The organism is Streptomyces sp. NPDC006551, from assembly GCF_040611675.1.
Classification (GTDB): domain Bacteria; phylum Actinomycetota; class Actinomycetes; order Streptomycetales; family Streptomycetaceae; genus Streptomyces.
The window spans coordinates 1-57671 of the sequence record NZ_JBEXOT010000008.1; the positions used below are offsets into that span (position 1 = coordinate 1).

General features: G+C 71.7%; 46 protein-coding genes, 2 tRNA genes and 1 pseudogene (1 of these 49 running past the window's edge). 27 read left to right on the forward strand and 22 right to left on the reverse strand.

Annotated elements, in window-relative coordinates; genetic code table 11:
- Positions 1-824: 824 nt before the first annotated feature.
- Positions 825-2189, forward strand: a pseudogene (repSA, locus tag ABZY12_RS11110) (replication initiator protein RepSA); the annotation flags it as partial.
- A gap of 106 nt (positions 2190-2295) precedes the next feature.
- On the opposite strand, the gene ABZY12_RS11115 reads toward repSA, so the two are convergent.
- Positions 2296-2368: transfer RNA gene (locus ABZY12_RS11115), tRNA-Arg, on the reverse strand.
- A gap of 153 nt (positions 2369-2521) precedes the next feature.
- Here ABZY12_RS11115 and ABZY12_RS11120 point away from each other — a divergent pair.
- Positions 2522-4144: a class I adenylate-forming enzyme family protein gene (locus tag ABZY12_RS11120; RefSeq protein ID WP_356889176.1), complete on the forward strand. Its 1623-nt coding sequence runs from the start codon at positions 2522-2524 to the stop codon at positions 4142-4144.
- 97 nt (positions 4145-4241) lie between these two features.
- Here the strand turns inward: ABZY12_RS11120 and ABZY12_RS11125 are convergent, their stop codons facing one another.
- Positions 4242-5513, reverse strand: a complete 1272-nt coding sequence (locus tag ABZY12_RS11125) for a M6 family metalloprotease domain-containing protein (RefSeq protein WP_356889018.1) — start codon at positions 5511-5513, stop codon at positions 4242-4244.
- 287 nt (positions 5514-5800) lie between these two features.
- Between ABZY12_RS11125 and ABZY12_RS11130 the strand changes: the two genes are divergently transcribed.
- Together ABZY12_RS11130 and ABZY12_RS11135 are read left to right on the forward strand one after the other, a co-directional pair.
- The gene (locus ABZY12_RS11130) at positions 5801-6469 is read left to right on the forward strand and encodes a TetR/AcrR family transcriptional regulator (RefSeq protein ID WP_356889019.1); all 669 of its coding nucleotides are present in this window, start codon (positions 5801-5803) and stop codon (positions 6467-6469) included.
- A gap of 158 nt (positions 6470-6627) precedes the next feature.
- Positions 6628-8145 (forward strand): MFS transporter, encoded by a 1518-nt coding sequence (locus ABZY12_RS11135; protein ID WP_356889020.1) that lies wholly within the window; start codon positions 6628-6630, stop codon positions 8143-8145.
- Between the two features lie 134 nt (positions 8146-8279).
- Here the strand turns inward: ABZY12_RS11135 and ABZY12_RS11140 are convergent, their stop codons facing one another.
- The gene (locus tag ABZY12_RS11140) at positions 8280-8783 is read right to left on the reverse strand and encodes a MarR family transcriptional regulator (RefSeq protein ID WP_356889021.1); all 504 of its coding nucleotides are present in this window, start codon (positions 8781-8783) and stop codon (positions 8280-8282) included.
- 138 nt (positions 8784-8921) lie between these two features.
- Here ABZY12_RS11140 and ABZY12_RS11145 point away from each other — a divergent pair, with 138 nt between their 5' ends.
- Positions 8922-9710 (forward strand): class III extradiol ring-cleavage dioxygenase, encoded by a 789-nt coding sequence (locus ABZY12_RS11145; RefSeq protein WP_356889022.1) that lies wholly within the window; start codon positions 8922-8924, stop codon positions 9708-9710.
- A gap of 320 nt (positions 9711-10030) precedes the next feature.
- A complete protein-coding gene (locus ABZY12_RS11150; protein WP_356889023.1) occupies positions 10031-11032 on the forward strand; it encodes a sigma-70 family RNA polymerase sigma factor in 1002 nt (333 codons plus the stop codon).
- A gap of 92 nt (positions 11033-11124) precedes the next feature.
- Here ABZY12_RS11150 and ABZY12_RS11155 read toward each other — a convergent pair whose 3' ends face one another.
- Positions 11125-12081 (reverse strand): YafY family protein, encoded by a 957-nt coding sequence (locus ABZY12_RS11155; protein ID WP_356889024.1) that lies wholly within the window; start codon positions 12079-12081, stop codon positions 11125-11127.
- A gap of 62 nt (positions 12082-12143) precedes the next feature.
- On the opposite strand from ABZY12_RS11155, the gene ABZY12_RS11160 reads away from it, so the two are divergent.
- From ABZY12_RS11160 to ABZY12_RS11175, 4 genes are all read left to right on the forward strand, one after another.
- The gene (locus ABZY12_RS11160; RefSeq protein ID WP_356889025.1) at positions 12144-13682 is read left to right on the forward strand and encodes an MFS transporter; all 1539 of its coding nucleotides are present in this window, start codon (positions 12144-12146) and stop codon (positions 13680-13682) included.
- 229 nt (positions 13683-13911) lie between these two features.
- A complete protein-coding gene (locus ABZY12_RS11165) occupies positions 13912-14673 on the forward strand; it encodes a DeoR/GlpR family DNA-binding transcription regulator (protein ID WP_356889026.1) in 762 nt (253 codons plus the stop codon).
- Positions 14670-15623, forward strand: coding sequence for a 1-phosphofructokinase (gene pfkB / locus ABZY12_RS11170; protein WP_356889027.1), 954 nt, complete (start codon positions 14670-14672; stop codon positions 15621-15623). The genes ABZY12_RS11165 and pfkB overlap by 4 nt, the downstream gene beginning before the upstream one ends.
- A complete protein-coding gene (locus ABZY12_RS11175) occupies positions 15620-17875 on the forward strand; it encodes a fructose-specific PTS transporter subunit EIIC (protein WP_356889028.1) in 2256 nt (751 codons plus the stop codon). Before pfkB ends, ABZY12_RS11175 begins: the two co-directional genes overlap by 4 nt.
- A 202-nt stretch (positions 17876-18077) precedes the next feature.
- Here ABZY12_RS11175 and ABZY12_RS11180 read toward each other — a convergent pair whose 3' ends face one another.
- The 3 genes from ABZY12_RS11180 to ABZY12_RS11190 all read right to left on the reverse strand — a co-directional run bounded on the left by ABZY12_RS11180 (position 18078) and on the right by ABZY12_RS11190 (position 21296).
- The gene (locus ABZY12_RS11180) at positions 18078-18872 is read right to left on the reverse strand and encodes a DUF6227 family protein (RefSeq protein WP_356889029.1); all 795 of its coding nucleotides are present in this window, start codon (positions 18870-18872) and stop codon (positions 18078-18080) included.
- 133 nt (positions 18873-19005) lie between these two features.
- Positions 19006-20076, reverse strand: coding sequence for a P1 family peptidase (locus tag ABZY12_RS11185; RefSeq protein WP_356889030.1), 1071 nt, complete (start codon positions 20074-20076; stop codon positions 19006-19008).
- Between the two features lie 47 nt (positions 20077-20123).
- Positions 20124-21296 carry a low temperature requirement protein A gene (locus tag ABZY12_RS11190; protein WP_356889031.1) on the reverse strand — a complete coding sequence of 391 codons (1173 nt, stop codon included), beginning with the start codon at positions 21294-21296 and terminating at the stop codon, positions 20124-20126.
- Between the two features lie 221 nt (positions 21297-21517).
- Here ABZY12_RS11190 and ABZY12_RS11195 point away from each other — a divergent pair, with 221 nt between their 5' ends.
- From ABZY12_RS11195 to ABZY12_RS11220, 6 genes are read left to right on the forward strand one after another with little or no spacing between them, the layout of a single operon-like run.
- The gene (locus tag ABZY12_RS11195; RefSeq protein WP_356889177.1) at positions 21518-22537 is read left to right on the forward strand and encodes an MFS transporter; all 1020 of its coding nucleotides are present in this window, start codon (positions 21518-21520) and stop codon (positions 22535-22537) included.
- Complete coding sequence (locus tag ABZY12_RS11200; protein WP_356889032.1) at positions 22534-24849, forward strand: molybdopterin oxidoreductase family protein; 2316 nt, start codon at positions 22534-22536, stop codon at positions 24847-24849. The genes ABZY12_RS11195 and ABZY12_RS11200 overlap by 4 nt, the downstream gene beginning before the upstream one ends.
- A gap of 8 nt (positions 24850-24857) precedes the next feature.
- The gene (locus tag ABZY12_RS11205; RefSeq protein ID WP_356889033.1) at positions 24858-25457 is read left to right on the forward strand and encodes a 4Fe-4S dicluster domain-containing protein; all 600 of its coding nucleotides are present in this window, start codon (positions 24858-24860) and stop codon (positions 25455-25457) included.
- On the forward strand, positions 25454-26110 hold the full coding sequence (locus tag ABZY12_RS11210; RefSeq protein WP_356889034.1) for a Rieske (2Fe-2S) protein: 657 nt from the start codon (positions 25454-25456) through the stop codon (positions 26108-26110). Before ABZY12_RS11205 ends, ABZY12_RS11210 begins: the two co-directional genes overlap by 4 nt.
- Positions 26107-26502: a DUF6755 family protein gene (locus tag ABZY12_RS11215; RefSeq protein WP_356889035.1), complete on the forward strand. Its 396-nt coding sequence runs from the start codon at positions 26107-26109 to the stop codon at positions 26500-26502. The genes ABZY12_RS11210 and ABZY12_RS11215 overlap by 4 nt, the downstream gene beginning before the upstream one ends.
- 42 nt (positions 26503-26544) lie before the next feature.
- Entirely contained in the window at positions 26545-26760 is a 216-nt protein-coding gene (locus ABZY12_RS11220; protein WP_356889036.1) for a hypothetical protein, read from the forward strand.
- A gap of 19 nt (positions 26761-26779) precedes the next feature.
- On the opposite strand, the gene mscL is transcribed toward ABZY12_RS11220, so the two are convergent.
- The 6 genes from mscL to ABZY12_RS11250 form a co-directional block, all read right to left on the reverse strand.
- Positions 26780-27316, reverse strand: a complete 537-nt coding sequence (mscL, locus tag ABZY12_RS11225) for a large conductance mechanosensitive channel protein MscL (RefSeq protein WP_356889037.1) — start codon at positions 27314-27316, stop codon at positions 26780-26782.
- Positions 27317-27427: 111 nt separating this feature from the next.
- The gene (locus tag ABZY12_RS11230; RefSeq protein ID WP_356889038.1) at positions 27428-27964 is read right to left on the reverse strand and encodes a hypothetical protein; all 537 of its coding nucleotides are present in this window, start codon (positions 27962-27964) and stop codon (positions 27428-27430) included.
- Between the two features lie 196 nt (positions 27965-28160).
- Positions 28161-29012 carry an S-methyl-5'-thioadenosine phosphorylase gene (locus ABZY12_RS11235; protein WP_356889039.1) on the reverse strand — a complete coding sequence of 284 codons (852 nt, stop codon included), beginning with the start codon at positions 29010-29012 and terminating at the stop codon, positions 28161-28163.
- Between the two features lie 136 nt (positions 29013-29148).
- Positions 29149-29472, reverse strand: coding sequence for an FmdB family zinc ribbon protein (locus ABZY12_RS11240; protein WP_356889040.1), 324 nt, complete (start codon positions 29470-29472; stop codon positions 29149-29151).
- Between the two features lie 67 nt (positions 29473-29539).
- A complete protein-coding gene (locus tag ABZY12_RS11245) occupies positions 29540-30766 on the reverse strand; it encodes an MFS transporter (protein ID WP_356889178.1) in 1227 nt (408 codons plus the stop codon).
- 400 nt (positions 30767-31166) lie between these two features.
- Positions 31167-32711, reverse strand: a complete 1545-nt coding sequence (locus tag ABZY12_RS11250) for a potassium/proton antiporter (protein ID WP_356889041.1) — start codon at positions 32709-32711, stop codon at positions 31167-31169.
- Between the two features lie 282 nt (positions 32712-32993).
- Between ABZY12_RS11250 and ABZY12_RS11255 the strand changes: the two genes are divergently transcribed.
- A complete protein-coding gene (locus ABZY12_RS11255) occupies positions 32994-35750 on the forward strand; it encodes a penicillin acylase family protein (protein ID WP_356889042.1) in 2757 nt (918 codons plus the stop codon).
- 22 nt (positions 35751-35772) lie between these two features.
- Here the strand turns inward: ABZY12_RS11255 and ABZY12_RS11260 are convergent, their stop codons facing one another.
- Positions 35773-36357 (reverse strand): 5-formyltetrahydrofolate cyclo-ligase, encoded by a 585-nt coding sequence (locus tag ABZY12_RS11260; protein ID WP_356889043.1) that lies wholly within the window; start codon positions 36355-36357, stop codon positions 35773-35775.
- A gap of 116 nt (positions 36358-36473) precedes the next feature.
- Here ABZY12_RS11260 and galU point away from each other — a divergent pair, with 116 nt between their 5' ends.
- The 7 genes from galU (at position 36474) to ABZY12_RS11295 (ending at position 41920) form a co-directional block, all read left to right on the forward strand.
- Positions 36474-37376: a UTP--glucose-1-phosphate uridylyltransferase GalU gene (galU, locus tag ABZY12_RS11265; protein WP_356889044.1), complete on the forward strand. Its 903-nt coding sequence runs from the start codon at positions 36474-36476 to the stop codon at positions 37374-37376.
- A 4-nt stretch (positions 37377-37380) separates the two neighbouring features.
- Positions 37381-38730: a gephyrin-like molybdotransferase Glp gene (glp, locus tag ABZY12_RS11270; protein ID WP_356889045.1), complete on the forward strand. Its 1350-nt coding sequence runs from the start codon at positions 37381-37383 to the stop codon at positions 38728-38730.
- 57 nt (positions 38731-38787) lie between these two features.
- On the forward strand, positions 38788-39279 hold the full coding sequence (gene moaC / locus ABZY12_RS11275; protein WP_356889046.1) for a cyclic pyranopterin monophosphate synthase MoaC: 492 nt from the start codon (positions 38788-38790) through the stop codon (positions 39277-39279).
- A gap of 197 nt (positions 39280-39476) precedes the next feature.
- A complete protein-coding gene (locus ABZY12_RS11280; RefSeq protein ID WP_356889179.1) occupies positions 39477-39968 on the forward strand; it encodes a MogA/MoaB family molybdenum cofactor biosynthesis protein in 492 nt (163 codons plus the stop codon).
- On the forward strand, positions 39965-40603 hold the full coding sequence (locus ABZY12_RS11285; RefSeq protein ID WP_356889047.1) for a GNAT family protein: 639 nt from the start codon (positions 39965-39967) through the stop codon (positions 40601-40603). Before ABZY12_RS11280 ends, ABZY12_RS11285 begins: the two co-directional genes overlap by 4 nt.
- 148 nt (positions 40604-40751) lie before the next feature.
- Positions 40752-41795 (forward strand): hypothetical protein, encoded by a 1044-nt coding sequence (locus ABZY12_RS11290; protein WP_356889048.1) that lies wholly within the window; start codon positions 40752-40754, stop codon positions 41793-41795.
- A gap of 51 nt (positions 41796-41846) precedes the next feature.
- Positions 41847-41920: transfer RNA gene (locus ABZY12_RS11295), tRNA-Ala, on the forward strand.
- Between the two features lie 67 nt (positions 41921-41987).
- Here the strand turns inward: ABZY12_RS11295 and ABZY12_RS11300 are convergent.
- The 4 genes from ABZY12_RS11300 to ABZY12_RS11315 all read right to left on the reverse strand — a co-directional run bounded on the left by ABZY12_RS11300 (position 41988) and on the right by ABZY12_RS11315 (position 50821).
- Complete coding sequence (locus tag ABZY12_RS11300; RefSeq protein ID WP_356889049.1) at positions 41988-42539, reverse strand: hypothetical protein; 552 nt, start codon at positions 42537-42539, stop codon at positions 41988-41990.
- Between the two features lie 135 nt (positions 42540-42674).
- On the reverse strand, positions 42675-48791 hold the full coding sequence (locus ABZY12_RS11305; RefSeq protein WP_356889050.1) for a DNRLRE domain-containing protein: 6117 nt from the start codon (positions 48789-48791) through the stop codon (positions 42675-42677).
- 485 nt (positions 48792-49276) lie between these two features.
- Positions 49277-50245, reverse strand: coding sequence for a peptidase (locus ABZY12_RS11310; protein ID WP_356889051.1), 969 nt, complete (start codon positions 50243-50245; stop codon positions 49277-49279).
- Between the two features lie 99 nt (positions 50246-50344).
- The gene (locus ABZY12_RS11315) at positions 50345-50821 is read right to left on the reverse strand and encodes a GNAT family N-acetyltransferase (protein ID WP_356889052.1); all 477 of its coding nucleotides are present in this window, start codon (positions 50819-50821) and stop codon (positions 50345-50347) included.
- A gap of 50 nt (positions 50822-50871) precedes the next feature.
- Between ABZY12_RS11315 and ABZY12_RS11320 the strand changes: the two genes are divergently transcribed.
- The 3 genes from ABZY12_RS11320 (at position 50872) to ABZY12_RS11330 (ending at position 54214) form a co-directional block, all read left to right on the forward strand.
- Entirely contained in the window at positions 50872-51669 is a 798-nt protein-coding gene (locus ABZY12_RS11320; RefSeq protein WP_356889053.1) for an exodeoxyribonuclease III, read from the forward strand.
- A 92-nt stretch (positions 51670-51761) separates the two neighbouring features.
- Positions 51762-52520, forward strand: a complete 759-nt coding sequence (locus ABZY12_RS11325) for a response regulator transcription factor (protein ID WP_356889054.1) — start codon at positions 51762-51764, stop codon at positions 52518-52520.
- Positions 52517-54214 (forward strand): ATP-binding protein, encoded by a 1698-nt coding sequence (locus ABZY12_RS11330; RefSeq protein WP_356889055.1) that lies wholly within the window; start codon positions 52517-52519, stop codon positions 54212-54214. Before ABZY12_RS11325 ends, ABZY12_RS11330 begins: the two co-directional genes overlap by 4 nt.
- A 132-nt stretch (positions 54215-54346) precedes the next feature.
- On the opposite strand, the gene ABZY12_RS11335 is transcribed toward ABZY12_RS11330, so the two are convergent.
- The 4 genes from ABZY12_RS11335 to ABZY12_RS11350 form a co-directional block, all read right to left on the reverse strand.
- The gene (locus ABZY12_RS11335; RefSeq protein WP_356889056.1) at positions 54347-54712 is read right to left on the reverse strand and encodes an SH3 domain-containing protein; all 366 of its coding nucleotides are present in this window, start codon (positions 54710-54712) and stop codon (positions 54347-54349) included.
- Positions 54713-55082: 370 nt separating this feature from the next.
- A complete protein-coding gene (locus ABZY12_RS11340; RefSeq protein WP_356889180.1) occupies positions 55083-56264 on the reverse strand; it encodes an ABC transporter permease in 1182 nt (393 codons plus the stop codon).
- Positions 56265-56335: 71 nt separating this feature from the next.
- Positions 56336-57052: an ABC transporter ATP-binding protein gene (locus tag ABZY12_RS11345; RefSeq protein ID WP_356889057.1), complete on the reverse strand. Its 717-nt coding sequence runs from the start codon at positions 57050-57052 to the stop codon at positions 56336-56338.
- On the reverse strand, positions 57049-57671 hold the 3' end of the coding sequence (locus ABZY12_RS11350) for a peptidoglycan-binding domain-containing protein (RefSeq protein ID WP_356889058.1). It continues 712 nt past the right edge of the window; the window shows 623 of its 1335 coding nt (coding positions 713-1335); the start codon falls outside the window, past its right edge; it ends in the stop codon at positions 57049-57051. Before ABZY12_RS11350 ends, ABZY12_RS11345 begins: the two co-directional genes overlap by 4 nt.

A 57671-nucleotide genomic window follows, 5' to 3' on the forward strand; every position in this document is an offset into this window, starting at 1 on the left:
GCGACGACCTGCTCGACCTCGCCTCACCCTACGCCGATCACCCCGCCTACCCGCGACGGCTCTGAGACGGAGATCGTTTGCGGGACAGCCCTTAGCGAGCGCAACACCAGAAGGTGCCGGCGCTTTGTGTTGTCTCTTTCGAGCTGCCATTGGATGTCTATAGGCGTGCCGCTCGGTATCACGGCGAGCGTCGACCTGTAGTGGTGCGGGGAATCCTTGATGCCACCCCGGGCAAGCGAGCAACCATGCGAGTCCCGGCATTTGATGCCGACCGTTCAGTTGCCACTTTCGATGACGTCAATTAGCGGCAGAGGATTGGCGGACGGCGCGTACCCACGGGCTAGTGGCTGCTTTTAAGACCTTGGTTTCGTCTGGGGGGGGAGAGCCCTATGGCTCTGCTCTGCCACAACTAACCCAACTCCCATCCCGTCTGCCGTCGACCCACACACCGTGGAGCGGGCGCGGTGCCGGGCGTCCAGGTGGAGCGCGCCACTGTACGAACGACCTGGACGCCCGGTGCCGTGTCTGCTCGGCTTGTCCTGGGTCGACGGCAGACGGGATGGGAGTTCCCCGCCTCAGCACCCCACCGGCCGGCACTCGCGTACGGCGCCCCGCCATCCCGGAGCCGGAGCGCCCCCGCCGGAGGCATGTCGGTGAGGGAGAGGGAACCGCGGACCGTTGGGGCTCGGCTCATGCCTTTGGGCCTATCCCACTCGCAGGGGCGGGCTTCGACGCAGCGCGCGCGGAGCGGGCCGGAGGCAGGAGCGTCGCGCGGAGCGGAGCCGGGAAGCCCGCCCGGTGGAGCGGAACGCGGAGCCGGGTGCTTGACCGACACCGCCACCCAGGCGGGCCTGGACCCGGACACCCTGAGCGATCTGCTCCGGGTTGCCGGGTCCCCCGGCTTCGACCGCCTCACTGACCAGATCCGCCGCACCGGAGGATGCGCCGCACCCATCCGCCTCTCCGGCGGGACCAAGACCCTCGACCCGGCCACCAAGACCGTCCTCCACGCCTACACCACCGAGAACGAGCCTGGTGGGGTCCTGCGGGTCGCCTGCGGCAACCGCCGGGCCTCCCGCTGCCCTGCCTGCGCCTGGACCTATGCGGGGGACACCTACCACCTGATCCGTGCCGGACTCGTCGGCAACCCCGACAAGGGCACCCCGGAGACGATCCGCGATCACCCCCGCGTCTTCGCCACCCTCACCGCCCCGTCCTTCGGCCCCGTCCACAACCGCCCCGGGAACCGCCCGTGCCGCTGCGGGAAGCAGCACCAGGAGGACGCGCCCGAACTCGGCACCCCGCTCCACCCGGAGACCTACGACTACGCGGCCGCGGTGTTGTGGAACAACCACGCCTCCGAGCTGTGGCGGTACTTCACGATCTACCTCCGCCGCGAGATCGCCGCACGCGCCGGCCTGACCCAGAAAGCCGCCCGCGAACAGTCCCGCGTCTCGTTCGGCAAGGTCGCCGAGTACCAAAAGCGCGGCGCCGTCCACTTCCACGCAGTCATCCGCTTCGACGGCCCTGCGGGCCCCGACACCCCGCCTCCGGCCTGGGCCACCCTCGACCTCCTCACCCACGCCATCCGCGCTGCAGCCGCCCGCGCCCAAGTCGTCGTCCCCGCCGCCCCCGACCACGGCGTCGACCAGGACGTGACCCTCACCTGGGGGACCCAGCTCGATGTCCAGCCCATCGGCGCCTTCGGCCAGGGCGAAGACCTCACCGAACAGGCCGTCGCCGCCTACGTCGCCAACGCCACCAAAGCCGCCGAGACCACCGGCAGCGTCGACCACCGGGTGGGCAACAAGGAAGCGCTCATCCTCCTCGACGTGCCCGATCACCCCCGGCGCCTCATGGAAGCCTGCATGGACCTCGATGCGGCCTACCCGGAGCGAAGGCTCCGTGCGTGGGCTCACATGCTCGGCTTCCGCGGCCACTTCTCCACCAAATCCCGCCGCTACTCCACCATCCTTGGCGCCTTACGCCAGGTCCGCGCCGACTACCGCGCCGCCCAACAACGCGAAGCCCTCGGCCTGCCCGACCCCGACGACAACCCCGAAGCCACCGTCCTCGTCGTCGCCCACTGGACCTACGCCGGCCACGGCGCCACACCCGGCGAGTCCTGGCTCGCCGCCAACATCCGCCGCGACATCCAGCACAACCGCGAACACGCCCGCGAAATCCGCGGGAGAGCAGCGATCCGCCGCCTTCTGGCACGTAGGTGGCACGGTCGCGATCATGACGAAGGGCCAGCATCGGGGGAATGTTCCCCTGAGCTGGCCCTTTGCGCTGTGCCCCCGGCAGGATTCGAACCTGCGACACCCGCTTTAGGAGAGCGGTGCTCTATCCCCTGAGCTACGAAGGCGTGGGTGATCAGGGACAGCCTAGCGGATCGAGGGCTGGGCGTGTTGCGTAGGGTTGACCGGCTCCGGAGGTCCGGCATAGCGTCCACCGTGGGAACTGAGCAAGCGCTTAGCGAGGGGTGAGGGTGGTCGTGCCGACGCACACCGATCCGGCCATGGGCTCCGTCGCGCGGGACGTCGCCGCGCGGCTGGCCGCCGACGGTGCGCCGTTCGCCGTCGAGGAGGGCGTGTATGTCGACGGGCCCCGCACGCTGCGGGAGTTCGTGGAGGTCACCTGGGCGTACGGCGACCGTCCGTTCCTGGTCTCCGAGGGTGGGACCGTGAGCTACCGGGAGTTCTTCGACGCCGCCTGCGGCCTCGCCCGCCGTTTCGTCGACGACCACGGCCTGCGGCCCGGCGACCGGGCCGTCGTCGCCATGCGGAATCACCCCGAGTGGCAGATCGCCTTCTGGGCCGCCCAGCTCGCCGGGCTCATCGCCGTCCCCCTCAACGCCTGGTGGACGGAGGAGGAGTTCGCGTACGCGCTCGACGACTGCGCGCCCGGCATCCTCCTCGTCGACGGCGAGCGGGTCGGCAGGGTCGAGCGCTGGGCCCGGAAGCACGGCGTGCCGGGGATCGTCTTCCACGGGGAGGCGGCCGAGGGGTTCCAGGCGTACGTGCCCGACACCGACCCCCACCTCGGGCCGCCCCTCGTCGACGTCCTGCCCGAGCACGACGCCACCATCGTCTACACCTCCGGGACCACCGGCCGGCCGAAGGGGGCCGTCGCCACCCACCTCGCCCAGGCCGGGGCCGCGATGAACCCCCGGTACTTCGCCGCCGCCTCCGCCCTCACGCGCGGCACGATCCCGGGTCAGGGTGCCGCTCCCGTCTCGCTCACCACGTTCCCGTTCTTCCACGTGGCCGCCTTCACCTCCCTCTTCTCCGTCATGGCCGCGGGCGGTTCCCTCGTCCTCATGCGGAAGTGGGACGCCGCCCGGGCGCTGGAGCTCATCCGTGAGCACCGCGTCACCCACTACGCCGGCGTGCCCACCACCGCCCTGCAACTGCTCGACCTCGCCGAGCGCACCGACGACCCGCTGGAGAGCCTCACGATGCTCAACACCGGTGGGGCCGCCGCCCCGCCGGAGATCGTCGCCCGGATCGCCGCCCGCTACGGGGAGCGCGTCGAGCCGCGCAACGGCTACGGCCTCACCGAGACCTGCGGTGGCGTCCTCGCCAACTTCGGTGCCGAGTACCGCGCGTACCCGCGCAGCGTGGGGCGGCCCGCTCCCGCCGTCGAGGTGCGGATCGACCGGCCCGACGCCGACGGCGTAGGCGAACTCCAGCTCCGGGGGCAGTCCGTCTTCCGGGGCTACTGGCGGGACGAGGAGGCGACCCGGAACGCCTTCACCGAGGACGGGTGGTTCCGGACCGGGGATCTCGCCCACCTCCGCGAGGGGCGCGTCACCGTCGTCGACCGGCTCAAGGACATGGTGATCCGGGGCGGCGAGAACGTGTACTGCGTCGAGGTCGAGGCCGTCCTCCACGACCACCCCGACGTCGTCGACGCCGCTGTCCTCGGAGTTCCGCACCCCGCGCTCGGCGAGGAGGTCGCCGCGGTGGTACGGCTGCGCACGGGGGCCTCGGTCACCACCGACGAGCTGCGGGCGCACGTGGGCGCGTCCCTCGCCGCCTTCAAGGTGCCCGCGCACATCGTCGTACGGGACACCGCACTGCCCCGCAACGCCGCCGGGAAGATCCTCAAGCGGGAGCTGAGGGCCACCATGCTCGCTTAGGGGCCCGGCCGGCCCCGAACCCGCCGGGGGAGAGGGCGGGACCGGCCGCGCGTGTTCCGCCGCGCGGAATCAGCTCCGCGTGTTCCGCCGCGCCGAATCAGCCGCGCGTGACACGGACGCGATAGCGCCCCTTCGCGTCCTCGTCGAGCACCGTGATCCTGATGCCGTTCGCCCGGTCCGTGAAGGTCTCTCCCGGACGGTACGGGGCGTCCGAGAGCTCCGCGTGGACGTTCGGGCGCCGGGTGCAGCCCCCGCTGTCCCGCTTGCTGTCCGCGACCGTCACCGGGCCGTGCCCGGTGTCCACGTCCGACTCGACGCGGTAGATCAGTACGCCCGGCCGGCAGACGGCCTGGTCGTTGCCGGCCTGGGTGCGGACCTCGACGGCGTAGCCGGAGGTGTCGGAGAGCGGTACGAAGGCGAGTTTCAGGCCTCCGGCGGTGGCCAGCGGAGTCAGCGCGTACTCGGTGGTGCCGGTCCGGGACACGCAGCCGACCTGGTGGTTGTCGAGCCAGCCCAGCTTCCACTTGTGCCAGCCGAGGAAGTCGTTGTTGGCCCCCCAGTCCTCGGACATGATGTCCCAGTGCCCGACCGTGCCGCCGCCGTCCACGGTGTAGAGGTCGGGAAGCCCGAAGACATGGCCGTTCTCGTGCGGCAGGACCCGGTAACCGGTCTCGGAGTACGTCCCCGAGCCGTCGTCCTGGCGGCTGTAGACGAAGGACGTGTGGGAGAGCGGGACCCCGTCCGCGTAGGGGGCGTCGTCGTTCCCCGAGAAGGTGACGGACAGCACGGTGTCCAGCGCCGACGGCCCGGCGTTCGGGGTGACCAGGACGTTGACCAGGTCGTACGCGCTGAAGTCGACCTTCGGATCGGCGGCCATGACGATGTCCTCGACGAGCGTGCGGTAGCCCGGTTCGTACGGTGCGCCGCGCTCTATCCCGTACGAGGAGAACGGCTTCGGCATCCGCAGCCAGTCGCGTATCGGGGTCTCGGGGTGGTAGCGGAGCCGTCCGTAGGAGCTGGTGCGGAACCAGTCGGTGGTCTGGGGGAAGAACTCGTCGTACCGGCCGAGCGCCGTGCCCTCGCCGAGCGCGTCCGGGAAGTCGATCATCAGGTTGAGGGCCCTGAGGCGGCCCGTGGAGCGGGCGTATCCGGGGGCGGTGGGCAGCCCCTCCGACATCTGCACACCCATCGTCGTAGCGATCCGGCACGGCCCGAGCGGCGCGTTCCCGGGAGTGGTGGCCACGGGGCCCGCGGAGGCCGGAGCCGGCCCGGGCAGGTTCGTGCTGGCGGAGGCCAGAGCGGCGAGCGCGAGGGCCGCCGCCGCGGCCAGGGTGACGGGTCTGCGTATCCGCCGGCTGGGCTGCTGCATACGGTCGCCTCCCTGAGGATCCGTTCCGCGGGTGATCCGTACCGCGCTGTTCGATCAGCCTGTGGCGGGAGGTGCGGGGGCGCGCGCCGGGTGGCCCGATCGTGGGTATTTCGGTCGCACGGGCATACGTGACCCAGGTCACAGCGCGAGCGGGAAATAACCGGGGACTCCCTCCCCGTTTAAGCCCGTGTCCGAGCAAGTGGGGAGTCAGTCCCCGGATCGACGGCAACCGTCAACAGCGACTGTTGGCGGCGACCGTCGCCGAGATCGTCTGAGGAGGCCGTGGCGTGAGCACCAGCACCGCCGACACCGCACCCGTTCGCCGCGCCCCGCGCCCGCGGGCCGATGCCCTGCGCAACCGTGAGCGGATCGTGGCCGCGGCCCGCGAGATGTTCGTCGAGTTCGGCCCGCACGTGCCCCTGGACGAGATCGCGCGCCGCGCCGGCGTCGGGAACGCCACGCTCTACCGCAACTTCCCGGACCGTTCCGAGCTGATCCGGGAGGTCGTCGTCTCCGTCATGTCCCGCACCACCGAGCTGGCGGAGCGGGCGGTCGCGGAGGAGGCCGACACCTTCGCGGCGCTGCGCCGCTTCACCCACGCCGCCGCCGACGAGCGGATCGGCGCCCTGTGCCCGATGCTCGACGGCACGTTCGACAAGGACCACCCCGAACTGGACGCCGAGCGCGTGCGGTTGGAGGAGGCCGTCCAGGATCTCGTCGGCCGCGCGCAGCGGGCGGGCAGGCTGCGCGCCGACGTCGGCGTCGGGGATCTGATGGTGGCGCTCTCCCAGCTCACCCGCCCGCTCCCGGGCACCGCCTGCCTGAACATGGACCGTTTCGTCCACCGTCATCTGCAGCTGTTCCTGGACGGCCTCGAAGCGCCCGCGCGCTCCGTGCTGCCCGGCTCGGCCGCCACTTTGGAGGATCTGCGGGGCGGTGACCCCCGCCCGTCGTGACCCGAGCCGTCCGTCGTGACCCCGAGCCGACCTTCCCGTCACAGCCGACCGTCCCGTAACCCCGTCGACGTCGACTTCCTCGACTTCCTCGACTTCCTCGACTTCCTTACTTAGTACGTCCGTTTTTCTCCTTTACGCACCAAGAGGTGGCTACCCCCATGTCCGAAACAGATCCCAGGCGCTGGAAAGCGCTGGTCTTCATCGCTCTCGCCCAGCTGATGGTCGTGCTCGACGCGACGATCGTGAACATCGCGCTGCCCTCCGCCCAGCAGGACCTGGGGATCTCGGACGGCAACCGGCAGTGGGTCATCACCGCCTACGCCCTCGCCTTCGGCGGTCTGCTGCTCTTCGGCGGCCGCATAGCCGACCTGTGGGGCCGTAAGCGGACCTTCGTCGTGGGCCTGATCGGCTTCGCCGCCGCCTCCGCGCTCGGCGGGGCCGCGACCGGCGAGGCGATGATGCTGGGCGCCCGCGCGCTCCAGGGTGCCTTCGGCGCGCTGCTCGCGCCGGCCGCGCTGTCCCTGCTCGCGGTGATGTTCACCGACGCCAAGGAGCGCGCCAAGGCCTTCGGCATCTACGGAGCGATCGCCGGTGGCGGTGGCGCCGTGGGTCTGATCCTCGGCGGCTTCCTGACCGAGTACCTCGACTGGCGCTGGACCTTCTTCGTCAACATCCCCTTCGCGATCGTCGCCGCCGTCGGCGCGTACTTCGTGATCCGTGAGCCGGCCGGCGGCCGCAACCGCTCGCCGCTCGACATCCCGGGCGTCGTCCTGTCCACGCTGGGTCTGGTCACGCTCGTCTACGGCTTCACCCGCGCCGAGTCCGCGGGCTGGTCCGACGCCACGACCATCGGTCTCTTCGTCGGCTCGGCCGTGCTGCTCGCCGCGTTCGTGCTCACCGAGGCGAAGGTGAAGTCCCCGCTGCTGCCTCTGCGCGTCCTGACCGAGCGCAACCGCGGCGGTGTCTACCTCTCCCTCGGTCTCGCCGTCATCGCGATGTTCGGCCTGTTCCTCTTCCTGACGTACTACCTCCAGATCGTGAAGGGGTACTCGCCGGTCAGGACGGGCTTCGCGTTCCTCCCGATGATCGCGGGCATGATCGTCGGCTCCACCCAGATCGGTACGCGGCTGATGACGCGGGTCCCCCCGCGCTGGCTGATGGGCCCCGGCTTCCTGACCGCGGGCGTCGGCATGCTGCTGCTCACGCAGCTGGAGATCGGTACCTCCTACGCCGGTCTGATCCTGCCCGCGCAGCTCCTGCTCGGCCTCGGCATGGGTACGGCGTTCATGCCGGCGATGTCGCTGGCGACGCACGGCGTGGACCCGCGGGACGCCGGTGTGGCCTCCGCGATGGTCAACACCTCGCAGCAGGTCGGCGGCGCCATCGGTACGGCACTGCTCAACACCATCGCCGCCTCGGCCACGACCGCGTTCCTCACCGACAACGCGGCCGGCGCCACCACCCCGGCCGCCCAGAAGCTGCTCCAGCTCCAGGGCATGGTCGAGGGCTACGCGGCGGCCATCTGGTGGGCGGTCGGCATCCTGGTCGTCTCGGCCGCGATCGCCGTCACCTTCATCAACACCGGGAAGCCGGGGGCCGGGGCGGTCGCCGGGTCCGGCTCCGGTGCCGGCGAGGGCGTCGAGGACGAGGTGAAGATCCCCGTCATCGCGCACTGAGCCCGGCCGTACGACGTCCCCGCACGACCTTCGCGTAGGACGTACCCGTGACGACGTTCTCGTAGGACGTACCCGTACGACGTCCCCGTACGACCTTCCCGTCCTTCCCGTACGGCGCTGCCTGCCCTGGTTCCTCAGCGGAGCCAGGGCAGGTCCGCGTCCGGGTCCGAGGGCTGCAGGCCCTCCGCCATCACCCGCATGATCTCCCCGAGCTGCTCCACCTGCCGCGGTGTGAGCCGGTCGAACATCGCCTGCCGCACGGCGGCGACATGGCCGGGCGCGGTCCGCTCCAGGACCGCGAAGCCCTCGTCCGTCAGGTGCGCGAACTGTCCGCGCTTGTCGGAGGGGCACTCCTCGCGCACGACCCAGCCGTTCTTCTCCAAGCGGGCCACCGCGTGCGAGAGCCGGGAGCGGGTGATCTTGGCGCCCTTGGCCAGCTCGGTCATCCGCAGTCGCCGCCGGGGCGCCTGGGAGAGCTGGACGAGCAGTCCGTAATAGATGTGCGGCATCCCGGCGTCGCGTTGGAGCTGGCGGTCGAGGTGGTCTTCGAGGAGGGTGGTGGCGTGGAGGTATGCGCGCCAGACGCCCTGCTCCTCGTCGCTGAGCCAGCGGGGCTCGCCGTTGGATGCGTTGGTCATGTATCTATCCTACGACTCATCCTTGAAAGTTGAACTACATGGCGCTAAGGTTGTCATGTCAGATGAGCTTGAAACTTAAAGCACCTTGTGCTCGGCACTCGGCACTCGGCGCTTGCAGACTTCTGGGAGGCGGTCGTCATGGACGCCACGCTCGAACGGATGCCCGCCCTCTACCTCTCGCACGGCGCCCCGCCGCTCGCCGACGACCCCGTCTGGCCCGGTGAGCTCGCCGCCTGGTCGGCCGCGCTGCCCCGGCCCAAGGCGATCCTGATGGTCTCCGCCCACTGGGAGGAGGCGCCGCTCGCCCTCGGCGCCACCGAGACCGTGCCGCTCGTGTACGACTTCTGGGGCTTCCCCGAGCACTACTACCGCGTGCGCTACCCGGCCCCCGGCGCGCCCGCGCTCGCCGCGTCCGTCCGCAAACTGCTGCGCGGGCCCGGGACGCCGGTGCAGGACATCGCCGACCGGGGCCTCGACCACGGCGCGTACGTACCGCTGGTGGAGATGTTCCCGGACGCCGGCATTCCCGTACTCCAGATGTCCCTGCCCACCCTCGACCCGGCGAAGCTGATGGACATCGGGCGCAGGCTCGCGCCTCTCCGTGACGAAGGGGTGCTGATCGTGGGCAGCGGCTTCTTCACCCACAACCTGGCGGCCCTGCGGCACGTCGGCGGTGGGGTGCCGGGCTGGTCGGCGGAGTTCGACGACTGGGGCCGCCGGGCCCTGGAGGCCCGGGACGTCGACGCGCTGCTCGACTTCGCGCACACGTCCCCGGCCGGCCGCCTCGCCCACCCGCGCACCGAGCACTTCGCGCCACTCTTCGTGACACTGGGCGCCGCGGACGCGGCGGGGGACCTGGACGGTGGCCGGAGCGTCATCGACGGGTTCTGGATGGGGCTCGCCAAGCGCTCGGTGCAGTTCGGCTGACCGGCTCGGCGCAGCTCGGCCGACCCGCCCGCGCGGGGATCGGCGCGGAGCAGCCAGAAGAGGGCGGGTGTCGTCTTCACGGGCGGAGCGGACGCGACGGTTCTCCCACCGGCGGGCGCGGCGGCCGGCCTTCGTGGCCGGTTGACCTGCACCTCTCTGCGCTCCGGCGCCATGCGAGCGCCCCGGCGGCGCGACAGGGTACTGCATGATCGCGAAAATCGATGCGGTGCGTGGGAATTCTGTCCCGATTCCAGTCGTTGTTTCCGTCGGATGCAGGGCACCCGAAAGGGTGTCGCAACCTACTCAGCAAGGGAGCACGCATGGCAACCCGTGCCGTCGCCCGTCGTTCGTCCGCCTCCAGCGGCAGCAGCTCGAGGGCAAGCAGCGTTCGCGCCGTGGGCGGGGAGATCGCCGACCGCGACCTGGTCGGCATGTACCTCGACGAGATCGCCCGCACGCCGCTGCTCGACGCAGCCAAGGAGGTCGAACTCTCCCAGGACATCGAGGCGGGCGTCTACGCGCAGCAGATCCTCGACGGAGAGATCGAGAGCGACGCGGCCGGAGCGTCCCGCGAGGAGCTCGAGGCACTCGTCGCCGCAGGCGAGCGTGCCAAGGACCTCTTCATCAAGTCCAACCTCCGCCTCGTCGTCGCCGTGGCCCGGCGCTATCCGCGCAGCGGACTGCCGCTGCTCGACCTGATCCAGGAAGGCAACGCCGGCCTGGTGCGCGCGGTCGAGAAGTTCGACTACGCCAAGGGCTTCAAGTTCTCCACGTACGCCACGTGGTGGATCCGGCAGGCCATCACGCGGTCCATAGCCGACCAGTCGCGCACGATCCGGCTCCCCGTCCACCTGGTGGAGGAGCTGGGACGGATCCGGCGCGTGCAGCGCGAGTTCAACCGGGAGAACGGCCGTGAGCCGGAGCCGGCGGAGATCGCGTCGGAGCTCGGCTCGACGCCGGCGCGCGTCGTGGACGTTCTCGACTGGGCGCGGGACCCGGTCTCGCTGAACATGTCGGTCGACGACGAGGGCGAGACGCAGTTCGGCGACCTGCTGGAGGACACCTCGGCGATCTCGCCCGAGCAGTCGGTGCTCACGCTGCTGCGCAGCGAGGAGCTCGACGACCTGATCGACAAGCTCGATCACCGCACGGCCTCGATCATCCGGATGCGGTACGGCATCGAGGACGGCCGGGAGCGCACGCTGACGGAGGTCGGCAAGGAGCACGGCCTGACGCGCGAGCGCATCCGCCAGATCGAGAAGCACGCCCTGCTGGAACTGAAGAAGATGGCCCGCGACACCGGATTCGACGCGGTGGCCTGAGGCCTGTCCGGCCCCGACCCGCCGGACAGGCCCTGGAGCGGCCGGCAGACCGGGGCCTCGGCCTCCGCTTCCGCGCCCGCCTCGCCGACGACTCAGTCGACCGACGACGCCAGGCGGGCCGCGAGGTCCCTCACGTACGTGACCAGGGCGTCCGGCGCGTGGACCGTGAAGTCGCAGTCGACCAGGGCCAGCCGGAGCGCGAGCCATTCGACGGAGTCTGCCGTACGGGAGCGCAGGCGGCAGGTGTCCGGGCCCGTGGCGGTGGGTGACAGGTGCGCGGGGAGCCGGGCCGCGACGAACTCGGCGGGGGCGGCGAAGGCGACCTCCAGGTCGAACTCCGGCTGAGCTCGCGCCATCGAGCGGGTCATGAACTCCGCCGCCCCGCCCGCGGGCAGCTCGCGCGGTGCGAAACGGGCGCCCGTGGCGAACGGGTCGCTCACCCGGTCGACCCGGAACGTACGCCAGTCCTCGCGTCCCATGTCGTACGCGACGAGATACCAGCGTCGCCCGGTCGACACGAGCCGGTACGGCTCCACGAGCCGCTTCGACTCCGTGCCGTCCCCGGCGCGGTAGCCGAAGCGCAGTCTCTCCTGTCCCGTCACCGCCCCCGCGAGGGCCGTCAGCGTCGACGGGGCGACCGTCGCCCCATCGCCCCGGGTCAGCGGGATCGTCGCGTTCTGCAGTGTGGAGACCCGGTGCCGCAGCCGGGACGGCAGTACTTGCTCCAGCTTCGCCAGAGCCCGTACCGACGCCTCCTCCACCCCCTCGATCGCATGGCCCGCGCCCGCCCGCAGACCCACCGCGATCGCCACGGCCTCCTCGTCGTCGAGGAGCAGCGGGGGCATGGCCGTACCGGCCACCAGGCGGTACCCGCCCACCGCGCCCTTCGACGCCTCGACCGGGTAACCCAGCTCCCTCAGCCGGTCGATGTCCCGGCGGATCGTGCGCGGCGAGACCTCGAGCCGCTCGGCCAGCTCGCTGCCGGGCCACTCGCGCGGCGTCTGGAGGAGAGACAGCAGATTCAGCAGTCGTGCGGGAGTGTCCGTCATGGGAACCAGAATGCCGTCCATGTAGGACACGACCTGACCTATATCACTTCTACCTTCTTCCTATGAGTTCACACGACGCCGCCGGACCCGGCACCGACCGCAGGCGATGGATCGCCCTCGCCATCGTCATGACCGCCGCCTTCATGGACCTGGTCGACGCCACGATCGTCAACATCGCGATCCCGAGCATCGAGCGCGACCTCGGCGCCTCGTTCGGGGCCATCCAGTGGATCACCGCCGGGTACGCCCTCGCGTTCGCCGCCGGCCTGATCACCGGTGGTCGCCTCGGTGACATCTACGGCCGCAAGCGGCTGTTCCTCCTCGGCACGGCGGGCTTCACCCTCGCCTCCGCGCTCTGCGGCTTCGCCGCGAGCCCGGAGATGCTGGTCGCCTCCCGCCTCCTCCAGGGCGCGGCGGCGGCGATGATGGTGCCGCAGGTCCTGTCGATCGTCCACGTCACCTTCCCCGCCCACGAGCGCGGCAAGGTCTTCGGGATGTTCGGCGCGATCATCGGTCTGGGCGCCGTGTCGGGGCCGCTGCTCGGCGCGCTCCTGACGCAGTGGAACCTCTTCGGCCTGGAGTGGCGGCCGATCTTCCTGATCAACCTGCCGGTCGGCATCGCGGGCCTGATCCTGGGCCGCAAGTTCATCACCGAGTCCAAGGCACCCAAGGCGCTCCGCCTCGACCTGGTCGGCGTCCTGCTCGTCACCCTCGCGCTGCTGATGCTGATCTACCCGCTGACGCGCGGCCGCGAGCTGGACTGGCCGCTGTGGGGTCACCTGTGCATGGCCGGCAGCCTCGTCGTGTTCGGCGCCCTCGTCGTGTACGAGAAGTACAAGACGAGGAAGGACGGTTCCCCGCTGGTCGAGCTGTCGCTGTTCAAGGTGAAGAGCTTCGCGGCCGGTATCGCGGTGCAGCTGACCTTCGGAGTCGTGATGGGCATCTTCTTCCTGGTCTGGACGCTGTACATGCAGATCGGGCTCGGCTGGAGCCCGCTCAAGGCAGGTCTGACCGGGGTGCCGTTCTCGATCGCCGTCTCGGTGGCGGCGGGCCTCTCGGTGCAGAAGCTGGTGCCCCGCTTCGGCCGGAAGGTGCTGCAGGCGGGCGCGCTGACGATGGCGGCGGGTGTGCTGCTCTACCTCTGGGAGGCCGGCCGGTACGGCACCTCCATCCACTCCTGGCAGATGATCGCGCCCCTCGTGATCATGGGCCTGGGCATGGGGCTGATCGTCGCCCCGCTGACGGACGCGGTGCTGTCGGACGTTCCGAGGGAGCACGCCGGCTCGGCGTCGGGTCTCATCAACACGACCGGGCAGATGGGCAACGCGCTCGGACTGGGGCTGGTGTCGGTGGTCTTCTACGGGGTGATCGACGAGGAGCGTCTGGCGGGGGCTCCGGGCGAGATCGGGACGGCGTTCGCGGACGCGTTCCAGAACGCGCTGGGGTGGGTGGTGGCGGTGCTCGTCGCGATCTTCCTGGTGATGTTCGCCCTGCCGGCGAAGCCGAAGCAGCACATGGAGGGTGCGGAAGCGGTGGAGGGCGAGCCGGTGGAGGGTGAGCCGGTGGAGGAGCTCGCGAAGGAGCCGGCGCTCACCCACTGAGCCGGTCTGCCGGTCGCTGGCCGGTGGTCGGCCGGTCGGTACCGGCCGGGTGAGGCATCGACAAGACCCGGGTCCCAGGACCCGGGTCTTCTGCCGTCCGCCCTCCTCCGTGTCCGTCCCCTGCCCGATCACGTCCGTCCGTATGCCCGAGTGTGTTTACTTTGCCGACGCGTGGGCGTAGCCTGCCGGTGAAACCACAGGTTCGGGCATGGAACGGACGTAAAGCCACATGTACGCACCCGAGCGACAGCAGGAGATCGTGCGGCTCGCCCGCGAGAGCGGACGCGTCGACGTCCTCTCCCTCGCCGAGGAGTTCCAGGTCACCGCGGAGACCGTACGGCGCGACCTGAAGGCCCTCGACCGGGCCGGACTCGTCCGCAGGGTGCACGGCGGCGCGATACCGGCCGGGCGGCTCGACTTCGAGCCCGACCTCGCCGAACGCGAGTCCACCGCCGCCGACGAGAAGGACAGGATCGTCCGGGCCGCCCTCGGTGAACTGCCCGAGGCGGGCAGCGTGGTCCTCGACGCGGGAACCACCGTCGCCCGGCTCGCCGCCGACGTCCCCCTCGACTGCGGGCTCACCGTCGTCACCCACGCCCTGCCCGTCGCCGCCCGCCTCGCCGACCACCCCGGCATCGATCTCCACCTCGTCGGCGGGCGCGTCCGGCACCGTACCCGGGCCGCCGTCGACGCGTGGGCGCTGCGGGCGTACGGAGAGATCCGCGCCGATGTCGCCTTCCTCGGCGCCAACGGCTTCTCGCCCGAACACGGACTCACCACCCCCGACCTCGCCGAGGCCGCCGTCAAGCGGGCCGTCGTCGCCTCCGCCCGCAGGGTCGTGCTGCTCGCCGACTCGGCCAAGCACGGTCAGGAGCACTTCGCCCGCTTCGGAGACCTCGCCGACGTCGACCTGCTCATCACAGACAGCGGGCTCAGCCCCGAGGACGCCGCGGCGATCGAGGCCGCGGGAACGGAAGTCGTACGCGCATGATCCTCACCGTCACCCCCAACCCGTCGCTGGACCGGACGTACGAAGTACCGGCCCTGGACCGCGGCGAGGTGCTCCGCGCCTCCGCCGAGCGGATGGACCCCGGCGGCAAGGGCGTCAACGTCTCCCGGGCCGTGGCCGCCGCCGGGCACCGTACGGTCGCCGTCGTCCCGCTCGGCGGAGCCCCCGGCGCGCTGGTCGCCCAGCTCCTCGCCGGACAGGGGATCGAGGTCGCCCCGGTGCCGGTCGCCGGACACACCCGTTCCAACATCGCCCTCGCCGAACCGGACGGGACGCTGACCAAGGTCAACGCGCCCGGCCCGGAGCTGAGCGCGGAGGAGTCCGAGACGATCCTCGCCACGGTCGGCGCGTACTCGCCCGCCGCGGACTGGATCGCCTGCTGCGGCAGCCTGCCGCGCGGCCTCGCGCCCGAGTGGTACGCCGAGCTGGTCACCCGCGCGCACGGCGCGGGTGCCCGGATCGCGCTCGACACCTCCGGGCCCTCGCTCCTCGCGGCGCTCGCCGCCCGGCCGGACGTCGTCAAGCCGAACGTGGAGGAGCTGGCGGAGGCCGTGGGCCGGCCGCTGGCCACCGTCGGGGACGCCGTGAAGGCGGCGGAGGAGCTGCGGGAGCGGGGCGCGGGCGCGGTGCTCGCGAGCCTGGGCGCGGACGGCCAGCTGCTGGTGTCGGACACCGGCACCTGGTTCGGCACGGCGTCCGTGGAGGCGGTCCGCTCCAACGTGGGCGCGGGCGACGCCTCCCTGGCCGGATTCCTCGCGGCGGGCGGCGAAGGCCCCGACGCCCTGGCGGCGGCGGTGGCGCACGGCGCCGCGGCGGTCCAGCTGCCGGGCAGCGAGATGCCGACGCCTGCCGATCTGAACCCGTCGGCGGTCACCGTGACCGCGGACGTACCCCTCGACCGAGTACTCAGCGAGCAAGGGAGCCCGCGATGAGCAAGATGATCACCGCGGACCTGGTCGATCTCGACCTGTCCGCCGGCACCAAGGAAGCGGCGGCCCGCTCGCTCGCGGAGCGCATGGTCGCGCTGGGCCGGGTGACCGACCTCGACGGCTTCCTGGCGGACGTCGCCGCCCGCGAGGCCCAGATGCCGACCGGCCTGGACGGCGGCATAGGCATCCCGCACTGCCGCAGCGCGCACGTCACCGAGCCGACCCTGGCCTTCGGCCGCTCGCCCGAAGGTGTCGACTTCGGTGCTCCGGACGGCCCGGCGGACCTGATCTTCCTGATCGCGGCCCCGGCGGGCGCCGACGACGCCCACCTGACGATCCTCTCCTCCCTGGCCCGCCAGCTGATGAACGAGGAGTTCACGGGAGCGCTGCGCGGGGCGACCTCGGCGGCGGAGGCGGCGGCGCTGATCGCGGGCGACTCCGCCCCGGGAGGGGCGGCGATCAGCGGCGCGGCCGGACAGGCGCCTGCCACGGGGTCCGCCTCGGAGCCCGCCACGACTCCCGTCTCGGCGCCTGCCACGGAGCTCGCCTCCGCCGAGGAGCCCACGGCCGGTGCGGAGGAGGGCGCGACGGCCGCGCCGGGTGGCGCCGCCGGGGCCGCCCCCGGCGGCGCGGGCAAGGCGCCCGCCGACGGGTCGGGCAAGGCGCCTGCCGCCGACGGGTCGGCCCCGGCGTCCCCGGTCTCCCCGGGCGCCGCGGCCTCTCCGTCCGCCGGGGAGTCGGCGGAAGCCACCGGTGACAGGGCCGCGCCGGTCTTCCGGATCGTGGCCGTCACCTCCTGCCCCACCGGTATCGCCCACACCTACATGGCCGCCGAGTCCCTGGAGAAGGCCGGCCCGGCCGCCGGGGCCGAGGTCGTCGTCGAGACGCAGGGGTCCGCCGGGTTCACCCGGCTCGACCCCGCCGTCATCGCCGCGGCCGACGGCGTGATCTTCGCGCACGACGTGCCCGTCCGGGACAAGGAGCGGTTCGCCGGGAAGCCCACCGTCGACGTCGGCGTCAAGGCCGGCATCAACCGGCCCGCCGAACTGATCGCCGAGGTCAAGGAGAAGGCCGCGCGCGGCGAGGTCACCGCCCCCGCGAAGCGGGGCACCCCCGTCGAGAACGTGGGCGAGCCCCACGAGGGCTACGGCACCAAGCTCCGCAAGTGGCTGATGTCGGGCGTCAGTTACATGGTCCCGTTCGTCGCCGCCGGCGGTCTCCTCATCGCCCTCGGCTTCGCCATCGGCGGCTGGGACATCGACAAGGCCCCCTCCGTCGCCGAGTACTTCGCCTGGGGACAGGCCGACAGCTGGGCCGCCCTGATGTTCCAGATCGGCGGCCTCGCGTTCGGCTTCCTCGTCCCGGTCCTCGCCGGTTACATCGCCTACGGCATGGCCGACCGCCCCGGTCTCGTCCCCGGCTTCGTCGGCGGTGCCATCGCGCTCACCATCAACGCCGGCTTCCTCGGCGGTCTCGCCGCGGGTCTGATCGCCGGCGGCACGGTCCTCGCCATCCAGAAGGTGAAGGTGCCCGCCGCTCTGCGGGGCATCATGCCCGTGGTCGTGATCCCGCTGCTGTCCTCGATCGTCGTCGGCTTCCTGATGTTCCTGGTGATCGGCAAGCCGATCGCAAGCCTTCAGAAGGCCCTGACCGACTGGTTGTCCGGCCTCTCCGGCGCCAACGCGATCATCCTGGGCGTGATCCTCGGTCTGATGATGTGCTTCGACCTCGGCGGCCCCGTCAACAAGGTCGCGTACGCCTTCGCCGTGGGCGGCCTCGCCAACCCCAACGAGGGCTCCCTCAAGGTCATGGCCGCCGTGATGGCCGCCGGAATGGTCCCGCCGCTCGCGATGGCGCTCGCCACGACCGTGCGCGGGAAGCTGTTCACCAAGACCGAGCGGGAGAACGGCAAGGCCGCCTGGGTCCTGGGGGCCTCGTTCATCAGCGAGGGTGCCATCCCGTTCGCCGCGGCCGATCCGCTGCGGGTCATTCCGTCGGCGATGGCGGGCGGGGCGGTCACCGGCGCCCTGTCGATGCTCTTCGAGTGCACCCTGCGGGCCCCGCACGGCGGCATCTTCGTGATCCCGCTGATCGGCAACCCGCTGCTCTACCTGGTCGCGATCGTGGCGGGCACACTCGTCAGCGCCGCCCTGGTCGTCCTTCTCAAGGGCGCACGCAGGCCGGCCCCCGAGGCCGCCCCCGGCGAGAAGCCGGCGACGGCCGGGACCGACACGAAGGTGGCCGTGGCGGCCTGACCCGTCCGGGCTTCTCGGACAGGGTTCGACGAACCCCGCGCCGAGCGGGGTCGGGCCGGACCGCCGAGGCCGTCGACCTCCACGCGTCCCAGCCGCCCGCACGGGCGGCTGGGACGAGGAGTTCCCGGCCCCGGCCGCCCGCGCGACGAACCCCTGTCCCGCCGACCGGGCCATGCGCGCGGTGGCCGGTGCTCCGCTCCCGTCAGCGCACCCGCGACCGGTGCTCCATCGCGTCGCGCGCCGCCCGCTCGTCCTCGTACACCTCGCACATGTGGCGGCCGTCCGGGGTCGCCGTGTGCTCGACCTCCCACAGGCTCAGCTCGCTGCCGTCGAGCAGCAGGAACGCGTGCTCGTAGAGCGTGAATCCGGCACCCCGGCCGCTCTCCACCGGGCACAGGCGGCCGAACGCCTGCGTGATGTGGTGCGCGAACGCCAGCCGCAGCCGCCGCGCCGTCGCCTCGCCGGGCCGGTCCGCGTTCTCCGCGCGCCGCAGCACCCGGCGCGCGTGGTCCGCGGAGTTGTCCGAGACGTACATCCGGGGCTGGGCCGGTATCGGCCGGACCAGCAACGCGCTCAGCGACTCCAGGTCGCCGTCGCCGTCGCCGTCGTCGTCGAGGTCGAGGTCGAGCCCGTCCGCGCGCTCGACGTCCCAGCCCGGGTCCAGACCGGTCGGCAGCCGCGACGCGGCGAGCCGGGCCTCGGCCTCCTCCGCGTACAGCTCGTGGTGCTCGGACCCGTCCCGGCCGGCGTTGTGGGCCAGCTCCCACAGGGTCAGGGCCGTGCCGTCGGCGAGCAGATAGGTGTGGCGGTACGTGGAGCGGTGCAGCGACGCGCTGTGGTGCGAGGAGTGCAGCGCGCTGGAGTGGGCGAGCGCCGTCTCCAGGCGCTCGACCGTCGTGTCGGGCAGATCGAAGGAGTTGAGCGCCCGGCCGAGGAGCCGCTCAACGTGCGTCTCGGTCGTCTCGTACGGATCGTGAGGATCCCGCGGATCGTTCAAGAGGGTCTCCAGGCCGTCGCCGCATGTCACTTGGTGCTTGCTTAACGTAGTGCCTGGGTCTGACATCGTGTCCGGCGTTCGGGAAAACGGCGGGGGCGTACGCGAAGTTCCCGCGCGCCCCTTGCCGTCGGCGTCAACTGCCCTCAGGCCGACGGGAGTCGGCGGCCGCAGCACCGCCGTACAGCTCCTGGTACGCCGGAAAGTCCCCGCCCGGCCCCGACACGCCCTCGGCCGTCTCCAGGACCGCCCGTACGATCGCCCGGGTCACGGTGTCCGCGCCCGCCGCGAGGATGTCGTTCAGGGCGAGCGGCCCCGCCTCGTCGGGCAGCTCCCGCTCCCCGGTCGCGAGGGCGAAGACGGTGTCCCCGTCGTTGAGGAGATGCACGGGGCGGACGGCCCGCGCGATGCCGTCGTGCGCCGTACCCGCGAGCTTCTGCGCCTGCGCGCGGGTGAGGACGGCGTCCGTGGCGACGACCGCGAGCGTGGTGTTCAGGGGCGGCGCCGCGTGAGTCGCCTGCGCCTCGGCGAGACGCGCCCGCGCCGCCGCGTGGACGGCCGGCTCCGGATACTCCGGGCGGCCCTGGAAGTACCGCCCGTACAGCACGCCCGTCTCCGGATCGACGGCCGAGCCCACCGCGTTGACGACGACCAGGGCGCCGACGGTGATGCCCGAGCCCAGGACCGTGCTCGCCGTACCGATCCCGCCCTTGAGCCCACCGACGACAGCTCCGGTGCCGGCGCCGACCGCGCCGGTCTCCACGCGCGCGTGGAGCTCCGTGGCGGCGGCCGCCTCCACGGCCGCGCGCCCCGTGGCCGCGTCCGGGCGGGCGGTGAAGTCCCCGCCGCGGCCCAGGTCGAAGACGCAGGCGGCGGGGACCACCGGGACCACGTGCGAGGGGTCGGGTCCCACCCGCACCCCCCGGCCCCGCTCCTCCAGCCAGGCCATCACCCCGGCCGCCGAGTCCAGGCCGTACGCGCTGCCGCCGGTCAGGACCACGGCCTCGATCCGCTGGACGACGTTGCGCGGGTCGAGCGCGTCGGTCTCGCGGGTGCCGGGGCCCCCGCCCCGTACGTCCACGCCGGCCACGGCCCCGCCCTCCGGGGCGAGGACGACGGTGGTGCCGCTGAGTGCGGTCGGCCCGGCCACGCGCGCGTGGCCGACCCGGAGGCCGGTCACGTCCGTGAGTGCGTCGTGCTTCGTCATGGCCCTTGCGTACCACGCCCGTCGGCTCCGGCGCCCGGGGCCTTCGCCTACGCGGCCGCGCGCGAGACGGGGTTCCGGGCGGCCAGCGTCACACCGAGCGCCACCGTCACCGCCGCGACCAGCCCGGCCGCGGGGACCGCCCAGCGGCCGGCGAACGTGCACATCAGGATCAGGAACGACGAGGCCGGCAGGACGAGTTGCTGGGCGATGCCGACCTTGAAGTAGCGGGCGTGCAGCGCCCACACGGAGAGGAAGAAGACGGCGGCGGGGATCGTCACGGCCGAGGACGCGGCGAGGGTGGAGACATGTGCCTTGCCCACGGCCTGCTCGACGGCGATCTCGATGCCGGCTCCGATGGCGGCGGCGGACGCGAAGATCAGATAGTGGCCGTAACCCCACAGGAAGCCCTCGCGGTTGGAGGTGAGGCGGTGGTGGGCGGGGACGGCGAAGTAGATCCACCAGGCGGCGAAGACGATGAGCAGCCCACCGGCGGCGATGGGGAGCAGCTCGCCCAGGGCGTCGTTCTCGCGGACGCCGGACTGGACGGCGACGGTCGCCGCCGCGATCGTCTCACCGAGCACGATGATCGTGAACAGACCGTAGCGCTCGGCGATGTGGTGCGGATGCCAGTGGGTGGTGACGTCCTTCTCCGCGTACAGCGGTACGCACATCTCGGCGAGGGCCATGCCGAGGAAGACCCAGGGGCGGGCGCCCTCGGGCGCGAGGAGCAGGGCGGTCCAGCCGATCTGGCAGAGGGCGACCCCGGCCGCGTACCGCCGGCACATCCCGCGTTCCGCGGGGTCGGTGGCGTGATGGGCGGCGCGGAGCCACTGGGTGGCCAGCGCGAGCCGCATGACGACGTAGCCGAGCCAGACGACGAAGAACTCGTGGTCCTGGAAGGCGCGGGAGACACCGGCGGCGAGGAGGAGGACGCCGGCGATCTGGACGAGGGTGACGACGCGGTAGGGCACGTCGTCGTTGTCGTAGGCGGAGGCGAACCAGGTGAAGTTCATCCAGGCCCACCAGATCGCGAAGAAGATCATCGCGTAGTTGACGACCCCGTCGCCGGAATGGCCCTCGGTGACGGCGTGCACGAGTTCGGCGCCGGCCTGGGCGACGGCCACGACGAAGCAGAGGTCGAAGAACAGCTCGAGCGGGGTGGCGGCACGGTGCGCCTCGTCACGCGCACGCGAGACCAGGGGCAGGAACGGTTGCGTCATGCGCTCCAGCAGAGCAGAACCGGGGGGCCTGGTGTCGGAGCGGATCGCCGAAGTCCGTGCGATCTCCCGGCCCCAACGGCCCGAAGGCCATCCGAGCACCTGAGCGACACGCTCACCCACCCGCCTCATAAAACAGGTTGATATCGGGCATACGGCCCTACCGTGACCGGGTGACCGAGCCACCGCAGGCCCCCGCGCCCGTTGTCCAGACCCCCGCAGCCGTGCGCCGCCGGGCCGCGCTCACCGGCACCGCCGTCTCCGCCCTGCTGATCCTCGCGATCGTCCTCGGCAGCAGGTTCCTGCGCGACTTCGACTCGGCCCTCCTTCCGTACGCCGTCGCCACCGTCTTCCTCGCCTTCGGCGTCGCCTACCGGTACACCGTCTGGATCTCCGCCCCCGGCGCCCGCCGCCTGTTCACCCAGGGCCGGCGCTCCTTCTTCTCGGCCGCCAACTTCCGCCGCGCCCCCACCGCCCTGCCGAAGATGATCGTCACCTACCTCGGCTTCCAGAAGTTCCTCGGCGCCCGTTCCCACGCCCGCTGGGCCGCCCATCAGCTGATCTTCTGGGGCTGCGTCCTGGCGGCCCTGATCACCTTCCCGCTCACCTGGGGCTGGTTCACCTTCACCTCCGGCAGCGGCTCAGGGCCCGGCTACGAGATGCGGATCTGGGGCTTCAAGGTCCTCGGCTTCGACTCGCTGGACATCGCCGGCTGGCTGATGTTCCACGGCCTCGACATCGCCGCCGTCCTCGTCATCCCCGGCGCCTCGTACTTCCTGTGGCGCCGGATGAAGGACCGCGGCGCGATCACCGGCCAGCGCTTCGCCTACGACCTGGTCCCGCTGATCGCCCTGATCGTCATCTCCGTGACCGGGCTCCTCCTCACGTTCTCGTCGATCTTCCTGCACGGGGGCGGTTACGAGTTCCTGGCGATCCTGCACATGGTCTCGGTGGTCTTCACCCTCATCTACATCCCGTTCGGCAAGTTCTTCCACATCGTCCAGCGGCCGGCCGCCGTCGGTATGCAGCTGTTCAAGTACACCTCCCGCCGCGAGGACGGAGAGGCCCTCGCCTGCCGCCGCTGCCGGGAACCCATCGACACCGCCCCCTACGTCGAGAACCTCCGGGGCACCATGCGCGACCTCGACCTCGGCTTCGACGAAGGGGCCGAGTACTGCCCCCGCTGCAAACGCGTCCTGCGCGGCAACGCCTACCTCACTCACGTCAAGAAGGGCTACAAGTGACCCAGCGGCACGCGGGCCGGCAGCACCTTCCGCTCGATCCCTCCCTCGCCCCACCCGGCACCCGCGCCTTCCGCGACGCCGGAGGCATCCCCGCCGACCGCTGGCACGCCGATCAGAACGGCGAGACGCTCGTCCCCACCCACTGCTGCTTCTGCGGCGTGCAGTGCGGCATGTACCTGCGCGTCGACCGCGCGGGCAAGGTCTTCGGCGTCGAGCCCCGCAACCACGACATCAACCGGATGCGGCTCTGTCCCAAGGGCATCAACGCCTACCAGCAGGTCAACCACCCCGACCGTCTCACCACCCCCCTCATGCGCCGCAGCCGCGACGAGCCGTTCCGCGAGGCGAGCTGGGAGGAGGCGCTGGACTTCACCGTCTCCGAGATCCGCCGCATCCAGGGCGAGCACGGCAACGACGCCTTCGGTCTGCTCGGCGGGGCCAGCCTCTTCTCCGAGAAGACGTACCTCGTCGGCAAATTCGCCCGCGTCGCCCTGAAGTCGAAGCACGTCGACTACAACGGGCGTCTGTGCATGGTCTCCGCCGCCGGAGCCAACAAGCTCGCCTTCGGCATCGACCGGGCCGGCAACCCCTTCTCCGACATCCTCCTCACCGACTGCCTCCTCATCGCCGGATCCAACGTCGGCGAATGCTTCCCCGTGATGACGCAGTACCTGTGGGGAGCCCGCGACCGCGGCGCCACGCTGATCGTCGTCGACCCGCGCGAGACGGCCATCGCCCGCACCGCCGACCTCCATGTCGCCCTCAAACCCGGCACCGACTCCGCCTTCTTCAACGCCGTCCTGCATGTGATCGTCGCCGAGGGCCTCACCGACGAGGCCTATCTCGCCGCCCACACCACCGGCTGGGACGAGGTGAAGGAGACCGTCGCCGACTACCCGCCGTCCCGGTCCGCCGAGATCTGCGGTGTCCCCGAGGAACAGATCGCGCGGACCGCCCGGATGTTCGCCGGCGCCGACAGGGCCATGGCCTGGCACGCCCGCGGTGTCGAGCACCACTCCCAGGGCGTGGAGAACTGCCTGACGATCATCAACCTCTGCGCCGCCACCGGCAACATCGGCAGACCCGGCGCCGGCTACGGCACCATCACCGGCCAGGGCAACGGTCAGGGCGGCCGCGAACACGGCCAGAAGTCCGACCTCCTGCCCGGCGGCCGGTCGATCTCGAACCCCGAGCACCGCCGCCAGATCTGCGAGATCTGGGGCATCGAGGAGTCCGAACTCCCGCCCGCCGGCACCTCCATGATGGAGATGGTCTGGCAGATGCGGCGCCAGGAGATCCGCGGACTGATCGGAATCTGCAACAACCCCTTCGTCTCCCTCCCCCACTACGCGACCGTCAAGAACGGCTACGACACCCTCCAGTTCCACGCCCAGTTCGACTTCTTCCTCTCCGAGACGGCCGCCAACGCCCATGTCGTCCTCCCCGTCACCGTGTGGGCCGAGGACGAAGGCGTGATGGCCAACGCCGAGGCCAGGGTCGTCAAGCACAACAAGGCCCAGGAACCGCCCGCCGGAGTCCGCACCGACACCTGGGTGATCTGCGAACTCGCCAAGCGCCTCGGCGCGGGCGACAAGTTCGCCTTCCCCGACTCCCGCTCCGTCTTCGAAGAGCTCCGCGTCGCCTCCGCCGGAACGGTCAACGACTACTACGGCATCACCTACGAACGCCTGGAGGAGACCGGCGGCATCGCCTGGCCCTGCCCCACCACCGACCATCCGGGCACCCCCCGCCTCTTCGAGGACGGCAGGACCTACCACCCGGACGGCAAGATCCATCTGCAGGTCGTCGAATGGCACCCGCCCATGGACCCGTACAGCGAGGAGTACCCCCTCTCGCTCACCACCGGCCGCACCGTCGCCCACTTCCTCTCCGGCAACCAGACCCGCCGTCTGGGCGCCCTCGTCGAACAGACCCCGCGCCCCTGGATCGAGGTCCACCCCTCCCACGGCTTCCGCACCGGCGACCCCGTCCGGGTCGTCACCCGCCGCGGCAGCGGGGTCTTCCCCGCCCTGGTCACCGAGGCGATCCGGCCCGACACCGTCTTCGTGCCATACCACTGGCCGGTCCCCACCGCGGCCAACGCACTGACCGTCGACGCCCTCGACCCCCGCTCCAAGATCCCGGAGTACAAGGTCTGCGCCGCCCGGATCGAGGCCGCCGAACGGATCGACGAGGTGCCCGAGCCGCCCACCGCCCCCGGACGGCTCGCCTACCCGGAGACCCGGGTCTCGCGCACCGACCCCCTGCCCCCCACGGCCCCGCAGGGCCGTGGCACCTCGGAGAGGAGCTGACTCCGCTCATGATGGGCCGCACGATCTTCATCGACCCGGGGCGCTGCATCGGCTGCCAGGCGTGCGTCTCCGCCTGTCGCGAATGCGACTCGCACCGCGGCAAGTCGATGATCCATCTCGACTACCCCGACGAGGGGCACTCCGTCGCCTCCCTTCCCACGGTCTGCATGCACTGCGAGGACCCGGTCGCCCCGTGCGCCCAGGTCTGCCCCGCCGACGCGATCCTGGTCACCCCCGACGGTGTGGTGCAGCAGGCCGACACCACCCGCTGCATCGGCTGCGCCAACTGCGTCAACGCCTGCCCCTTCGGCGTCCCGAAGATCGACCTCCAGGCGAAGCTGCAGATGAAGTGCAACCTCTGCTACGACCGCACCGCCTACGGTCTCGCCCCGATGTGCGCCACCGTCTGCCCCACCGGCGCCCTCTTCTACGGAACCCTCGACGAACTGCGGGCCGAGCGCCCCGGTGTCCAGGTCGCCGACTCCTTCACCTTCGGCTCCACCACCGTCTCCACCGGAGTCGCGATGGTCGTCCCCGCCGACAAGGTCCGGTGGCCGGTCCCCGGCGGCCTTCCCGTCGTCGAGATCAACGGAGTGGACGTCCGATGAGCGTCACCGCACAGCCCCCCACCGAAGGCCCCGTGGCGACCGACGCCGCCCAGGAGGCGCTGCACGACCGCATCGCCGCCGACTCGCTCACCACCCGGCGCGACTACCTCCGGATCGTCGCCACCGTCTCCGGCGGACTGGCCGCCGGCGGCATCGGCGTCGCCGGCGGCATCCTGCACCGTCACGGGGACGCCGACGGCACACCCGAGCCGAAGAAGATCGCCGACCGGCTGGCGCCGGGGGAGGCCCTCGCCTTCCGCTACCCGGAGGAGGAGGACCGCGCGGTCGCGATCCGCCTGGAGGACGGCACCCTCGCCGGCTACTCCGCCGTCTGCACCCACCTCGCCTGCGCCGTGCTGTGGCGCAGGGACCGGGGCGCCGAGGGCGAGCTGTACTGCCCGTGCCACGAAGGGGTCTTCGACGCCCGTACGGGAGAGGTGACCGCCGGCCCGCCGCCCCGGGCGCTGCCCAAGGTGCTCCTGATGGAAGAGGCCGACGGCAGCGTCTGGGCCGTCGGCACCAGCCGCTCCGGCGAGAGCGCCCAGGAAGGCTTCTGCCGGCAACTCGCCGAGGAGCGCCCGGATCTCGCCGACCGCGTCGGCTGCCCGGTGGCCTCGGCCGGAGGTGCGGGGGAGAGGGAGGCACGGACATGACCGACACCCCGTTCCCCAAGGACCCGGCCGCCCCGGGCCCGCCGGCTCCGCCCGTGTACACGCCGGGCAGCGCCGAGCCGCGTCTCAACCGCCCGGTCCACGAGCGCTATCCGCAGATCCGGCCGACCAGCGGCTACGGGGATCCCCGGATCCGCCACACCGGACCGGGCCCCGGCGCCGGCACGGAGCAGGAGCCGGAGCGCTCCTCCAAGCTCACGGCCCGGCTGGTCCTCGCACTGACGGTCGTGGTCGGCCAGTTGTGGGGGCTGACGATCGTGGTCGACGAGTGGATGGCGGGCGACACCGGCACCGCGTGGTGGGGTGCGGGCTTCCTGGTCCTGTCGTTCCTGGTCGTCCTCGGGCTGTGGGCGCTCGACCCGAAGGACCGTTGATCACCGGGGTGCGAGGCCGAATTCCGGGCGTACCCTGGAAGCATGAGCACCGCCCCCGCCCACGGCCCGCGCACTGCGAAGCAGTCCGACGACGATCCACGACCGCGACCGAAGCCGGCACTGATCTTCGATGATCCGCTGGACCAGCAGTCCGCGGACGACACGGACCGCGGGTGGGGCGAGCGGCCTCCTCGCGGCGGCGACAGTGCCGCCGATCTCGCGCGCTTCCTCGACGAGAAGCCGCCGCACCACCTCTGACGCCGGCGCGAGCCGTCGGCTAAGGGGTGATGTGCGCCCCCGTGCCGCCCCCGGCCCCTGAGCCACCGCCGGGCGCGCCGCCCGACGCGCCGCCCGGTCCACCGTCCCCGCCGCGCTGCGCCACGAGCGCGTCGCGGATCTCCTTGAGGACCTCCAGCTCGCTGACCTCGATGGTCTCCTGGACGCCCTCCTTCGCCTTCTCGTGGGCGGCCCGCTTGGCCAGGATCTTGGCCATCGGCAGGACCATCAGGAAGTAGACGACGGCCGCGGTGATCAGGAAGCTCAGGATCGAGCTGAGGACCAGGCCCCACTGGATCTCGATGCCCCGCATCTCGCCGTCGACCATCGTGCAGGGTGCCTTGAGACAGGACTTGTAGCTCTCCAGGTCCTTGGTGCCGAAGGCGCCGACCAGAGGGTTGATGACCCCCTTCACCACCGAGTTCACGATGTTGGTGAACGCGGCGCCGATGACGACCGCCACCGCCAGGTCGATCACGTTCCCGCGCATGAGGAAGGCTTTGAAGCCCGCCAGCACGCTCTCCTTCTTCGGGGTCACCCGGATGCCTTTCGTCGTGTGTGCGGTTGACGGAGCCATTAGGCCGTGACCGGCGCGGAGGCGTCCAATCGGTACATCCGGACCGGCTACTTGGCAGGCTGCCCGCACGAATCAGCACAGCGTCACCGCCAGTCGGGACGTGATCCCCGCACCGGCCAGAGCCGTCGCCGTCGACCGCGGCACGGACAGGACGATGAGTGCCCCGCCGTCCGGACGAGTCTCACCCGGGCGCGGAACGTCGGCCACCCGGGCCGCCGCGGCGACCACGCGCGGCTTCCCTCCCTCGCCCGTCGCGGAGTCGGGCGCCGCGATCACATCGACACGGTCACCGGGGCGCAGCAGTCCTACGGCCGCCGCGTCGGCGATCCGTACCGGAGCGGAAACCAGCCGCACCGCGGGAGGCCGGCGCTGCTCCTTCGCCTCCCGGTGCGGCGGCGGATCCGCGGACACCTCCCCGGCCCCGGCCACGGCCAGGGCCGCCGCGGTCAGCGCCAGCACGGCCGCGGGCGCCCGCCTCCTGCGACGCAGCGCCCGTCGCAGGCGCTGCCGCCCGCCCCGTACCCGTAGAGGCTCGAACTGCGGAACACCGCACGTCGCCGGAACCGTCGAGAAGGAGTCGGGCCGGGCCCGGCTGTGCGTGTGGGCCACGGCCCGGCTGTGCGTGTGGGGCCGGGCCGGGCCGGGGCTGTGGGGCCGGGTAGGGCCGGGGGAAGTCGTCATCGCGAACACCACCTGTCAGGGAGATCCGAAGAGCCGCTCCCACCTTCCCGGCTTCGCGCGCTTCCCGCTCCCGCCTGTGGATCGACCGACTCCTGTGGACAACTCCGTCACCCGTCAAGGTGATTCAGGGCAGCTCGATCCCCAGGTCCCACCCGTCGTGGGCATGGGTGCACAGACAGTCCCGCTCCGCCGTGTCCGGCAGCGCGCCCACCGCGTCGAACAGAACCTCCCGCAGCCGCCCGACGTTCTCCCCGAACACGCGCAGCACCTCGGTGTGCGAGACGCCGTCCCCCGTCTCCGCGCCCGCGTCGAGGTCGGTGACCAGCGCGAGGGAGGTGTAGCAGAGCCCCAGCTCCCGGGCGAGGACGGCCTCGGGGTGTCCGGTCATCCCGACCACCGACCAGCCCGCCGCCGCGTGCCAGCGCGACTCCGCCCGGGTCGAGAAGCGCGGCCCCTCGACCACGACCATCGTGCCGCCGTCCACCGGCTCCCAGCCCCGCCCGCGGGCCGCCTTCAGGGCCACCCGCCGCCCGTCGGGGCAGTACGGGTCGGCGAAGGTCGTGTGCACGACGTTCGGGACGGCGCCGCCCCAGGCGTCCGGCAGCGGCTCGCCGTCGAAGTAGGTCTGCGCCCGGCTCTTCGTCCGGTCGACCAGCTGGTCGGGTACGAGCAGGGTTCCGGGCCCGTACTCCTCCCGCAGCCCGCCCACCGCGCACGGCCCGAGCACCTGGCGCACGCCCACGGAGCGCAGCGCCCACAGATTGGCGCGGTAGTTGATGCGGTGCGGCGGCACCGTGTGGCGGCGGCCGTGCCGGGGCAGGAACGCGACCTGCCGCCCGGCGACCTCGCCGAGGAAGAGGGAGTCGCTGGGGCTGCCGTACGGGGTGTCCACGGACACCTCCGTCACGTCCTCCAGGAAGGAGTAGAAGCCCGAGCCGCCGATCACGCCGATGTCCGCGTACGCGTTGGTCGCCATGGTCGGTCACATTAAACGCCGGAAGCCCCACCGCGTTAACGCCGGAAGCCTCACCGCCGTTAACGCCGGAAGCCCCACCGAGTCAACGCCGAAGCCCCACCGCGCAGAGCGGTGGGGCTTCGGGAAGAACGGAGGCTCAGGCGGCCGAGCTGGAGGAGCTGGAGCTGCTCGACGTGCCGGACGCCGTGCTCGACGACGCGGCCGGCTTCGCGTCCGAGGACGACGAAGCGGAGGAGGCCGTGGACGGCTTCGACGACGAGGCCGGCGAGCTGCTGGACGACGAACCGCGGCTGTCGTTGCGGTAGAACCCGGAGCCCTTGAACACGATCCCGACCGCCGAGAACACCTTCTTCAGGCGTCCCTTGCAGCTCGGGCACTCGGTCAGCGCGTCATCGGTGAACTTCTGCACCGCCTCGAGGCCCTCGCCGCACTCGGTGCACTGGTACTGGTAGGTCGGCACTGTCTTCCTCCTGGCACTCACACTCATCGAGTGCTAACGACGATCCATAGTGACCTATTCCGCGGAATCAGTCCACCGTCACCGGCACTCGGTGACCGACACCACGCGCGGCGACCCGTCCGGACGCCTGGGGTGCCAGCCGCGAACGCAGCGCGAGGAGCGTGGCCAGCGCGAGCGCCGTGCCCACCAGCGGCACCAGGAAGCCGGTGCTCGCGCCGTGCTGGTCGGCCAGCCGGCCGGCGACCGTGACGGCGGCGGCCTGGCCGAGGGCCACCGCGCCCGTGAGCCAGGTGAACGCCTCGGTCCGGGCGGTGGCCGGGACCAGGGTCTCGACGATGGTGTAGCCGGTGATCAGGGCCGGGGCGATGCACAGACCGACCACCAGGCCCAGAGCGCCGAGCAGGAGCACGGAGTGGACGGACCAGAGCACCGAGGCCGCCACGGTCAGTCCGGCGTAGCCCAGGATCAGGCGCTTGCGCGGGCCGATCTTCCAGGCGACGGCGCCGCAGGCGATGCCCGCGAGCATGTTGCCCGCGGCGAAGATCCCGTACAGCAGACCGTTGGCGCCGGGGTTGCCGATCTCCTCGGAGAACGCGGTCAGGGAGACCTGCATGCCGCCGAAGACCGATCCGATGCCCAGGAAGGCGATGGCCAGGACCCGGACGCCGGGGATGGAGAGCGCCGAGACGCGCGGTCCGGCGGAAGCCGCCGCGACCAGGCCGTGGGCGGGCTGGGTGCGCCGCTGGGCGGCGAAGAACAGGCCGCCGAAGAGCGTCAGCGCGGCTTCGGCGATCAGACCGGCGGCGGGGTGGACGCCGGTGCACAGCGCCGTCGCCAGAACCGGTCCGACGACGAACGTGAACTCGTCCGTCACCGACTCGAAGGCCGCGGCCGTCGGCATCAGCGGCGAACCCTCCAGCTTCGCCGCCCACCGGGCACGCACCATGGGGCCGATCTGCGGCACGGATGCACCGGCCGGCACGGCGGCCAGGAACAGCGCCCACATCGGGGCGCCGGCCAGGGCGAGCGCGGTCAGGGCGGCGACGGCGGCCGCGTGGATCAGGACGCCGGGGACCAGGACGGCGCGCTGGCCGAAGCGGTCCGCGAGCTTGCCGCTCTGCGGGGCGAACAGCGCCATCGAGACGCCGGTGGCGGCGGCGACGGCGCCGGCGCTGCCGTACGAGCCGGTGGTGTGCTGGACGAGCAGGACGATGCCGATCGTCAGCATCGCGAACGGCTGCCGGGCGGCGAAGCCGGGCAGCAGGAACGACAGGGCGCCGGGCGTGCGCAGCAGCCGGCCGTAACCGGCCGCCCGCTTTCCGGCCCGCTTGCGGGGCTTCTCGCCCCCGCCGGTGTTCTCGCCAGGGGTCTGGGACGTCGCAGGTGTTTCGGACGTCGCAGACGTCTCAGCCGCCGCAGGCTTGTCGGAGGTGACCGTGGACACCACGGTCCTTGCCTTTCTGCCGCCTGGTAGCGCGCCCCGTGCACGGTGGTGCGGGTGTCGCCGAGAGCTGTCCTCATGCGCGGAACTGCGGTAGATGCCGGGCTCCACTGCGGAGGGTGCCTCGGCCGCCATACGGTCGCGCCAGCTCTGCGTCAGGCAGAGTTGGTTCGATCAGGTGTGCCTTCATGGTACAGGGAAGGGCGTCTTCCCGCCTGAGAAAACGCCCTTCCTCCGCGATCGATGCCTGTGATTAACCGGACGTTCGCTTGCGGATGGGTCGATGGGAGCGCCCGTCGCCCTTGTCCTCGCCATGCCGGTGGCCGAGCCGACGGTGTTCGGTGACCGCCGTGGCCCCGCCCGTGCCCAGCCATCCGGCGAGCTTTCCGCCCTGCCCGACGGCCCGCAGCCGCCGCTCGGCGGCGTCCCGGACGGGATCGGTCGCCACCACGAGCAGCTCGTCCCCGCGCCGCAGCACGGTGGTCGGACCAGGGACGAAGCTCTTGTCGTCCCGTACGACGAGGGTGACCGCCGCCCCGGGCGGGAGGCGCAGCTCCGCGACCTCCACGCCGTGCATCCGGGAGCCGTCCGGGATGGCGACCGACAGCAGATGCCCGCGCAGCCGTTCCAGCGGTGCCGACTCGACCCCCAGGTCGGACGCCTCCGCCGGATCGCCCAGCTTCAGAGCGCGGGCCAGCCACGGCAGGGTCGGCCCCTGCACCAGGGTGTAGACGACGACGAGCACGAAGACGATGTTGAAGACCCGCTCGCTGCCCTCGATCCCGGACACCATCGGGATCGTCGCGAGAATGATGGGGACCGCTCCGCGCAGGCCGGCCCAGGACATCAGCGCCTGTTCCTGCCAGGGGATGCGGAAGGGCAGCAGGCTGAAAAGGACCTCCAGGGGCCGGGCGACCATCGTCAGGACCAGACCGATGACCACCGCGGGCCAGAAGTCGTCGAACAGCTTGCTCGGCGTCACCAGCAGACCGAGCAGGACGAACATGCCGATCTGGGCGATCCAGCCGAGCCCCTCGGCGAAGCCGCGGTTGGCGGGCGAGTGCGGCAGCTTGGCGTTGCCGAGCACCAGCGAGGCCAGATAGACGGCGAGGAAGCCGGAGCCGTGCGCCATCGCGCCGGCCGCGTACGCCACGACCGCGATGGCCATGACGGCGATCGGGTAGAGACCGGAGGCGGGCAGGGCCACGTGCCGCAGCCCGTACGCGCCGAGGAACCCGACCGTGAGGCCGATGGCCGCGCCGATGGCCAGCTCCAGGACGATCTTGCCGACGAGGACGTACCAGCTGTCGACCGGACCGACCGTCGAGAAGGCGACGACGAGGATGACGACAGGGGCGTCGTTGAAGCCGGACTCGGCCTCCAGGACACCGGTCACCCGGGAGGGCAGCGGCACCTTGCGCAGGACGGAGAAGACGGCGGCGGCGTCCGTCGAGGAGACGACCGCGCCGATGATCAGCGCCTGCCGCCACTCCAGACCGACCAGATAGTGGGCGGCGGTGGCCGTGATGCCCACGCTCACCGCGACGCCGACGGTCGACAGCACGACCGCCGCGGGCAGCGCGGGTTTGATCTCCCTCCACTGCGTCCCCAGGCCACCCTCGGCCAGGATCACCACAAGGGCGGCATAGCCGATCACCTGGGTCAGTTCGGCGTTGTCGAAGGCGACGCCGCCGATGCCGTCCTGCCCGATGGCGATCCCGATGCCGAGATACAGCAGCAGGCTGGGGAGCCCGCTCCGGGACGAGATCCGCACCGCCGCGACAGCGATGAGCAGCACGAGCGAGCAGATGAGCAGGAGTTCATTGAGCTGGTGGACAGTCAGTGGCCGATCCTTCCCCTCGCGCGCAGCCGGATCGTTCCTCCAGCAGCCGGCACTTCGTTACCTTACCTAATCTTTAACGTTTTCTTGACGCCCCTTTGACGCCTCCTCGCCGACCCGTTCCGTGCGATCCGGACGCTCGCGCGGGGCCTCGCACCGACACCGCGTCCGGGCCGCCCCGGCCCTGCGCCTAAGGTTGCTCCCGTACTCCAGGATCACCCTGCCCCTCGAAGGACAGCGATGCCCTCCAACACGACCGCGCCCCCCGCCAAGAAGAAGGGGCGACGCGCCCGCCTGATCGTCCTCGTCCTGGTCCTCGCACTGGTCGGGGGCGTCGGTTTCGGCGGGTACTGGGGCGTCAGCACCGTCCGGGGCTCGTTCCCGCAGACGACGGGCACGATCCGGCTCGACGCGCTCTCCGGCCAGGTCGAGGTCAAACGGGACGCGTACGGCGTCCCGCAGATCTACGCCGACACCGAGGCCGACCTCTTCCGCGCGCAGGGCTTCGTGCAGGCGCAGGACCGCTTCTACGAGATGGACGTCCGGCGCCACATGACGTCGGGCCGGCTCTCCGAGATGTTCGGCAAGAGCCAGGTGAACACCGACGCCTTCCTGCGCACGCTGGGCTGGCACCGGATCGCGCGGGAGGAGTACGACAAGGTCCTGTCGCCGGAGACGAAGAAGAACCTCCAGGCGTACGCGGAAGGCGTCAACGCCTACCTCAAGGACCGGGACCCCTCCGACGTCTCGGTGGAGTACGCGGCGCTCGCCTTCTCCCACACGTACGAGATCGAGCCCTGGACGCCGGTCGACTCCGTGGCCTGGCTCAAGGCGATGGCCTGGGACCTGCGCGGCAACATGCAGGACGAGATCGACCGCTCGCTGATGACGAGCCGGCTGAGCCCGGCGCAGATCAAGCAGCTGTACCCGGCGTACCCGTACGAGCTGCACCAGCCCATCGTCGAGGGCGGTGCGGTCGACGAGGCGAAGGGCGAGTTCGACCCGAGCGTCAAGGCGTCGGGGAACGGCGGTACCGAGAGCGGTACCAGCGGCTCCGCGGGCTCCACGAACGGCGGCTCCGTCGACAACGCCCTCCAGGGCATGCAGTCCCAGCTGGGCGCGCTCTCCGAGTCGCTCGACGAGATCCCCGCGCTGCTCGGCCCCAACGGCAACGGCATCGGCTCCAACTCCTGGGTCATCGCCGGCAAGTACACGACCTCCGGCAAACCGCTGCTCGCCAACGACCCGCACCTCGCGCCGCAGATGCCGTCCCTCTGGTACCAGATGGGTCTGCACTGCCGCTCGGTCTCGGCGACCTGCCGCTACGACGTCGCCGGCTACACCTTCTCCGGCATGCCCGGCGTGATCATCGGCCACAACGACAGCATCGCCTGGGGCTTCACCAACCTCGGCGCCGACGTCACCGACCTGTACCTCGAGAAGGTCAGTGGCGAGGGGTACCTCGTCGACGGCCGGACCAAGCCGTTCACGACCCGCGAGGAGACGATCAAGATCGCGGGCGGTGGCAGCCGGTTGATCACGGTCCGCTCGACCGGCTACGGTCCGGTGGTCTCCGACCGCTCCTCCGAGCTGGAGAAGGTCGGCCAGAAGGCCCCCGTCGGCAACGCCGCGCCCGACCGCGGCACCGGTTACGCCGTCTCCCTGCAGTGGACGGCCCTGGAGCCCGGCAAGTCCATGGACGCCGTCTTCGAGCTCAACCGGGCCAAGAACTTCAAGCAGTTCCGTGCCGCGGCCAAGAACTTCCAGGTCCCGTCCCAGAACCTGATCTACGCCGACACCGAGGGCACCATCGGCTACCAGGCGCCGGGCAGGATCCCGGAGCGCGCGAAGGGCGACGGCACGGTGCCGGCGCCGGGCTGGGACTCCTCGTACCGCTGGAAGGGCTACATCCCCTACGAGGAGCTGCCCTACGAGGAGAACCCGGAGCGCGGCTACATCGTCACCGCCAACCAGGCGGTGATCGGCGCCGACGCGTACCCCGCCCTCCTGACGAAGGACTGGGGGTACGGCTCGCGCAGCCAGCGGATCAACGACCTCATCGAGTCCAAGATCAAGGACGGCGGGAAGATCTCGCCGGACGACATGCGGACCATGCAGATGGACAACCGCAGCGAGATCGCGACCCTGCTCAACCCGCTCCTGCTGAAGATCGACATCTCGGATCGGTACGTCCGCGAGGCGCAGAAGCTGCTGGAGGGCTGGGACTACACCCAGGAGCCGGACTCGGCCGCCGCCGCGTACTTCAACGCCGTCTGGCGCAACGTCCTCAAGCTCGCCTTCGGCGACAAGCTGCCCAAGGAGCTGCGCGCGGAGGGCGACTGCATCAACGTCCGCCCGGCCGACCCCACCGGCCCGGTCGACGAGCAGAACAAGCGGGTACGGGAGTGCGGCCAGCGCGACGCGGAGTCGGCGCAGCCGGACGGCGGCGACCGCTGGTACGAGGTGGTCCGCCCGCTGCTGAAGGACGAGGACAGCGAGTGGTGGAAGACCGAGGCCAACCGTACGGACCAGGCCACCGAGAACCGTGACCAGCTGCTCGCCCGCGCCATGGAGGACGCCCGCTGGGAGCTGACCGCCAAGCTCGGCAAGGACGTCTCCACCTGGAGCTGGGGCCGGCTGCACCAGCTGACCCTGGAGAACCAGACCCTCGGCACCGCCGGACCGGACTTCGTCCGGACGATGCTCAACCGCGGTCCGTGGAACCTGGGCGGCGGCGAGGCCGCGGTCAACGCGACCGGCTGGAACGCGGCCGGCGGCTACGAGGTCATCTGGGTGCCGTCGATGCGGATGGTCGTCAACGTCGGCGACTGGGACCGGTCGCGCTGGATCAACCTGACCGGCGCCTCGGGGCACGCGTACCACTCCCACTACGCCGACCAGACCGAGAAGTGGGTGAACGGCGAGCTGCTCGACTGGTCCTTCGGCAAGGCGGCGGTCGACGCCTCGACCAAGGAGACGCTGGTCCTGAGGCCGTGAGCCGTGAGGCCCTGACGGCTTTCTAGAGGCGCGTGAAGCGCCGGGCCCCCTCCGGGGTCACCACCGCGTGCACGGGGTGGTCGTGCGGTTCCTCCGGGACCCGGGCGACCACCTCGTTCGCGTAGAGGAGCACCACGAGCGCCGGATGCGCGTCCGCCCGCGCGAGCCGGGCGAGGACCCGGTCGTACGAGCCGCCGCCCCGGCCGAGGCGCATCCCGCGCTCGTCGACCGCGAGCCCCGGCAGCAGCACCACGTCCGCCTCGCACACGGCGTCCGGGCCGAGCCGCGGCCCGGTCGGCTCCAGCAGGCCCCGGCCCGCCTTCGCCAGCCGCTCCGACCCCTCGTACACGGCCCAGTCGAGGTCGTTGTCGGGCAGCAGCACCGGCAGCAGGACGCGCGTGCCCCGCGCCCGCAGCAGGTCGAGCAACGCGCGCGTGCCCGGCTCCCGGCCCACCGACACATAGGCGGCGACCGTCGAGGCCCGCGCCATCTCGGTCAGTTCCAGCGCACCCCGGGCGAGCCGCTCGGCGGCGGCCTCGGCATCATGGCTGCTCAGCAGGGCACGGGCGGCGAGCAGCTGACGGCGCAGAACGGCCTTTCCTGACATGTCGGCTTTCACTGTGGAACTCCCGGGATTCGCGGCCTTCTCGTACCTGCTCTTATGCGGAGGAATCTCATGGGACCCCCATCTTCCTCTCATTACGAGCGGCTAAGGTGCTCCGCATGACTCAGTCCCTCCCCAGGATCACCAAGGCTGTCATCCCGGCCGCGGGCCTCGGCACCCGGTTCCTCCCGGCGACCAAGGCGACGCCCAAGGAGATGCTGCCGGTCGTCGACAAGCCGGCGATCCAGTACGTCGTCGAGGAGGCCGTCGAGGCCGGGCTCAACGACGTCCTGATGATCACCGGCCGCAACAAGCGCCCGCTGGAGGACCACTTCGACCGTAACTACGAGCTGGAGGAGGCGCTGACCCGCAAGGGCGACGCCGAACGGCTCTCCAAGGTCCAGGAGTCCAACGACCTCGCCACCATGCACTACGTGCGTCAGGGCGACCCGCGGGGTCTCGGCCACGCCGTGCTGTGCGCCGCCCCGCACGTCGGCGAGCAGCCGTTCGCCGTCCTCCTCGGCGACGACCTGATCGACCCGCGGGACCCGCTGCTGTCGCGGATGGTGGAGGTCCAGGAGCGCGAGGGCGGCAGCGTCGTCGCGCTGATGGAGGTCGAGCCGGCGCAGATCGGCCTGTACGGCTGCGCGGCGGTCGAGGCGACCATCGACTCCGACGTCGTGAAGGTGACCGACCTGGTGGAGAAGCCCGATCCGGGCGAGGCGCCGAGCAACTACGCGATCATCGGCCGCTATGTCCTGGATCCGGCCGTTTTCGAGATACTGCGGGAGACCGAGCCGGGGCGTGGCGGTGAGATCCAGCTGACGGACGCGCTGCAGAAGCTCGCCAAGGACGAGCGGGTCGGCGGCCCGGTCCACGGCGTGGTCTTCAAGGGCCGGCGCTATGACACCGGTGACCGCGGGGACTATCTGCGTGCCATTGTCAGACTCGCGTGCGAACGTGAAGACCTGGGACCGGACTTCCGGACCTGGCTCCGCAGTTACGTCAGCGAGGAGATGTAGCACCTTGAGCAGCAGTACGGCACCGGCGTCCAGCGACTCGTCCAGCGGTCCGTCCCACGGTCCCTGCGAGGGGCCGTCGCACGGCCTCTGGTCCGTCGACGCGCACCTGGACGACATCCTCGCGGCGGTCTCCCCGCTCGAACCGATCGAGCTGCAACTGCCCGACGCCCAGGGCTGTGTCCTGGTCGAGGACGTCACGGTGCCGGTCGCGCTGCCCCCGTTCGACAACAGCTCCATGGACGGGTACGCGGTCCGGGTCGCCGACGTCGCCGGTGCCACCGAGGAGTTCCCGGCCGTTCTGACCGTGATCGGTGACGTGGCGGCCGGTGCCGGCGGCCTGCCCGTCGTCGGCCCCGGTCAGGCCGCCCGGATCATGACCGGAGCCCCGCTGCCGCCCGGCGCCGAGGCCGTAGTCCCGGTCGAATGGACCGACGGCGGCGCGGGCGGGGGAGCGGCGAGCGGGATGCGCGCCGCCAGCGCCGCCCCCGAGGGCGCGGGCGGCGAGGTCCGTGTGCACCGCGCCGCGGAGGCGCGCGCGCACGTCCGCGCGCGGGGCAGCGACGTCCAGGCCGGCGACCTGGCCCTGGAGGCCGGCACGGTCCTCGGGCCGCCGCAGATCGGGCTGCTGGCCGCGATCGGCCGCGGCACCGTGCGGGTGCGTCCCCGCCCGCGCGTGGTCGTGATCTCCACCGGCAGCGAACTGGTCCAGCCCGGCGACGAGTTGGGCGAGGGCCAGATCTACGACTCCAACAGCTTCGCGCTCGCCGCCGCCGCGCGCGACGCCGGAGCCATCTCCTACCGCGTCGGCGCGGTCACCGACGACGCCGAGACCCTGCGCGCCACCATCGAGGACCAGCTGATCCGCGCCGACCTCATCGTCACCACGGGCGGCGTGAGCGTCGGCGCGTACGACGTCGTCAAGGAGGCGCTGACCGCCGACGGACGGGTCGACTTCCGCAAGCTCGCGATGCAGCCCGGCAAGCCCCAGGGCTTCGGAACGATCGGCCCCGAGCACACCCCGCTGCTCGCCCTGCCGGGCAACCCCGTCTCCTCGTACGTCTCCTTCGAGCTCTTCGTCCGGCCCGCGATCCGGGCCCTGATGGGCCTCGGGGACCTGCACCGCCCCCGGGTGCGCGCCGTCCTCGATGCGGACCGGGCGCTGACCTCGCCGGCCGGCCGCCGCCAGTTCCTGCGCGGGACGTACGACGCCGAGTCCGGCACCGTCACCCCGGTGGGCGGCGCCGGCTCCCATCTGATCGCCGCGCTCGCGCACGCCGACGCCCTGCTCGTCGTACCGGAGGAGCGGGAATCGGTGGAGCCGGGCAGTGAGCTGGACGTGGTCCTCCTCGGCTGAGGAGGGCCTGGTGGCGGTACCGTGACTTCCCACACAGCGACCGGGAGCGTCACAGCCATGAGCACGCAGCAAGGACTCACCCACATCGACGAGGCGGGTGCGGCCCGCATGGTCGACGTCTCCGCGAAGGACGTGACGGCGCGGACCGCGCGCGCCAGTGGCCGCGTCCTCGTCTCGCCGCGAGTGATCGAACTGCTGCGGGGCGAGGGCGTCCCGAAGGGCGACGCGCTCGCGACGGCCCGCATCGCCGGAATCATGGGGGCCAAGAAGACCCCCGACCTCATCCCGCTCTGCCACCCGCTGTCCGTGTCGGGTGTGACGCTCGACCTGACGGTCGCGGACGACGCGGTCGAGATCCTGGCGACGGTGAAGACCACGGACCGCACGGGCGTCGAGATGGAGGCCCTGACGGCGGTCTCGGTGGCCGCGCTGACGGTCGTCGACATGATCAAGGCGGTCGACAAGGGCGCGGTCATCTCCGACGTCCGGGTCGAGGAGAAGACGGGTGGAAAGTCGGGCACGTGGACGCGGACGGAGCCGACGGCATGACCGCGGGGATCCGGCCTCCGGCGGGCGAGGCCGCGGCCACGGTGCCGCGGGTGCGGGCGGGGCGCGTGTCGGAGGCGCACCACGGGTTCTCCGGTGAGGGCGCGGGCGCGGAGCACGCGGCCGAGGTCCCGGCCGCCCCGGCCCCCGGCGCCGGGCGGTCCGGACTCGGCGGCGCCCTCTCCGCCCCCTACGCCGCACTGGTCGTGACGGCCTCCAACCGGGCCGCCGCCGGGGTGTACGAGGACAAGGGCGGCCCGCTGCTCGCCGAGGGCCTTCGGCGGATGGGCTTCGCCGTCGACGGCCCGCAGGTGGTCCCGGACGGCGAGCCCGTCGGGGCGGCGCTGAGGGCCGGGGTCGAGGCGGGCTACGACGTCATCCTCACCACCGGCGGCACCGGCATCTCGCCGACCGACGCGACCCCCGAGGTCACCCGCCGGGTCCTCGACCACGAGATCCCCGGCATCCCCGAGGCGATCCGCGCGTACGGCCGGGAGAAGGTGCCGACCGCGGCGCTGTCCCGGGGCCTCGCGGGCGTCGCGGGCTCCACGGTGATCGTGAACCTCCCCGGCTCGCCCGGCGGGGTCCGCGACGGCCTCGCCGTGCTGGAGCCGCTCCTCGTCCACGCCGTCGACCAGCTCCGCGGCGGCGACCACCCGAGACCGGGGTCGGATCCGGGCCGGCCGTCATGATCACGACCTGGCCCGTGGTCCTCTCGGACGGCGATGTGGTCCTCCGTCCGATAAAGCTGCGTGACCAGCGGGTGTGGCGCGAGGTGAACCGGCGCAACCGCGACTGGCTGCGCCCGTGGGAGGCGACCATCCCTCCGGCGGGGCCCGGCGGCCCGGTCGCTCAGCGCCCCACGTACCGCCAGATGGTCCGCCATCTGCGGAACGAGGCGAACGCGGGCCGGATGCTGCCGTTCGTGATCGAGTACCGAGGGCAGTTGGTCGGCCAGCTCACCGTGGCCGGGATCACCTGGGGCTCGATGTGCTCGGGCCATGTCGGCTACTGGGTGGACAGCGCCGTGGCCGGGCGGGGTGTGATGCCGACGGCGGTGGCGCTCGCCGTCGACCACTGCTTCCGGGTGGTCGGGCTGCACCGGATGGAAGTCTGCATTCGGCCCGAGAACGGTCCTTCGCGACGGGTCGTGGAGAAATTGGGATTCCGGGAGGAAGGGCTGCGTCCCCGCTACCTCCACATCGACGGGGCGTGGCGGGATCATCTCGTCTTCGCGCTCACCGCCGAGGAAGTGCCCGAGGGGCTGCTGCGCCGCTGGCACAGGACGCAGCTGCAGCAGTCGGCGAAGCCCGGAGAAATGAAATAGACGTTCGAATTCGATCGGCAGTCGACCATCGGCCGGGCATCAATCGATCTGAACAATCACAAAAAAGTTCAGTGATATCAGCCAGATCGTGCGACACACCGGGCCAATTGGCCGATGCCCTTGCGCGAACCCCTCTACGGTGTGAGACGTGAGCAGCAGCGGCCTCATCTACGCAGTCATCGTCGGGGCCTGGGCCGCCTACTTGGTGCCGATGTGGCTCCGCAGGCAGGACGAGCTCAACGAAGCTCGTCCGACGGAACGCTTCAGCACCGCCATCCGGCTGCTGTCCGGACGGGCGGGAATGGAGCGCCGGTACGCCAAGGAGCTGAAGGACCGGGACCGTACGGCGGACGACGTGGAGCCCGACGTGGACCCGGACGCGGCGACCGAGCATCTCAGCTCGGTCGACGTCCGGGCCTTTTCCGCGCCCCCGGCCAGGACGGAGGCGCGGCTCGAACTCCCCGATCCGGCCCCGGTCCGACGGCCGTCGAAGGCGGCGGCCGAGCGAGCCCGGCGCGGCAAGGTCCTCGCCAGGCGCCGGCGCACCACGGTCGTCCTCTTCCTCGCCTTCACCCTCGGCGCGATCGTCGCGGCGGTCGGCGGCCTGGCGTTCCTGTGGGCGCCCGCGGTCCCCGCGGTGCTCCTGAGCGCGTACATCGTGCATCTGCGCACGCAGGAACGGCGGCGCTTCGTGTACGTGATGGACCGGCGGCGCGCCGAGGCGGCGGCCGCGCGGCTGCGCGAGAGCCGACCGCAGCGGCGGCAGTCCGCCCCGGAGCCGGAGGGGGAGACGGGCCGCCCCGAACCGGAACCGGCCCCCGCGGTCTCCCCGCAGGAGGCGGGCCGTCGCGCGCTCGTCGAGCAGACGGACCACGCGGAGTGGGTGGACCAGCAGCGCGAGCGCGGCCCGGCCCGCGGCGACAGCTGGGACCCGGTCCCGGTCCCTCTCCCCACGTACGTCACCGCCCCGGTCGCTCCGCGCGCCACGGGGGGCGTCGACATCACGGACCCGGAGACCTGGAGCTCGGCCCGCTCCTCCACCGCCGCGGACCCGACCCCGGCCCCGGCTCCCGCCCCGCCACCGGCCCCTCGCCAGCGCGCGACGCCCAAGCCGCGCACCCGCGACCACGGCCGGACTCCCCTGTTCGACCAGTACGCGGACGACGACCGGCCCCGCGCGGCCAACGAGTGAGGCGGATTTCCGAGTACGCCGATCGGGATGCTAATGTTTCACACGTCGCAAGGGCCTGTGGCGCAGTCTGGTAGCGCACCTCGTTCGCATCGAGGGGGTCTGGGGTTCAAATCCCCACAGGTCCACAAGCGCAAAAGAGGATCCCGTCCGATCGGAAACGATCGGACGGGATCCTTTTCGTTTGAGGGGCCGTCAGGCGACGGAGGCGCGGCGCTGCTCGATGTGCCGGCGGTACTCCGGGTACCACGGCTGCCGCTCGGCACGGGCGATGACCTCCTGGGCGCGCAGACGGCTCCGCCGCTGGCGGAAGACGTCGACGACGAACCAGAGGCACAGCAGCGGCAGCGCGACGCGCAGCCAGGTCAGCGGCACCAGCAGGGTCACGACGGCCAGGACGAGCGAGACGATCGCGTTGGTGATCGCGAGCATGCGGCCCGCCATGCGCGAGACGCTGATCGCCTCGGGGTCGTCCGCGTCGGAGTCCTCGTCGGGGGTGTACACGGCCATGACCCGGGTCAGCGCCCCGGTGCGGGACAGGATCAGGACACCGGGTGCGAGCACGCAGACGACCGCGACGGCTCTGGCCGCGGACGGGTTCGGCAGCCAGACGCCGGCCGCGCAGACGACGCTGAGGAGGAAGTGGACCCAGGGCAGGGTGATGGTCTGGAGAGCACGGGTCTTCTCGGCTTCCAGAAGCTCCGACAGGGTGTCCGGGGCGGGGAGCCGTCCGGCGGTGTCACTCATGGTGTTCCTTCACAGGGCAGGGGTGGGGCAGGGGCCGGCGCCCGCGCGGCCCCTGGGGGTCCGCGCGGGCGCCGGCTTTCTCGGGACTGCTCGGCTCATCGCTTCGTCAGACGATGAGCACGCCGCGGAAGTTGACTACCGCCACGGGTTCCACGCGTCGATGGTGATCTTCGGATACCAGTAGGGGATGCCCCACTTCTTGGCCTTCCAGACTCCGAACCTGATCATCACACCGGCGCCTCGGGCCTTGCGGGCCCGGTCGATCCTGCTGCCGAAGTACTTGGCGCCCCAGCCGATCGCCTGGAGCGCGTAGCCCAGGGCCTTGGTGGGACCGCTCGGCAGCCCGCCGAAGAACTTGCCGAAGATCTTGGCGGCCTTGCCGCCCTTCTTCAGCGCCTTGGCGAGGTGCTTGGCCCTCCAGTCCGACAGGTAGTACGACCAGACCTTGCTCCAGCCCCGGCCGTCGAGGTCCACCAGCATGACCGGGTCGACGGGGTAGCCGTAATAGTTCGGCGAACCCGCCGGGACGGGGTCGACGGACAGGAAGCGACCCGTGGCCGGGTTGTAGAGCCGGGCGCCCATGAGCGTGATGCCGGTGAGCGTCTCGCTCGAGCGCTGCTGCCCGCCCAGCCAGTTGTAGCGGGTCACGGGCTGGCCGGAGCGGGCGTTGCCGTACTCGTCGTTGTCCAGCACCAGCGGCGCGCCGCCCGGGTCCAGCGGGAGCTGGAGGGCCACGTCACCGTGGATGTTGGTCAGCTGCAGAACGACGTTGCCCTGGGCGCCGGTGGTGGCGGCGAAGCCGCCGGAGGCCGACTCGACGTTACGGGTCAGCTCGCCCGTCGCCACGTCCTCGACGATCCAGCGCGGGTTGTCGCTCTGGCCGTCGTAGTGGTTGCGCTTGGCCTGCTGCTGGGTCCAGACACCGTCGATCTGGTCCTCGATCGTCCAGGACCGGAAGCGGTGGGCCGCGTCCAGGGTCCAGGTCTGGCGCTGACCGCCCGCCGTCTGCTGCCGCACCAGGTCGTTGGCGAAGTAGCCGAAGGTGCTGCCGCCCTGCGTGGTGGTACGGCCGAACGCGTCGTAGGCCGTGCCGGACTCGATGAGACGGTCGCCCGTGTCGTAGGCGTAGGTCTTGGCGGTGCCACCGGTGGTCGGGCAGGCGGCGCCCGGGGTGCCGGCCGCGGTGGTGAGACCGGTGCGGTTGCTGCGCTTGTCGAAGGCGTACGAACGGGAGGTGCAGACGTCGCCGACGGTGTCGTTCACCTTGGTGAGCCGTCCGGCCCGGTCGTACCCGTAGTCCTGCGCGGACCAGCCGGAGTGGCTGGTGGCCTGGCCGTGGGCCGACTGGCTCACGGTGTCCGAGTAGACGACCCGCCCGTCGCTGTCACGGGTGTAGGTGCGGGCGAGGGAGGCGCCGACGCTGTCCTCACGGGTGGTGAGGGTGTAGCCGCCCGGCAGCTTCTCCGTGACCACGTCGCCCTCGGCGTCGTAGCCGGCGGAGAAGGTGCCCGCCACCGAGTCGGTGGTGCCGGTGACCAGGCCACGCGGCTCGGCGTTGTGGTCGTACGCGTAGGTGACGGTCGACGGAGACGAATCGGTGATCTTGACCGGACGGTTCAGCAGGTCGTACTCGGTCCGGGTGACACCGCCGTCGGCGTCGGTGTACGCGATGAGGCGGCCGAGCTTGTCGTACTGCTCGGTGATCGTGCCGCCGGTCGGCGAGGAGGTCTTGGCCACGTTGCCGGTGTGCGGGTCGTACTCGATGGTCCGGTCCGGCACGGCCTGGCCCACGCCGCCGGTGGTCTTCACCGAGACGGGACGGCCGGCGTTGTCGAACTCGGTGACCGTGGTGCGGGTGACGCCGTTCGCGGTCTCGGTGACCTTCGACTGCTCGCCCCACCAGTTGTACTCGACGGTGGCACCCGGGAGTTCGGCCGGGTGGGAGCCCCCGCCGGTGGTGGCGGCCGCGGGGCCGCTGTAGCACGGCAGGTCGGCCCACTCCGGGCGGCCGGCGCAGGCACCGGTGCCGGTCGCGGACCAGTACGAGGTCACGAACGTGGCCGCGTCGGAACCGCTGGAGCCGGGGCGGATCGACTTGATCGACCGTCCCTGGGCGTCGTACTCGGTGGAGCTGGTGACGGCCAGACCGGAGGGGTCCTGGACCGTCTTGGTGGCCAGGCCCTTCGTCCAGTCGTAGACCGTCTGCGTCACGCGCGGGTCGGCGTGCAGCGTCGGGTGCACCAGCAGCTGGGCGCCCTTGGTGGTCCTGGTGATCTGGTCCTCGACCGTGGCGGATCCGTCGGTCGGGCGGCCGCCGTCGAACTCGTTGACCGTCCAGGTGCGGGCGACCGCCGAGCTGCCCGCGGTCGCCACCGTCGTGGTCCCGGACTTGAGGTCCTCGGTGAGCGTGACGCGGTGCAGCGGGCCGAGCTCCTGGAGCTCTCGGGTGCCCTTCTCGTTGTAGATCGTGCGGGTCGACAGCAGCTCGGCGCGGTCCGCGCCGGACAGGCCGTTGATGCCGAGGTCGGACAGGCCGGCCTTGTCTGCGTCGGTGAGACCCAGCGCCAGGGCGCGGTTGCCCGCGGTCAGCTCACGGACGGTGTTGCCGTGGTGGTCGTACTCGCTCGCCGTGATGTGCCCGCCGGGCGTGGCCGAGTTGACCTCGCGGCCGGAGGCGTTGGTGTACGTGATCGAGGCACGGCGGTAGTCGCCGGCGGTCAGACCGGAGCCCGCGTGGCTCGCCGGGACGACATCGGCCGGGAAGACGGCGGTCGCGTCGGTCGGGGCGTCGGTCTGGCCCCACGCCTTCACGTCCGTCGGGCCCAGCTTGTACGGGGCGTTGCCGCCGGTCAGCGGGACGTCGTACACGACGCTCGTGCTCGCCGTGCCCTCCTCGACGTCGGCCGTTCCCTGCTTCAGGCCCTTGCGGGACGCCTTGAGCAGCATGCCCTCACCGGCGGTGGAGCCGTTGCCGGCCTTGCCGTAGGTGAAGTCCCAGGGGATCTCCGACTGCGCGTGGTACCAGGTGATCCGGCCCGCGGAGTCGTAGGAGTACTGGGTCTGCATGCCCTGGTTGAGGTGCGGGTTCCACGCCTGGCGCAGCTTGCCGCCGGCGTCGTAGCGGTAGGTGGAGACAGCCTGCGCCGTCGCGGCGGCGGCGCCGCCCCAGGTGGACCAGAGACGGATCTCCTTGACCTGGCCGGCGAAGTCGCCGAACTCGGCGCCGGAGCTGTAGCCGGTCGCCGTGGTCGTCGTCGCGTAGACGTACTCCAGGACGCGGCAGCCCTTGGTGGCGGGCGTCGCGGCGCAGGTCGCCGCGGAGACGGCGGACGTGGGCGCGATGACCAGCTTCGGCCGGGCGAGCTTCTTCCCGTCCACGGTCACGGCCTCGGAGACCACCGAGGTGGTGGCGTGGTCGAGGCCGCTCTTCGTGGCGCTGGTCAGCGGCCAGTTCGGACCGGCGCTGTCGGCCTTGGCGAAGGTGAGGGTCGCGCCGTCGTTCTCCTTGAGGGTGAACGCTCCGGTCAGCGATCCCGTCAGCGTCAGGTCCTCGGCGCCCGGCTCGGACTCCCAGCCGCCGCCCGCGGTGGCGGTGAAGCCGACCTCGGCACCCGTGTTGTCGACGACGGCGACCGAGGTGGCGGACGTCTTCTTCAGGTAGGACCAGCTGGTGTCGGTCAGCTCGGCGATCGTGCCGGAGGTCCACTCCTTGCCGAAGATCGGCACCTGACCGTCCTGCAGGCCACCGGCGCCCGGCCGGCGCGAGGTGGCGGTGCGGGTCACCGACATGTCGAAGGCGGTGGCGTCCGTCTCCGTGAGGGTGAAGTCACCGGTCAGCTGGTTGAGCGTGCCCGGACCGACCGCCGCGTTGGGCGCGGTGCCCGCGTGGCGGTCCACGGTGATGGTGTGGTGCGGGGAGTGGACGTACCCCGAGCCGCTCGTGAAGCCCGAGCGCACCTGGATCGGACCGTCCTCGGCGAGGGTGTCCGTGATGTTCCAGGTCAGCCGGGCCGGCTTGCCCTGCGGGGCGGCCGCCGGCCAGCCGGCGAGGGTGGAGCCGTCCGCCTTGCGGACGTCGGCCGCGGGCACGTCCTTCCAGGTGTCGGTCTCACCGCGGCGGTACTGGTAGACGACGCCGGTGTGGTTCTCCTTGCCCTCGGCGGACAGGCCGACCCGGCGCGCGGGACGCTCGCCCTCGCCCGGGGTGAGGAGCGCGGAGCCGCCGCCGGCGGAGAAGGTGTGGGCGGTCTCCGAGGAGACGTTGCCCGCGGCGTCGCGGGTGCGCGCCTTGAGGGTGTGCTCACCGGCGCCGAAGGTCAGCCTCTTCGTGACGGCGGTGGTGGTGGCGACGGACTCCCAGGGAGCGCCGTCCAGGGAGTACTGGATCTCCTTCACGTCACCGGCGGGCGGGGTGAAGGTGAAGTCGCCGGAGAAGGCGCCGTTCGCGTCCGGGGTGCCGGACCACTGGCCCGCCGGGAAGTCGGTCGAGGAGATGGCCGACGCCGCGGGGGCGGTGGTGTCGACGGTGAACGTCTGCCAGGCCGACCAGGTGCCGTTGGACACCGTGCCGTCGGAGACCGAGGCCCGCCACTTGTACGAGCCCGGGGCCAGGGCGTTCGCCGGGGTCCACGGAGCGCTGGTGCCCGAGGCGACGAAGGCCGACTTGCCGGTCTGCAGGGCGCCGGTGCCGTCCTGCGCCCATATCTCGTAGGACAGCTGGACGGTGTTGCCGTCGGCGTCGGTGGCCTTGCCGGTGATCGTCGGCGTGGTGTCGCCGGTCGCCGCCCCGGAGAGCGGGGAGACCGGCGTCGCCGTGCCCGGCTTGGTGTTGTACGTGAGCGAGATGTACGGGGTGTTGGAGGCCGCGTTGCCGGAGTTGAACTTCTTCCAGCCGTAGGAGTCGGCCTCGTCCGTGGCCCGGATGCCCAGGGTGTTGGTGGCGTTGCCGTTGTCGGCCCACGCCTGCGCCAGGGTCTTGATGTCGGCGTTCACCCAGCCGTCGCCGCAGGACGAGGAGAAGCCCTTGGTGGCGGTGGAGGAGGCCCACTTGGTGTGCCAGCCGGGCTGCGCGGTCCAGCGGGTGCTCGTCGAGGCCGAACCGGTGTCCCAGACCTCCCAGCCCCGGGCCGAGCACGACCAGGAGTGGAAGTTCCACAGGTTGAGCTTGGCGTCGACGACCTGCTTGCCCGACAGCTGTGCCATGGGGAAGGCGAGGAACGAACGAGCCACCTGGCCCGAGCCGTTGTTGCCCAGCTTCAGCTCGGTCTGCGCGGACACGTCCGTCGCGTAGCCCTGCTGGACGAAGGTGTCGAAACCGACCCCGATGTTCACCGCGGGGTCGATGGTGACCGGGTAGCGGGTCTTCGGGTCCTTGAGGAAGTCCGCGTCGGGGGTCAGCGTGAGGTCGATCTCGTCGCCGTTCTGCGCGACCTTCAGGCCGACGTCGGCGATGTTCGTGTGGTCCCCGGACTTCGGGTCGACCTGGGCGTCCCACATCACCGGTGCGGGCAGCACACCGACCTGCCTGCCCGTCTTGGCGTCGAGGAACGACACCGAACGGTCCTTGTTCGCCCGCGCCTTGACGCCCTTGGCGCTGAGGGTCAGGGTGACCGAGCCGTTCGCCTCGACGGCGCTGCGGTCCTTGAGCTCCAGGAACTGCTCGAAGCCCGTACGGGTGGACTCGATGATGAGGTCGGTCCTGGTCAGCGCGTCGACGTAACGCGCCTCGGTGCCCTTGACCGTGGGCTCCGGAAGCGTGCCGCGCCAGGAGAGGGTGAGCTCCTTGGCGTCCTTGCCCAGCGACACCAGCGGCACGGCGGGAGTCGTCGGCCGGCCGGCCGCGCTCCGGGACTCCTTGATCTTCGCGGCCTTCGCCGCGGGGGTCTTGCCTGCCAGCTTCAGCGCCAGCGGGTGCCCCTTCGCGTACACCGTGCCGTCCGAGCTCTTGGCCAGCTCGACGTCGACGGGCTTCCAGGCGCCGGTCGCGTCCCGGTAGCGGACGGGCCCGCTCGCCGCCTCCAGGGTGACGGTGCCGTCCGGGTTCGCCCAGGTCGAGGACGACTCGGTGCGCTCCGATAACGCCTCGACGCGGTGGCCGGAGAGCCGGGCCGCGACCTGGGCCGAGGGTAAGTCGGCCGCCTGGGTGGCGTGGTGGGTGGCCTTCGGCGCGGTGGGCGGTGCCTTGGACAGGGCCACGGCCTGCCCGGTGTGCGCCACGACCAGCGCGGTCTCGAGCGCCAGGGCGCCGGCCATGATCAGGGCGATGCGGGACAGAGCCCTGCCGCGCGTCGCGGACTTCGCGCCTGTCCCGACTCTTCGCTTGACCAGAGGAGTTCGAGCGGTGTCCGACCGCTGTCCTCGACTGTGTTGACGGTGCATGTCACATCCTTCACTGAGCGCACAAGGCACCTCCGCCTCATGGCGCAGGAATCTTCACACCCCTCACACGGTCTGTCAGTGGGGCCCGTTGGGCTCCGCGGCGGCGGCGGTCGTCACTGTCCGTGCACCGGGTGAAGCGCGTCGGGGCGGTGTGTCGGCGGAAATTCGTTCGATTCCTCACCCAAGGCAATGAGGAACCCCTCGCTCCGGTGGGGAGCGAGGGGTTCCAGGGGGCACCGCTTCGATGCGTGATCGTTATCTACGAGGCTCGTGGGGCCTCGGTGACGGGGCCTCACGCGGACGCATTCAGGCCACCGCGACGGGATCCATGCAGGTGGCCGGGTGTGGCCCCGGTCGCGTCAGGACGCCTGGGCCCTGTCGTACAGGGCCTTCGCATCGTTGCCGAAGTACGGGCCGAACATGCGGTTCGGGAGGAACGTGTAGCCGAAGCTGTTCACCGAGACCTGGAGGCCGGTGCCCGTGGCTTCGTTGAAGGCGGTGAACCAGGGGCCGCCGCTCGAACCGCCCGTCATGTTGCAGGCGAGGCTGTGGTCCTGGGAGAAGAGGAAGTCCTTGGAGGAGTTCCCCGAGCAGTGGATCAGCTTCGACCCGTCGTACGGGGAGGCGGCCGGGAAGCCGAAGGCGTACATCGGCTTGTTGTAACCGCCGTTGAACTGGATGCCCTGGGCGCCGGTGACCGAGGTCAGCTTCCGGCCGTTCAGCGGGGCGACGACCGCCGCGCCCACGTCGTAGTTGATGTCCTCGCTCGCCTCCCACTGCGGGGTCGTGAGCGTCTTGGTCGCCGCCCACTGGCCGTACGGCGCACTGCCGTTGTCGTACGCCGGGACGAAGACCCAGTTCGTGTGCCAGGCGCCCTGGTACTTCACGCAGTGCCCGGCCGTGATCACGGTGCTCGCGTTCTGGCTGGTGACCGCGTTGCCGGAGCAGGAGGCCGTACGGCCCTGGAAGGTGAAGAAGACCCGGCCCGAGGTCTTCACCACCGCTCCGCCGCCCGTCCAGGGGCCGCCCTGCTGGGGGAAGGCCGTGGGAGCGACGGTGATCGGCGAGGCCGTGGGGGCGATCGTGGTCGGGAGGGCCGAGCGGGCGACCTGCCCGAGGGCGCCCGGGGTGGCCTCGAGGTCCAGCGGGGCGGCCGCGCGCATGCGGGCCGGCGTCCAGAAGGTGCTCGCCCGCTGTTGTTCCGTCGCGGTGACCGAGCGGGTGGCGGGGGCGGCGTCGGCCGCCTGGGCCGTCGTCGCGGTCAGCGCTCCGGTGAGCAGGGCTCCGACGGCCAACAGGACGGCCGCGGCTGTGCGATGGCGTCTCACGCAGGTCTCCTTCTGCCGGGGGCAGGTGGGGATGAGAACGGTGCGGACAGACATGCGTGAGGCAGCGTGCCAGATAGTGAGACGTTTGTCAGGAGCGCGTCAGAGAAGCTTGGCGAAACAGCGGCTGTTCTCGTACTCGCGGTAGTAGCCGAACTTGGCGCAGGGCTCGTAGCCGCTCGACCGGTACAGGGCGATCGCCTCCGGCTGCATGATGCCGGTCTCCAGGACCATCCGCCTCCGGCCCGCCGTCCGCGCGTCCTCCTCCAGGGCGGCGAGGATCCGGCGCGCCAGGCCGAGGCCGCGCGCCTCCGGGACCACGTACATCCGCTTCAGCTCGGCGTCGCCGTCGGAGTAGCCCTCGCCGTTCTCGTCCTGGGTGCGCCAGCCACCGGTGGCGACGGGGCGGTCCTCGGTGTCGTACGCGAGGAGGTAGAGACCGGCGGGCGGTACGAACATGCTCGCGTCCAGCGGTGTGACATCGCCCTCGTCGTCGTAGCGGGCGGCGTACTCCAGCTGGACGGCGTCGTTGAGTTTGACCGCGTCAGGATGGTCGTACGGAGTCGGGCGAATATGCATGCGGAGTATCGTACATCTATGCGAGTCGGCGGTGTCGGTATTCTCCCGGGATGCTCACTGTGACGTCCGTCAATGTCAATGGCCTCCGCGCCGCCGCCAAGAAGGGCTTCGTGGAGTGGCTGGCCGGCACCTCCGCCGACGCGATCTGCCTCCAGGAGGTGCGCGCGGAGGAATCCCAGCTCCCCGCGGAGGTCCGGGCGCCCGAGGGCTGGTTCACCGCGCACGCCCCGGCCGCCGCCAAGGGGCGCGCCGGTGTCTCCCTCTACACCCGGCGCGAGCCGGACCAGGTGCGCGTCGGCTTCGGGTCGAGCGAGTTCGACGCCGCCGGCCGCTACATCGAGGCCGACCTGCCCGGCGTCACCGTCGCCAGTCTCTACCTGCCCTCGGGCGAGGTCGGCACCGAACGGCAGGACGAGAAACTGCGCTTCATGGGCGAGTTCCTGCCCTATTTGAAGGAGCTTCGGCAGCGGGCCGCCGCCGACGGGCGCGAAGTCGTCGTCTGCGGCGACTGGAACATCGCCCACCGCGAGGCCGACCTGAAGAACTGGAAGGCCAACCGGAAGAACGCGGGCTTCCTCCCCGAGGAGCGCGCGTGGCTGACCCGCGTCTTCGACGAGGCGCGATACGTCGACGTGGTCCGCACCCTCCACCCGGACCAGGAGGGCCCCTACTCCTGGTGGTCGTACCGCGGCCGCGCCTTCGACAACGACAGTGGCTGGCGGATCGACTACCAGGTCGCCACGCCCGGGCTCGCGGACCGGGCCGTGAAGGCGTACGTGGAGCGCGCCGCCACGCACGCGGAGCGGTGGAGCGACCACGCGCCCGTCACGGCGGTCTACCAGCTGTAGCAGGCGGGGGCGGGTTTCGGCCGCTCGCGGCTTCCGCGGTCCTTTCTGTATTACCGTGCTCGAATGACGCAGGCCCTGGGTGGGGAGTCACGTTGAGCGCGCGAATTCTGGTCGCCGAGGACGACGAAAAGCAGTCTCGGCTGATCCGGATTTACCTGGAACGAGAAGGAAACGCGGTGCAGGTCGTGGCCGACGGCCGGGCCGCACTGGAGCGAGCCCGCTCGACCCGACCGGATCTCATTGTTCTGGACGTGATGCTTCCGCTCGTCGACGGACTCGACGTGTGCCGCATTCTGCGTATGGAATCGGATGTTCCTATTCTGTTGCTGACCGCCCGGACGACCGAGGAGGACATGCTCCTCGGCCTCGACCTCGGCGCCGACGACTACCTCACCAAGCCGTACAGCCCCCGCGAACTGACCGCCCGGGTACGGGCGCTGCTGCGCCGGGCCCGGAAGGCCGGGGCGGAGCCCACGCTCCTTCGAGTCGGCGAGGTGGAGCTGGACACCGCGCGCTTCGAGGTCCGGGTCGCGGGGCGGCCGGTGGCGCTGACCTCGAAGGAGTTCTCCATCCTGGAGACCCTGGCCCGCGAGCCGGGCCGGGTCTTCACCCGGGCGCAGATCATCGAGCGCGTCTTCGGCTTCGACCGGGACGTGCTGGAGCGGACCGTCGACGCGCATGTGATGAACCTGCGGCGGAAACTGGAGGCCGATCCGGGACGGCCGCGGCATCTGGAGACGGTGTACGGACGGGGGTACCGGCTGGCGGACGGGTCGGGTCCCCCGGGCGACGCACCGCCTCGCGGGGGGCTCTCCTCCCAGGGCGGGCATGCGCTCGGGGAGGGGGCGTGAGCTTCCGCATACGGGTCCTGGCGCTGATCCTCCTCGTCGCGGTGGCCGCCACCGCCGCGACCGCCTGGCTGACCCTGCGCCAGGCCACCCGGCAGGTCCAGGAGTCGGCCGCCGCCGACCGGCAGGACCTCGCGCGGATCACCGACGAACTGCTGCGGTACGGGCAGACGCACGGCACCTGGGACGGCGCCGCCGGGACCGTGCGCACCCTCGCCCGCGACACCGGGCAGCGCATCCGGATCAGCGGCGACGCCGAAGGGCAGATCGCCGACTCCGACGCGCTGCTCGGCCGGGACCCGCGCCCGGGCGGCACCGCGCCGCCGCTCCTGGTGGACCCCCGCCCCGAGCTGACCTTTCCCTCCTGGGACTTCTTCCCCTCGCTGGCCAAGGTGACCGCCGGCGCCATCGGTGACTACGTGGCCGGCGTGACCTATGCCGCGTGCCTGACCCGGGCGGGTCACGAGGTGGACGTGAGCACCGACCAGATGGGCGTGCCCGTCTTCACGGACGGGGGGAGGGCGGCGGGAACCACGGGCGGAGCCGCCGCCTGCGTCAAGGGGGAAGCCGCCTCGAAAGCCGCCTTCGAGGCCGATGTGGAAGCGGTCGGCACCTGCGCCTCGGTGTTGGGCGACGAGCGGACCGCCTGCCTGCGCAGGGTCTTCCACGAGCGGACCGCCGCCGTCGCCCCCCAGCCGCTCACCGTCCACCTCGGCGCCCTGGACGACGCGGGGCAGAGCCTCGCCGTCGGCCCGACCGCGGCCGTGTCGGCCGGGGTCGCGGCGGCCGCCGTCGCCTGCGCCCTGCTCCTCAGCCGTGCCGTGCTGCGGCCGGTGAGGGCCCTCACCCGGGCCTCCCGGGGCCTCGGCGAGGGGGACCTCGGGCGGCGTGTGCCGGTCTCCGGGAAGGACGAGATCGGGGAGCTGGGCCGCGCCTTCAACCGTATGGCGGACTCCCTCCAGGCCAGCGAGGAGCGCCAGCGCCGCCTGGTCGGTGACATCGCGCACGAACTGCGCACGCCCCTGGCCAATCTGCGCGGCTATCTGGAGGCGCTGCGCGACGGGGTGCTGGAGGCCGACGCGGAGCTGCTCGACTCCCTGCACGAGGAGGTGCTGCTCCAGCAGCGGATCGTCGACGACCTGCAGGACCTGGCCCTTGCGGAGGCGGGCGTCCTGACGTACCACCGCACCGAACTCGACGCGCGTGAGCTGATCGAGACCTGCCGTACGGCGCACAGTGCGCTGGCCTCGGCGGCGGGGGTCCGGCTCGATGTCGTCGCCGCCGGTCCCGTACCGCTGTACGGCGATCCCGGGCGGCTGCGCCAGGCGCTGAGCAACCTGGTCGGCAACGCGGTGCGGCATACGGCTCCGGGGGGCGGCGTCCGGCTGGAACTGGCCGAACGGGACGAGATGGTGCGGATCGCGGTCAGGGACACCGGCAGCGGCATCCCGGCGGACGATCTGCCGCATCTCTTCGACCGCTTCTGGCGGGCGGACGCGGCGCGCGGGCGGGCCACCGGGGGCAGCGGTCTCGGCCTCTCGATCGCGCGTCAGATCGTGGCGGACCACCACGGGGGCATCGAGGTGGCGAGCGAGGTGGGCGTGGGGACGGTGTTCACGGTCGTGCTGCCGGCGCCCACGGGCGGATCCGGCCCGCAGGAGGAGAGCCCGAGCGGCCGGCCGGCGGGGCGGGCGTGAGGGCCCGGCCGGAGGCCGGGGGAGCACTGGACCTCCTCCCGGGCCCTGGGGGCCGGGAGGAGGTCCAGCCGCGCGGGCCCGTCACGGCCGTGCGCGCGAGGTCAGCGCATGTCAGCGCGGATCAGCGCCGGGTCAGCACTTGACGTTCGACCCGTAGTTGACCAGCAGGCTGTCCTTGATCCACCCCGAGACGCCGGTGCTGTTGTCGCGGACGTGCGACCAGGTGCCGTCCTGGCCGTACACCCAGCAGTGCAGCGTGAGGCTGTGGCTCGTCTGGGCCTGCCCGTTGGACTGACACTCGGTCGTGGGGCCGGAGCGGATGTTGACGTAGTTCGTGTTGGTCTTGCCGGCCCGACCGTCCTTGTTGGACCAGCCGGGGTTGGTGCAGGCGGCGGCACCGTCCGGGGCGGCGATAGCGGCCGTTGTAGGCATGACAAGGCCACCGGTGGCCGCGACGGCACCGACGGCCACCGCGGCGAGCTTCGTCCGAAGACGCATCAATCTCTCCTGAACTCTGGTCTGTGCCCGCTCGGCGAGCGGGACGGGTTCGTTCGAGTGCAGAAGAAGAATTGCCGGGCCGCCGCCCGTATTTCAACGGCGGCGAAAATGCGCCGCTGCTTTTCGGTGGCGGCCGGTCGGAAGCATTCCGGGGCCTTTTCTTGATCGCTTACGAGGAGCGCCTGAATTCCGTTCGAGGAGGGCTCGGGGCAGCCCGCGGCGCCCCGTCCAGCAGGTGAACGGAGCGCCGGTTCGCAACGGATCGCTCCGCTCCGTCGGAGGTGGGAATTCCGAAACGCGGAACACCGACGGGACGCGTCGGTGGGCCGGTGGGAAAGCTTGGCCGCTTTTCACCCCCGGACGGCCTCGTTCAGGTGCCGGCCAGTGCTTCCGTGGGTGCCAGACGGCTCGCTCGGACAGCCGGATACAGTCCCGCGATCACGCCGATCAGCAGCGTGGCTCCCACGCCCGCGGCCGTCGCCCAGACCGGCACGACCGTCGGCCAGTCGCGGGACAGGGCGTACAGGGCGGTGATCAGTGTTCCCAGGACCGTGCCGCCGAGTCCGCCGATCACCGACAGGAGCAGGGACTCCGTCACGAACTGGGTGCGGATCTGGCCCCTGGTCGCGCCGAGCGCGCGGCGCAGCCCGATCTCCGGGCGGCGTTCCAGGACGGAGATGACCATCGTGTTGCCCACGCCGACGCCACCGACCAGCAGGGCGACACCGCCGAGACCGAGCAGCAGGCCGGTGAGCGCGGACTCGGTGGCCTCGCGGGCCGCGAGCGCGTCGGAGGGCCGGGAGATCTGGACCTCACCGGGCTTCTCCGGGTACGCCGTGGCCGGGAGCACCGCGCGTACCGCCGCGATCTGGCTGTCCTCGGCGCGGACGTAGACCGTCGACGGATGGCCGGCGAAGCGGAGGTACGTGCGGGCCGCGGGCCAGCCGACCAGTGCGGCGGCGTCGAGCTCCGGTGCGAGCGGTACGGGATCGAGGACGCCGACCAGGGAGAACCAGCGCCCGCCGATCCAGAGCCGCGTCCCCGGCGTGTAGACGTCGAGCCGGTTGGCCGCCGTGGAACCGAGCACGACCGCCGGGTACTTCTCGGTCGCGGAGTCCAGCCAGCGGCCCTTGCCGATCCGGCCGCCGACGGCCGGGAGCAGCTCGGAGCCGGCCGCGAGGACCTCCAGGGACCCGGTACGGCCGACGGAGATGTGCTCGTTGCGGTAGACGTGGGCGTCGACGGCGCCGGTGGCGGCGACCTGCCGCACGGGCGGTACGCGGTCGATCATGCGGACCGTCTCCAGGGGGAGTTCGGTCTTCTCGCCGTTCAGGGCGTTGCCGGGCACCACCCGCAGCAGATTGGTGCCGAGGGCGTCGAGCCGGCGGTCCACCTCTGCCTGTCCCGAGCCGGAGATGCCGACCACCGCGATCATGGCGGCGACGCCGATCGCGATGCCGAGCGCGGACAGGAAGACCCGCAGCGGACGCGTCCGCAGTCCCGTTCCGCCGAGCCGCACGATGTCGGCGGGGCGCAGCCGGGCGGCCCGCAGGGCCGGGCCGGACCCCGGCCCGCCGTGGCCGTTCCGGTCGTCCGGGCCCGGGAGGTTGCTCGTACGGTCCGTCAACGGGGCGCCCCGATCGCCGTGCTCGCTGTCGTGTCGGCGACCACGCGGCCGTCGCGCATGTCGATACGGCGGGGGAGCGCGGCCGCGATCTCGCGGTCATGGGTGATGATCACGACCGTGGTCCCGGCCGTGTGGAGCTCGCGCAGCAGCGCCAGGACGGCCGCGCCGGAGGCCGAGTCCAGGTTGCCGGTGGGTTCGTCCGCCAGCAGGACCGCCGGCTCGCCGACCACCGCCCGGGCGACCGCGACGCGTTGGCGTTCGCCGCCCGACAGCTGGTGCGGGAGGTGGTGGACGCGGTGGTCGAGCCCGACCCGGGCGAGCGCGGCCGCCGCCTTCGCCCTGCGCCGGCGCATCGGGACCCCGGCGTACAGCAGACCGTCGGCGACGGAGTCCAGGACCGGTACGCCCACCGCGAGGTGGAACTGCTGGAAGACGAAACCGATCCGGGTGGCCCGCAGCGCGGAGACCTCCCGGTCCGTCAGGCTCGCCACGTCGTGGCCGTCGACCAGCACGCGGCCCGCGGTCGGGCGGTCGAGGCTGCCCATCAGGTTCAGCATGCTGGACTTGCCCGAACCCGACGGGCCGACGATCGCGACCAGTTCGCCCCGCTCGATGCGCAGGCTCACGTCCCGTACCGCCGCCACACCGCCCGGATACGTCTTGGAGACCGCGTCGAACTCCACGACCGCGTCCCCCGCGGACCGGCCGTTCACTGCGGGATCCTCACCTTCATGCCCTCGCGGACCGCGGGACCGCTCACCTCCACCTTGCCGTCGGCGAAGAGCCCCGTCTTCACGGCGACGAAGGTGCCGTCCGTCGTCTCCAGGCCGTGGCCGCCTTCGGCGAGCGCGACGAGCGCGGCGACCGGGACGGTGAGCACGTCCTTGCGTTCCCGCCCCACGTACTCGACGCTGACGGGACCGCTCTCCAGCTGTCCGACGGACTTCTGGTCCTCGATGGCGACGGTCACCGGAATCGTCGGGGCCGCGGCGTCGGGGCCGCCCTCCCCGCCTCCCCCCTCGGGCGCTGTCGCGGCCTTGCCCACCGAGACGACCTTGCCCTTCACGGGTCGTCCGTCGGGCAGTTCGACGGTGACGGCCGTGCCGCGCACGGCCCAGGAGGCCTCCCGAGCCGAGGCGTTGACGACGACCTTGCGTGCCGTACCGGTGTACGTGAGGACGTTCTCGCCGACGGCGGAGCCGAGCCGGACGCCGGCCTGGCCGATCCGTACGGTGCCGGAGGAGTAGATGACGTCCCCGACGCCGACCGTGCCGGTCTGGGGGAGTCCGAGCGACTTCTGCCAGCGCTTGACCGCCCGGGCGGTGCCGGCGG

Bases quoted from the DNA above. Each gene is read 5' to 3' on its own strand.
- ABZY12_RS11120 (WP_356889176.1), top strand. From the start codon at position 2,522: ATGGGCTCCGTCGCGCGGGACGTCGCCGCGCGGCTGGCCGCCGACGGT.
- ABZY12_RS11125 (WP_356889018.1), bottom strand. From the start codon at position 5,513: ATGCAGCAGCCCAGCCGGCGGATACGCAGACCCGTCACCCTGGCCGCG.
- ABZY12_RS11135 (WP_356889020.1), top strand. From the start codon at position 6,628: ATGTCCGAAACAGATCCCAGGCGCTGGAAAGCGCTGGTCTTCATCGCT.
- ABZY12_RS11140 (WP_356889021.1), bottom strand. From the start codon at position 8,783: ATGACCAACGCATCCAACGGCGAGCCCCGCTGGCTCAGCGACGAGGAG.
- ABZY12_RS11145 (WP_356889022.1), top strand. From the start codon at position 8,922: ATGGACGCCACGCTCGAACGGATGCCCGCCCTCTACCTCTCGCACGGC.
- ABZY12_RS11150 (WP_356889023.1), top strand. From the start codon at position 10,031: ATGGCAACCCGTGCCGTCGCCCGTCGTTCGTCCGCCTCCAGCGGCAGC.
- ABZY12_RS11155 (WP_356889024.1), bottom strand. From the start codon at position 12,081: ATGACGGACACTCCCGCACGACTGCTGAATCTGCTGTCTCTCCTCCAG.
- ABZY12_RS11160 (WP_356889025.1), top strand. From the start codon at position 12,144: ATGAGTTCACACGACGCCGCCGGACCCGGCACCGACCGCAGGCGATGG.
- ABZY12_RS11165 (WP_356889026.1), top strand. From the start codon at position 13,912: ATGTACGCACCCGAGCGACAGCAGGAGATCGTGCGGCTCGCCCGCGAG.
- pfkB (WP_356889027.1), top strand. From the start codon at position 14,670: ATGATCCTCACCGTCACCCCCAACCCGTCGCTGGACCGGACGTACGAA.
- ABZY12_RS11175 (WP_356889028.1), top strand. From the start codon at position 15,620: ATGAGCAAGATGATCACCGCGGACCTGGTCGATCTCGACCTGTCCGCC.
- ABZY12_RS11185 (WP_356889030.1), bottom strand. From the start codon at position 20,076: ATGACGAAGCACGACGCACTCACGGACGTGACCGGCCTCCGGGTCGGC.
- ABZY12_RS11190 (WP_356889031.1), bottom strand. From the start codon at position 21,296: ATGACGCAACCGTTCCTGCCCCTGGTCTCGCGTGCGCGTGACGAGGCG.
- ABZY12_RS11205 (WP_356889033.1), top strand. From the start codon at position 24,858: ATGATGGGCCGCACGATCTTCATCGACCCGGGGCGCTGCATCGGCTGC.
- ABZY12_RS11210 (WP_356889034.1), top strand. From the start codon at position 25,454: ATGAGCGTCACCGCACAGCCCCCCACCGAAGGCCCCGTGGCGACCGAC.
- ABZY12_RS11215 (WP_356889035.1), top strand. From the start codon at position 26,107: ATGACCGACACCCCGTTCCCCAAGGACCCGGCCGCCCCGGGCCCGCCG.
- ABZY12_RS11220 (WP_356889036.1), top strand. From the start codon at position 26,545: ATGAGCACCGCCCCCGCCCACGGCCCGCGCACTGCGAAGCAGTCCGAC.
- ABZY12_RS11235 (WP_356889039.1), bottom strand. From the start codon at position 29,012: ATGGCGACCAACGCGTACGCGGACATCGGCGTGATCGGCGGCTCGGGC.
- ABZY12_RS11255 (WP_356889042.1), top strand. From the start codon at position 32,994: ATGCCCTCCAACACGACCGCGCCCCCCGCCAAGAAGAAGGGGCGACGC.
- ABZY12_RS11260 (WP_356889043.1), bottom strand. From the start codon at position 36,357: ATGTCAGGAAAGGCCGTTCTGCGCCGTCAGCTGCTCGCCGCCCGTGCC.
- galU (WP_356889044.1), top strand. From the start codon at position 36,474: ATGACTCAGTCCCTCCCCAGGATCACCAAGGCTGTCATCCCGGCCGCG.
- moaC (WP_356889046.1), top strand. From the start codon at position 38,788: ATGAGCACGCAGCAAGGACTCACCCACATCGACGAGGCGGGTGCGGCC.
- ABZY12_RS11285 (WP_356889047.1), top strand. From the start codon at position 39,965: ATGATCACGACCTGGCCCGTGGTCCTCTCGGACGGCGATGTGGTCCTC.
- ABZY12_RS11300 (WP_356889049.1), bottom strand. From the start codon at position 42,539: ATGAGTGACACCGCCGGACGGCTCCCCGCCCCGGACACCCTGTCGGAG.
- ABZY12_RS11305 (WP_356889050.1), bottom strand. From the start codon at position 48,791: ATGGCCGGCGCCCTGGCGCTCGAGACCGCGCTGGTCGTGGCGCACACC.
- ABZY12_RS11315 (WP_356889052.1), bottom strand. From the start codon at position 50,821: ATGCATATTCGCCCGACTCCGTACGACCATCCTGACGCGGTCAAACTC.
- ABZY12_RS11320 (WP_356889053.1), top strand. From the start codon at position 50,872: ATGCTCACTGTGACGTCCGTCAATGTCAATGGCCTCCGCGCCGCCGCC.
- ABZY12_RS11335 (WP_356889056.1), bottom strand. From the start codon at position 54,712: ATGCGTCTTCGGACGAAGCTCGCCGCGGTGGCCGTCGGTGCCGTCGCG.